At 55.8% G+C, this 56,746-nt stretch carries 56 protein-coding genes and 7 tRNA genes (2 of these 63 only partly in view); 56 read left to right on the top strand and 7 right to left on the bottom strand.

The window, feature by feature from the left end:
* The 10 genes from grpE to ACTHO6_RS01265 form a co-directional block, all read left to right on the top strand.
* Positions 1–155 carry the 3' portion of a nucleotide exchange factor GrpE gene (gene grpE / locus ACTHO6_RS01220; RefSeq protein WP_440238509.1) on the top strand. 388 nt of this gene lie to the left of the window's left edge, so the window shows 155 of its 543 coding nt (coding positions 389–543); the start codon falls outside the window, past its left edge; the stop codon is at positions 153–155.
* Between the two features lie 51 nt (positions 156–206).
* Complete coding sequence (dnaK, locus tag ACTHO6_RS01225; RefSeq protein ID WP_440238511.1) at positions 207–2,036, top strand: molecular chaperone DnaK; 1,830 nt, start codon at positions 207–209, stop codon at positions 2,034–2,036.
* A 154-nt stretch (positions 2,037–2,190) separates the two neighbouring features.
* On the top strand, positions 2,191–3,324 hold the full coding sequence (gene dnaJ / locus ACTHO6_RS01230; RefSeq protein ID WP_440238513.1) for a molecular chaperone DnaJ: 1,134 nt from the start codon (positions 2,191–2,193) through the stop codon (positions 3,322–3,324).
* 71 nt (positions 3,325–3,395) lie between these two features.
* Complete coding sequence (gene prmA, locus ACTHO6_RS01235) at positions 3,396–4,337, top strand: 50S ribosomal protein L11 methyltransferase (RefSeq protein WP_440238515.1); 942 nt, start codon at positions 3,396–3,398, stop codon at positions 4,335–4,337.
* Positions 4,338–4,355: 18 nt separating this feature from the next.
* Positions 4,356–5,114, top strand: a complete 759-nt coding sequence (locus ACTHO6_RS01240) for a 16S rRNA (uracil(1498)-N(3))-methyltransferase (protein WP_440238517.1) — start codon at positions 4,356–4,358, stop codon at positions 5,112–5,114.
* Between the two features lie 24 nt (positions 5,115–5,138).
* The gene (gene mtaB, locus ACTHO6_RS01245; RefSeq protein ID WP_440238519.1) at positions 5,139–6,497 is read left to right on the top strand and encodes a tRNA (N(6)-L-threonylcarbamoyladenosine(37)-C(2))-methylthiotransferase MtaB; all 1,359 of its coding nucleotides are present in this window, start codon (positions 5,139–5,141) and stop codon (positions 6,495–6,497) included.
* Positions 6,494–6,922: an NUDIX hydrolase gene (locus ACTHO6_RS01250; protein WP_440238521.1), complete on the top strand. Its 429-nt coding sequence runs from the start codon at positions 6,494–6,496 to the stop codon at positions 6,920–6,922. The genes mtaB and ACTHO6_RS01250 overlap by 4 nt, the downstream gene beginning before the upstream one ends.
* 3 nt (positions 6,923–6,925) lie before the next feature.
* On the top strand, positions 6,926–7,591 hold the full coding sequence (gene deoC / locus ACTHO6_RS01255) for a deoxyribose-phosphate aldolase (RefSeq protein WP_440238523.1): 666 nt from the start codon (positions 6,926–6,928) through the stop codon (positions 7,589–7,591).
* Positions 7,592–7,706: 115 nt separating this feature from the next.
* The gene (locus tag ACTHO6_RS01260; protein ID WP_440238525.1) at positions 7,707–8,102 is read left to right on the top strand and encodes a CidA/LrgA family protein; all 396 of its coding nucleotides are present in this window, start codon (positions 7,707–7,709) and stop codon (positions 8,100–8,102) included.
* The gene (locus ACTHO6_RS01265; RefSeq protein WP_440238527.1) at positions 8,095–8,760 is read left to right on the top strand and encodes an LrgB family protein; all 666 of its coding nucleotides are present in this window, start codon (positions 8,095–8,097) and stop codon (positions 8,758–8,760) included. The genes ACTHO6_RS01260 and ACTHO6_RS01265 overlap by 8 nt, the downstream gene beginning before the upstream one ends.
* Here the strand turns inward: ACTHO6_RS01265 and ACTHO6_RS01270 are convergent.
* Positions 8,741–9,715, bottom strand: coding sequence for a Na/Pi cotransporter family protein (locus ACTHO6_RS01270; protein WP_440238529.1), 975 nt, complete (start codon positions 9,713–9,715; stop codon positions 8,741–8,743). The genes ACTHO6_RS01265 and ACTHO6_RS01270 overlap by 20 nt on opposite strands.
* A 132-nt stretch (positions 9,716–9,847) precedes the next feature.
* Here ACTHO6_RS01270 and ACTHO6_RS01275 point away from each other — a divergent pair, with 132 nt between their 5' ends.
* Positions 9,848–11,143: a class I SAM-dependent rRNA methyltransferase gene (locus ACTHO6_RS01275; RefSeq protein WP_440238531.1), complete on the top strand. Its 1,296-nt coding sequence runs from the start codon at positions 9,848–9,850 to the stop codon at positions 11,141–11,143.
* A 113-nt stretch (positions 11,144–11,256) separates the two neighbouring features.
* Here the strand turns inward: ACTHO6_RS01275 and ACTHO6_RS01280 are convergent, their stop codons facing one another.
* Positions 11,257–11,751 carry a hypothetical protein gene (locus ACTHO6_RS01280; protein ID WP_440238533.1) on the bottom strand — a complete coding sequence of 165 codons (495 nt, stop codon included), beginning with the start codon at positions 11,749–11,751 and terminating at the stop codon, positions 11,257–11,259.
* Positions 11,752–11,983: 232 nt separating this feature from the next.
* Here ACTHO6_RS01280 and ACTHO6_RS01285 point away from each other — a divergent pair, with 232 nt between their 5' ends.
* Positions 11,984–13,111 (top strand): D-alanine--D-alanine ligase, encoded by a 1,128-nt coding sequence (locus tag ACTHO6_RS01285; RefSeq protein WP_440238535.1) that lies wholly within the window; start codon positions 11,984–11,986, stop codon positions 13,109–13,111.
* Between the two features lie 70 nt (positions 13,112–13,181).
* Here ACTHO6_RS01285 and ACTHO6_RS01290 read toward each other — a convergent pair whose 3' ends face one another.
* A complete protein-coding gene (locus ACTHO6_RS01290; protein ID WP_440238537.1) occupies positions 13,182–14,564 on the bottom strand; it encodes a UDP-N-acetylmuramoyl-tripeptide--D-alanyl-D-alanine ligase in 1,383 nt (460 codons plus the stop codon).
* A gap of 287 nt (positions 14,565–14,851) precedes the next feature.
* Between ACTHO6_RS01290 and rpsU the strand changes: the two genes are divergently transcribed.
* The 29 genes from rpsU to ACTHO6_RS01435 all read left to right on the top strand — a co-directional run bounded on the left by rpsU (position 14,852) and on the right by ACTHO6_RS01435 (position 42,996).
* Positions 14,852–15,025 (top strand): 30S ribosomal protein S21, encoded by a 174-nt coding sequence (rpsU, locus tag ACTHO6_RS01295; RefSeq protein WP_005833076.1) that lies wholly within the window; start codon positions 14,852–14,854, stop codon positions 15,023–15,025.
* Positions 15,026–15,042: 17 nt separating this feature from the next.
* Positions 15,043–15,489: a GatB/YqeY domain-containing protein gene (locus tag ACTHO6_RS01300; RefSeq protein WP_440238539.1), complete on the top strand. Its 447-nt coding sequence runs from the start codon at positions 15,043–15,045 to the stop codon at positions 15,487–15,489.
* A 217-nt stretch (positions 15,490–15,706) separates the two neighbouring features.
* Positions 15,707–17,038 (top strand): NfeD family protein, encoded by a 1,332-nt coding sequence (locus ACTHO6_RS01305; protein WP_440238541.1) that lies wholly within the window; start codon positions 15,707–15,709, stop codon positions 17,036–17,038.
* Between the two features lie 15 nt (positions 17,039–17,053).
* Complete coding sequence (floA, locus tag ACTHO6_RS01310) at positions 17,054–18,058, top strand: flotillin-like protein FloA (RefSeq protein ID WP_440238543.1); 1,005 nt, start codon at positions 17,054–17,056, stop codon at positions 18,056–18,058.
* A gap of 11 nt (positions 18,059–18,069) precedes the next feature.
* Entirely contained in the window at positions 18,070–18,576 is a 507-nt protein-coding gene (locus ACTHO6_RS01315) for a hypothetical protein (protein ID WP_440238545.1), read from the top strand.
* Between the two features lie 166 nt (positions 18,577–18,742).
* Positions 18,743–18,949: a sigma-70 family RNA polymerase sigma factor gene (locus tag ACTHO6_RS01320; protein ID WP_440238547.1), complete on the top strand. Its 207-nt coding sequence runs from the start codon at positions 18,743–18,745 to the stop codon at positions 18,947–18,949.
* Between the two features lie 198 nt (positions 18,950–19,147).
* Positions 19,148–19,444: a sporulation protein YqfC gene (gene yqfC / locus ACTHO6_RS01325; protein WP_007777585.1), complete on the top strand. Its 297-nt coding sequence runs from the start codon at positions 19,148–19,150 to the stop codon at positions 19,442–19,444.
* A 26-nt stretch (positions 19,445–19,470) separates the two neighbouring features.
* Positions 19,471–20,679, top strand: coding sequence for a sporulation protein YqfD (gene yqfD / locus ACTHO6_RS01330; protein WP_440238549.1), 1,209 nt, complete (start codon positions 19,471–19,473; stop codon positions 20,677–20,679).
* A gap of 41 nt (positions 20,680–20,720) precedes the next feature.
* Positions 20,721–21,692: a PhoH family protein gene (locus ACTHO6_RS01335; protein WP_440238551.1), complete on the top strand. Its 972-nt coding sequence runs from the start codon at positions 20,721–20,723 to the stop codon at positions 21,690–21,692.
* A gap of 34 nt (positions 21,693–21,726) precedes the next feature.
* Positions 21,727–22,206: an rRNA maturation RNase YbeY gene (gene ybeY / locus ACTHO6_RS01340; RefSeq protein WP_440238553.1), complete on the top strand. Its 480-nt coding sequence runs from the start codon at positions 21,727–21,729 to the stop codon at positions 22,204–22,206.
* Between the two features lie 9 nt (positions 22,207–22,215).
* Positions 22,216–22,587 (top strand): diacylglycerol kinase family protein, encoded by a 372-nt coding sequence (locus ACTHO6_RS01345; RefSeq protein ID WP_440238555.1) that lies wholly within the window; start codon positions 22,216–22,218, stop codon positions 22,585–22,587.
* 77 nt (positions 22,588–22,664) lie between these two features.
* A complete protein-coding gene (gene cdd / locus ACTHO6_RS01350; protein WP_440238557.1) occupies positions 22,665–23,156 on the top strand; it encodes a cytidine deaminase in 492 nt (163 codons plus the stop codon).
* Entirely contained in the window at positions 23,149–24,066 is a 918-nt protein-coding gene (gene era / locus ACTHO6_RS01355; RefSeq protein WP_440238559.1) for a GTPase Era, read from the top strand. The genes cdd and era overlap by 8 nt, the downstream gene beginning before the upstream one ends.
* 117 nt (positions 24,067–24,183) lie before the next feature.
* Positions 24,184–24,339, top strand: coding sequence for a YqzL family protein (locus ACTHO6_RS01360; protein WP_440238561.1), 156 nt, complete (start codon positions 24,184–24,186; stop codon positions 24,337–24,339).
* Positions 24,330–25,103: a DNA repair protein RecO gene (recO, locus tag ACTHO6_RS01365; RefSeq protein ID WP_440238563.1), complete on the top strand. Its 774-nt coding sequence runs from the start codon at positions 24,330–24,332 to the stop codon at positions 25,101–25,103. Before ACTHO6_RS01360 ends, recO begins: the two co-directional genes overlap by 10 nt.
* 288 nt (positions 25,104–25,391) lie before the next feature.
* Positions 25,392–26,321, top strand: a complete 930-nt coding sequence (gene glyQ, locus ACTHO6_RS01370) for a glycine--tRNA ligase subunit alpha (RefSeq protein ID WP_440238565.1) — start codon at positions 25,392–25,394, stop codon at positions 26,319–26,321.
* Positions 26,314–28,383 (top strand): glycine--tRNA ligase subunit beta, encoded by a 2,070-nt coding sequence (gene glyS, locus ACTHO6_RS01375; RefSeq protein WP_440238567.1) that lies wholly within the window; start codon positions 26,314–26,316, stop codon positions 28,381–28,383. Before glyQ ends, glyS begins: the two co-directional genes overlap by 8 nt.
* A 123-nt stretch (positions 28,384–28,506) precedes the next feature.
* Positions 28,507–29,151, top strand: a complete 645-nt coding sequence (locus tag ACTHO6_RS01380; protein ID WP_440238569.1) for a helix-turn-helix transcriptional regulator — start codon at positions 28,507–28,509, stop codon at positions 29,149–29,151.
* A gap of 11 nt (positions 29,152–29,162) precedes the next feature.
* Positions 29,163–29,999, top strand: coding sequence for a pyruvate, water dikinase regulatory protein (locus ACTHO6_RS01385; RefSeq protein ID WP_440238571.1), 837 nt, complete (start codon positions 29,163–29,165; stop codon positions 29,997–29,999).
* A gap of 199 nt (positions 30,000–30,198) precedes the next feature.
* Positions 30,199–32,061, top strand: coding sequence for a DNA primase (gene dnaG, locus ACTHO6_RS01390; protein WP_440238573.1), 1,863 nt, complete (start codon positions 30,199–30,201; stop codon positions 32,059–32,061).
* 34 nt (positions 32,062–32,095) lie between these two features.
* The gene (gene rpoD / locus ACTHO6_RS01395; protein WP_440238575.1) at positions 32,096–33,220 is read left to right on the top strand and encodes an RNA polymerase sigma factor RpoD; all 1,125 of its coding nucleotides are present in this window, start codon (positions 32,096–32,098) and stop codon (positions 33,218–33,220) included.
* A 90-nt stretch (positions 33,221–33,310) separates the two neighbouring features.
* Positions 33,311–34,243, top strand: coding sequence for a hypothetical protein (locus tag ACTHO6_RS01400; RefSeq protein ID WP_440238577.1), 933 nt, complete (start codon positions 33,311–33,313; stop codon positions 34,241–34,243).
* A gap of 58 nt (positions 34,244–34,301) precedes the next feature.
* Positions 34,302–34,475 (top strand): hypothetical protein, encoded by a 174-nt coding sequence (locus ACTHO6_RS01405; protein ID WP_440238579.1) that lies wholly within the window; start codon positions 34,302–34,304, stop codon positions 34,473–34,475.
* A gap of 136 nt (positions 34,476–34,611) precedes the next feature.
* Positions 34,612–35,751 (top strand): acyl-CoA dehydrogenase, encoded by a 1,140-nt coding sequence (locus ACTHO6_RS01410; protein WP_440238581.1) that lies wholly within the window; start codon positions 34,612–34,614, stop codon positions 35,749–35,751.
* Positions 35,752–35,892: 141 nt separating this feature from the next.
* Positions 35,893–36,639 carry a tRNA (adenine(22)-N(1))-methyltransferase gene (locus tag ACTHO6_RS01415; protein ID WP_440238583.1) on the top strand — a complete coding sequence of 249 codons (747 nt, stop codon included), beginning with the start codon at positions 35,893–35,895 and terminating at the stop codon, positions 36,637–36,639.
* Complete coding sequence (locus tag ACTHO6_RS01420; RefSeq protein WP_440238585.1) at positions 36,603–37,721, top strand: Nif3-like dinuclear metal center hexameric protein; 1,119 nt, start codon at positions 36,603–36,605, stop codon at positions 37,719–37,721. The genes ACTHO6_RS01415 and ACTHO6_RS01420 overlap by 37 nt, the downstream gene beginning before the upstream one ends.
* A 58-nt stretch (positions 37,722–37,779) precedes the next feature.
* Complete coding sequence (locus tag ACTHO6_RS01425) at positions 37,780–39,780, top strand: S-layer homology domain-containing protein (RefSeq protein ID WP_440238587.1); 2,001 nt, start codon at positions 37,780–37,782, stop codon at positions 39,778–39,780.
* Entirely contained in the window at positions 39,777–41,276 is a 1,500-nt protein-coding gene (locus ACTHO6_RS01430; protein WP_440238589.1) for a S41 family peptidase, read from the top strand. Before ACTHO6_RS01425 ends, ACTHO6_RS01430 begins: the two co-directional genes overlap by 4 nt.
* 235 nt (positions 41,277–41,511) lie before the next feature.
* On the top strand, positions 41,512–42,996 hold the full coding sequence (locus ACTHO6_RS01435) for an alkaline phosphatase family protein (protein ID WP_440238591.1): 1,485 nt from the start codon (positions 41,512–41,514) through the stop codon (positions 42,994–42,996).
* Here the strand turns inward: ACTHO6_RS01435 and ACTHO6_RS01440 are convergent.
* On the bottom strand, positions 42,971–43,633 hold the full coding sequence (locus tag ACTHO6_RS01440) for an endonuclease/exonuclease/phosphatase family protein (RefSeq protein ID WP_440238593.1): 663 nt from the start codon (positions 43,631–43,633) through the stop codon (positions 42,971–42,973). The genes ACTHO6_RS01435 and ACTHO6_RS01440 overlap by 26 nt on opposite strands.
* 270 nt (positions 43,634–43,903) lie before the next feature.
* Between ACTHO6_RS01440 and ACTHO6_RS01445 the strand changes: the two genes are divergently transcribed.
* The 6 genes from ACTHO6_RS01445 to ACTHO6_RS01470 all read left to right on the top strand — a co-directional run bounded on the left by ACTHO6_RS01445 (position 43,904) and on the right by ACTHO6_RS01470 (position 44,417).
* A tRNA-Ser gene (locus ACTHO6_RS01445) sits at positions 43,904–43,994 on the top strand.
* Positions 43,995–44,005: 11 nt separating this feature from the next.
* Positions 44,006–44,082, top strand: a tRNA-Met gene (locus ACTHO6_RS01450).
* 1 nt (position 44,083) lies between these two features.
* A tRNA-Trp gene (locus ACTHO6_RS01455) sits at positions 44,084–44,157 on the top strand.
* 22 nt (positions 44,158–44,179) lie between these two features.
* A tRNA-His gene (locus tag ACTHO6_RS01460) sits at positions 44,180–44,255 on the top strand.
* 5 nt (positions 44,256–44,260) lie between these two features.
* Positions 44,261–44,334, top strand: a tRNA-Cys gene (locus ACTHO6_RS01465).
* Positions 44,335–44,340: 6 nt separating this feature from the next.
* Positions 44,341–44,417 (top strand) — tRNA-Arg (locus tag ACTHO6_RS01470).
* Positions 44,418–44,719: 302 nt separating this feature from the next.
* Here the strand turns inward: ACTHO6_RS01470 and ACTHO6_RS01475 are convergent.
* Entirely contained in the window at positions 44,720–44,977 is a 258-nt protein-coding gene (locus ACTHO6_RS01475) for a hypothetical protein (protein WP_440238595.1), read from the bottom strand.
* Between the two features lie 339 nt (positions 44,978–45,316).
* On the opposite strand from ACTHO6_RS01475, the gene ACTHO6_RS01480 reads away from it, so the two are divergent.
* The 3 genes from ACTHO6_RS01480 (at position 45,317) to ACTHO6_RS01490 (ending at position 48,106) form a co-directional block, all read left to right on the top strand.
* Positions 45,317–45,401, top strand: a tRNA-Leu gene (locus tag ACTHO6_RS01480).
* Positions 45,402–45,688: 287 nt separating this feature from the next.
* Complete coding sequence (locus ACTHO6_RS01485) at positions 45,689–46,927, top strand: glycosyltransferase family 2 protein (RefSeq protein ID WP_440238597.1); 1,239 nt, start codon at positions 45,689–45,691, stop codon at positions 46,925–46,927.
* A 207-nt stretch (positions 46,928–47,134) separates the two neighbouring features.
* Positions 47,135–48,106, top strand: coding sequence for a TIGR01212 family radical SAM protein (locus ACTHO6_RS01490; protein ID WP_440238599.1), 972 nt, complete (start codon positions 47,135–47,137; stop codon positions 48,104–48,106).
* A gap of 53 nt (positions 48,107–48,159) precedes the next feature.
* Here the strand turns inward: ACTHO6_RS01490 and ACTHO6_RS01495 are convergent, their stop codons facing one another.
* Complete coding sequence (locus ACTHO6_RS01495; protein WP_440238601.1) at positions 48,160–48,888, bottom strand: glycerophosphodiester phosphodiesterase; 729 nt, start codon at positions 48,886–48,888, stop codon at positions 48,160–48,162.
* 370 nt (positions 48,889–49,258) lie between these two features.
* On the opposite strand from ACTHO6_RS01495, the gene ablB reads away from it, so the two are divergent.
* Positions 49,259–50,113 (top strand): putative beta-lysine N-acetyltransferase, encoded by an 855-nt coding sequence (gene ablB, locus ACTHO6_RS01500; protein WP_440238603.1) that lies wholly within the window; start codon positions 49,259–49,261, stop codon positions 50,111–50,113.
* Here the strand turns inward: ablB and ACTHO6_RS01505 are convergent.
* Positions 50,110–51,654 carry a PucR family transcriptional regulator gene (locus ACTHO6_RS01505; RefSeq protein WP_440238605.1) on the bottom strand — a complete coding sequence of 515 codons (1,545 nt, stop codon included), beginning with the start codon at positions 51,652–51,654 and terminating at the stop codon, positions 50,110–50,112. The genes ablB and ACTHO6_RS01505 overlap by 4 nt on opposite strands.
* 149 nt (positions 51,655–51,803) lie before the next feature.
* Here ACTHO6_RS01505 and ACTHO6_RS01510 point away from each other — a divergent pair, with 149 nt between their 5' ends.
* The 5 genes from ACTHO6_RS01510 to ACTHO6_RS01530 form a co-directional block, all read left to right on the top strand.
* Positions 51,804–53,156 (top strand): aspartate aminotransferase family protein, encoded by a 1,353-nt coding sequence (locus ACTHO6_RS01510; protein ID WP_440238607.1) that lies wholly within the window; start codon positions 51,804–51,806, stop codon positions 53,154–53,156.
* A gap of 15 nt (positions 53,157–53,171) precedes the next feature.
* On the top strand, positions 53,172–53,864 hold the full coding sequence (locus tag ACTHO6_RS01515; protein ID WP_440238609.1) for a 3-oxoacid CoA-transferase subunit A: 693 nt from the start codon (positions 53,172–53,174) through the stop codon (positions 53,862–53,864).
* Positions 53,846–54,523, top strand: a complete 678-nt coding sequence (locus tag ACTHO6_RS01520) for a 3-oxoacid CoA-transferase subunit B (RefSeq protein WP_440238611.1) — start codon at positions 53,846–53,848, stop codon at positions 54,521–54,523. Before ACTHO6_RS01515 ends, ACTHO6_RS01520 begins: the two co-directional genes overlap by 19 nt.
* 33 nt (positions 54,524–54,556) lie before the next feature.
* Entirely contained in the window at positions 54,557–55,837 is a 1,281-nt protein-coding gene (locus ACTHO6_RS01525; RefSeq protein WP_440238613.1) for a peptidase, read from the top strand.
* Between the two features lie 175 nt (positions 55,838–56,012).
* Positions 56,013–56,746, top strand: partial view of an aldehyde dehydrogenase family protein gene (locus tag ACTHO6_RS01530; protein ID WP_440238615.1) — the 5' portion only. The gene runs 685 nt beyond the window's last position; the window shows 734 of its 1,419 coding nt (coding positions 1–734); its start codon is at positions 56,013–56,015; the stop codon falls past the right edge of the window.

The following is a 56,746-nucleotide window of genomic DNA, read 5'->3' on the forward strand; positions in this document are numbered from 1 at the left end:
CACAAGGAAAGCCGTTCGACCCGCACGTCCATCAGGCTGTTATGCAGACCAACAACCCTGATTTTGATTCCGGCGTCGTAGTGGCTGAACTGCAAAAAGGCTATATGTTCAAAGACCGCGTCGTTCGTCCGGCGATGGTTCAAGTGAACGAATAAGCTTGATTTTCCCTATTCATTCGATGAGAACGTGTTAGGAGGATATCATATATGAGTCGCGTAATCGGGATTGACCTTGGAACAACCAACTCTTGCGTAGCGGTAATGGAAGGCGGCGAACCGGTTGTCATCGCCAACGCGGAAGGCAGCCGCACGACTCCTTCTGTCGTTGCTTTCAAAAACGGCGAGCGCATTGTAGGGGAGGCGGCAAAACGCCAGGCGATCACCAACCCTGACAACACCGTTATTTCCATCAAGCGCCACATGGGTACTACCCACAAGGAAACATTGGAAGGCAAGCAGTACACCCCTGAGCAAATCTCTGCGATGATTTTGCAAAAGCTGAAGGCAGACGCCGAAGCTTACCTGGGCCAGCCTGTGACCCAGGCGGTGATTACGGTGCCTGCGTACTTCAACGACGCCCAACGCCAGGCAACCAAAGACGCTGGTAAAATCGCCGGTCTGGAAGTGCTGCGCATCGTGAACGAACCAACCGCAGCTGCCCTTGCATACGGTATGGATAAGACCGAAGACCAAACTGTCCTCGTGTACGACCTCGGAGGCGGTACGTTTGACGTTTCCATTCTGGAACTGTCTGATGGTTTCTTCGAAGTAAAAGCGACCTCCGGCGACAACAAGCTGGGTGGAGACGACTTCGACGATGTGATTATCAACTACCTCGTGAGCGAGTTCAAAAAAGAACACGGCATTGATCTGTCCAAAGACCGCATGGCGATGCAGCGTTTGAAAGACGCGGCGGAAAAAGCGAAAAAAGACTTGTCCGGCGTACTGACTACGACGATCTCGCTGCCGTTTATTACAGCAGATGCGACAGGTCCGAAGCACCTGGAGATGAACCTGACTCGCGCCAAATTCGAAGAGCTGTCCGCTGAACTCGTAGAGCGCACCATGGGCCCAACCCGTCAGGCGCTGAAAGACGCAGGCTTGACGCCAAGCGATATTGACCGCGTCATCCTTGTCGGTGGTTCTACACGCATTCCGGCTGTACAGGAAGCGATCAAGAAGTTCATCGGCAAAGAGCCGCACAAAGGCGTGAACCCGGATGAAGTCGTAGCGCTGGGTGCTGCTGTGCAAGCAGGGGTACTGACTGGTGACGTGAAAGACGTCGTGCTGCTCGACGTAACTCCGCTCTCCCTCGGTATCGAAACATTGGGTGGCGTATTCACCAAGCTGATCGAGCGCAATACGACCATTCCGACCAGCAAGTCCCAAGTGTTCTCTACAGCTGCTGACAACCAGACTTCTGTAGAAATCCACGTTCTCCAGGGCGAACGCCAAATGGCTGCCGACAACAAGACGCTGGGCCGCTTCACGCTGTCTGACATCCCGCCAGCGCCGCGCGGTGTTCCGCAAATCGAAGTGTCCTTCGATATCGACGCAAACGGGATCGTGAACGTGCGTGCGAAAGACCTGGGTACAGGAAAAGAGCAACGCATCACCATCACGTCCAACTCCGGTTTGTCGGAAGAAGAAATCGAACGCATGGTAAAAGAAGCTGAGCTGAATGCGGAAGCGGACAGAAAGCGCAAGGAAGAAGTCGAAATCCGCAACGAAGCTGACCAGCTTGTCTTCACCACCGAGAAGACACTGAAAGAAGTGGAAGGCAAGGTAGACCAGGCGGAGATCGATCGCGCGAACGCTGCCAAGGACAAAGTGAAAAAAGCGCTGGAAGGCGGCAACATCGACGAAATCAAAGCTGCAAAAGACGAACTGTCCGAGATCATTCAACAAATTTCCGTGAAGCTCTACGAGCAGGCTGCCCAAGCGCAGCAACATGCAGGAGGCGGAGCAGAAGCGCAAGAACCGAAGAAGGACAATGTCGTTGATGCTGACTACGAAGTGGTAGACGAGAAAAAGTAATCACGAAGGAAGCGTGAGGGGAGAGCCTTCTCCCTTCGCTCCCTGCCGATGTGACCCCATGGAAGTCAAAGTCACGCAAAAGCTGACTTTGACTTTTTTTCGGGTCTGTCACATGCTATGATAACAGTTGACTGTCATGGGAGTGATATAGGAGATGAAACGCGACTACTACGAGGTTCTGGGAGTATCCAAGGACGCGGACGCCGAAGAAATCAAGAAAGCGTACCGAAAGCTTGCTCGCCAGTACCATCCGGATGTGAATAAAGCCGCTGATGCGGAAGAAAAGTTCAAGGAAGTCAAGGAAGCTTACGATGTCCTGTCGGATACGCAAAAACGCGCGCAGTACGACCGTTTCGGCCATCAGGACCCGAGCCAGGGCTTTGGCGGCGGAGGGTTTGACACCTCGGGCATGGGCGGCTTCGGAGATATTTTTGACATGTTCTTCGGTGGCGGCGGCAGACGCGCGAACCCGAACGCGCCGCGCAAAGGGGCCGATTTGCAGTTCGGCCTGAGCATCGATTTTATCGACGCGATCTTCGGAAAAGAAACCGACGTGGAAATCCCGAAAGAAGTGGAATGCGATACGTGTTTCGGCTCCGGAGCCAAACCGGGAACAGGCGTTGACACGTGCAAAACTTGTCACGGTACCGGACAGCAGGAAGTGGCGGCCAATACGCCGTTTGGCCGCATCGTCAACCGTCGTGTTTGCTCCACGTGCGAAGGCAAAGGGAAGGTTTACAAGGAAAAGTGCTCCTCGTGCCGAGGTAGCGGGCGCGTCAAGGTGCGTCGCAAAATTCATCTCAATATCCCGGCAGGTGTCGATGACGGAGCGCAGCTGCGCGTCTCTGGCGAAGGGGAACCGGGCGTCAATGGCGGACCTCCAGGCGACTTGTACGTCGTCTTGCGCGTGAAAAGCCACGAGTTTTTCGAGCGCGAGGGCAACGACATTTACTGCGAAGTGCCGCTCACGTTTGCACAGGCGGCGCTGGGGGATGAGATCGAGGTTCCTACCGTGGATGGCCGCGTGAAGCTGAAAATCCCGGCAGGAACGCAGACGGAAACCTTCTTCCGCTTGCGTGGAAAAGGTGTGCCGCATTTGCGCGGCAACGGTCGGGGCGATCAGCACGTCAAAGTGCGCGTCATTACGCCAACGAAGCTGAGCGACAGGCAAAAGGAGCTTCTGCGCGAGCTGGCTGATCTGTCCGGAGAGAAGCCGGGACAGCATGGCGCAGGGGCAGAGGACGAAAGCTTTTTTGAAAAAATGAAACGGGCATTCCGCGGCGAGTAATCGGTCGCGGTTTTGTCCGCTTGTAGTTGATTCTGTTCATCAGGAAAGCAAAAGTGGGGAGTGGTAGATTCGTGAAATGGTCAGAAATCAGTATCCATACAACAGCGGAGGCTACGGAGGCGGTGTCCAGTCTCCTCTATGAAATTGGTGCCAACGGTGTCGTCATCGAAGACCCGGAGGTTCTTTATCGCGAGTGGGATACGCCCTTTGGCGAAATCTACCAGCTCTCTCCTGACGATTTTCCGGCCGAGGGCGTATTCGTCAAAGGGTATTTGCCTGTGGACAGCAGCGAACTGATTGATGTCGTGGAAGAATTGAAAGAGCAACTGGCGCAGCTGCCCGACTACGGCCTGGACATCGGCAAGGCGTCGATCGCCGTAAACGATGTCCACGAAGACGAATGGGCCCACGCCTGGAAAAAGTATTACAAGCCTGTGCACGTCTCCGACCGGATGACGATCAAGCCTGTCTGGGAAGAGTACGAGCCGCGTCAGCCGGACGAAATCATCATCGAGATGGACCCGGGGATGGCTTTTGGCACAGGGACGCATCCGACGACCATTCTCTGTTTGCGCGCGCTGGAGAAGTACGTGGCCAAAGGCGATCGCGTGTACGATGTGGGAACCGGAACGGCGATTTTGAGCATTGCGGCGATCAAGCTGGGCGCCAAAAGCGTGCTGGCGATGGACCTGGACGAGGTGGCGGTTCGCTCTGCCCAGGCCAATACCGAGCTGAACGGCGTGCACGAGCAGATCACCGTCAGACAGAACAACCTGCTCGATGGCATCGAGGAGCAGGTGGAGGTCATCGTCGCCAACATTTTGGCAGAAGTGATTTTGCGCTGCACGGATGACGTATTCCGCTTGCTGGCACCAGGCGGCACGTTCATCGCATCCGGCATCATTTCAGCGCGGGAAGCGGATGTCAAGGCTGCTTTGGCTGCTTCCGGGCTTGACGTCGTGGAAACCATTTTCATCGACGACTGGGTAGCCATCATCGCAAAAAAACGATAGAATAGTGAGGTTGGCGAGATGCAACGATATTTTGTCGAGCCACATCTCTTTCATGAGCATGAGCTAACGATTATCGGAGACGATGTTCACCATATTGTAAACGTGATGCGAGCGCGGATCGGGGACGAAATTCTCGTCTCGGACGGAGCAGGCAGATCGGCGAAAGCCAGGCTCGTCAGCTTTTCTTCCACGGAAGTCCGGGCAGAAGTGATCGAGATGCTGCACGAAGAGCGTGAACTGCCGATCCGCATTACCATTGGTCAAGGAATGCCAAAAGGCGAGAAGATGGAGTGGATCTTGCAAAAGGGGACGGAACTTGGCGCGTACTCCTTTTTTCCGTTTTCTTCCGCACGGACCATCGTCAAACTGGATGCCAAAAAAGAAGCGAAAAAACTGGAGCGCTGGCGCAAAATCGTCAAGGAGGCTGCCGAGCAGTCGCACAGGACCGTTTTGCCTGCACTCTTGGCGCCTGTTTCTTTTCGCGAGGCCCTAGCGGCAGGCCAAGCCTACACGCATGTGGCTATCGCCTATGAAAAGGAAGGAAGCACGACTGTCCACGAAGTGCTGGAGCAGATGAAGGCTGGCGATTCCCTGCTCGTCCTGATTGGCCCTGAAGGGGGATTTGCCCCGGAGGAAGTGGCAGAGGCAGAAAGCCAGGGATTTTTGTCCGTGTCTCTCGGTCCCCGCATTTTGCGGACAGAAACAGCAAGCCAGTACGTACTCGCCGCCGCTTCCTACCAGTTTGAACGAAAAGCTTCACGGCATCGCAAAGGATGAGCGCAAGCGAAAGGAGGAATGGCAATGGCTACCGTTGCTTTTCATACATTGGGCTGCAAAGTGAACAGCTATGAGACAGAGGCGATTTGGCAATTGTTCAAAGCGGAAGGCTACGAGCGAGTCGACTTTGAACAGGACGACGCCGATGTTTACGTCATTAATACTTGTACCGTTACAAATACAGGTGATAAAAAAAGCCGTCAGGTCATCCGCCGCGCGATTCGGCGCAATCCGGACGCGATTGTCGCGGTGACCGGCTGCTATGCGCAAACCTCGCCCGGCGAGATCGCGCAAATTCCAGGGGTGGATATCATCGTGGGCACGCAAGGCCGCGAGAAGCTGACCGAATACGTCAAGCAAATTCGCGCCGAGCGCAAGCCGATCAATGCCGTGGGAAACATCATGAAAGCCCGCGAATTCGAGGAGCTGGACGTCCCCAACTTTACGGACAGAACCCGCGCCTCGCTAAAAATTCAGGAAGGCTGCAACAACTTTTGCACGTTTTGCATCATTCCGTGGGCGCGCGGCCTGATGCGCTCCCGCAAGCCGGAGAGCGTGGTGGAGCAGGCGAAAAAGCTGGTGGAGGCAGGCTATCTGGAAATCGTGCTGACCGGAATCCATACGGGCGGATACGGCGAAGATCTGGAAGACTACAACCTCGCCAAGCTGTTGGTCGACTTGCACCAGGTGGATGGACTCAAGCGCATCCGCATCAGCTCCATCGAGGCGAGCCAGATCACGGATGAAGTCATTGAGGTCATCAACAATTCCGACCGCGTCGTACGCCATCTGCACGTACCGTTGCAGGCGGGCGACGACGAAGTGCTGAAGCGCATGCGCCGCAAGTACACAACGGCCGAGTTCTACGAAAAAATGGTGAAAGTGCGTGAAGCGCTGCCGGGTGCGGCGATTACCACAGACGTTATTGTCGGCTTCCCGGGCGAGACCGAGGAGCAGTTCATGAACGGCTACCACTTCATCAAAAAAATCGGCTTTGCGGAGCTGCACGTCTTCCCGTACTCGATGCGGACAGGGACGCCTGCTGCGCGGATGCCCGACCAGATTCCGGAAGAGGAAAAGCACGCGCGCGTTGCGAAATTGCTTGAGCTGAACCAGGAGCTGACCATGGCGTACGCCAAGCAGTTCGTCGGCGACGTGCTGGAAGTGATCCCAGAGCGTCCGTTCAAGGATGCGCCGGACAGCGGACTGTTGATGGGCTACTCCGACAACTACCTGAACGTCGTGTTCCCGGGCGACGAGAGCATGATCGGAAAAATTTGCAAGGTCAAACTGGACAAACCAGGCTCGGAGTATTGCCAAGGAACGCTGGTTCGCGTCGTGGAGAACGATCTGCTGCCGTATTTGAAGGAGCGAGCGATATGAAGGAGATATCGGCAGGAGGCGTCGTCTATCAACGGCAAGACGGCGAATACATGCTGCTTTTGATCGAAGACCGCTACGGCAAAGTCACGCTGGCCAAAGGCAAGCAGGAACTCGGCGAAACCATTGAAGAAACCGCTTTGCGTGAAGTGCTGGAGGAGACGGGGGTGGCCGGGCGTCTTTGCGCCAAGCTGGACATGATTCGCTACGTCTACACGCATCCGGTGACCGGTGAGTCCGTCGACAAGGAAGTCCATTATTATCTGGTTGAGGCTTACAACACAGAGATTACCGTGCAACTGGAAGAAATCAATGACGTTCATTGGCATCCAGCCAAAGAGGCTTGGGAGCTGCAACTGCAGCGAGGCTACCGGAACAACGACGACATTTTCCGCCTGGCCTTTGAAAAACTCGGGATTGAGGTGTAGTTTATGCAATTGAACAAATTTATCGACCATACCCTTTTGAAGCCGGAAGCGACGCAGGAGATGATCGACAAGCTCTGCGCGGAAGCGAAGGAGCACGCATTCATGTCTGTCTGCGTCAACCCGTACTGGGTGAAGCGCTCTGCTGAGCTGTTGGCAGGCACCGATGTAAAAGTATGCACCGTGATCGGTTTTCCGCTGGGAGCGAACACGACAGCGGTAAAAGTGGCGGAAACACGCGATGCGATTGCCAACGGCGCAACCGAAATCGATATGGTGCTGAACGTCGGCGCTTTGAAATCCGGTGATCTGGAAACCGTGAAGCAGGACGTGGCTGCGGTGAAGCAAGCGGCGGGAGATGTCCTTGTGAAAGTGATTTTGGAGACAGGTCTCCTCACCGATCAGGAAAAAGAAATCGCGTGCAAGCTCTGCGTGGAAGCAGGGGCGGATTACGTCAAAACGTCCACCGGTTTTGGACCAGGCGGAGCGACGGTCGAAGATATTGCGTTGATGCGTAAAACCGTTGGCCCTGACATTGGGGTAAAAGCATCCGGCGGCGTGCGCGACGGCGAGGCAGCTCTGGCCATGATCGAGGCAGGTGCGAGCCGCATCGGTACCAGCTCTGGCATCTCGATCGTGACTGGCGCACAAGCAACAGGCACCGGATACTAGCACGCAAGCAAAGCCTGGCCAAGGGAAGGCCGGGCTTTTTCCTTCCTGTTTGCCTGCACGAAACGATGGAAACAACACGCGCGGGAGAGGAGAAAGCGGGAGAGGGGTGTGGCAGATGAAGATGGTCACAGGGATCGGAATTCTGCTTGCTTTTTACGGAGTGGGGGTGCTGGCGAGCGAGTGGCTGCACGTCCCTTTGCCTGGCAACCTGGTGGGAATGCTCTTGCTGACGCTCGGTCTGGTAACCGGCTGGGTCCGGATGGAGTGGGTCGAGCAGGCGAGCCTGCTTCTCGTTCGTCATATGATGCTGTTTTTCGTTCCGATTATCGTCGGCGTGGTCGGCTATCTGAAATGGTTTGTCCAGGCTCCGTGGCCGATCGCGCTGTCGATGACGGTAGCTCCGATGCTGGTCATGCTCGTGACGGGCCGCGTAGTCCAGCGCTATTTGCACCGTCAGCAGCAAAAGACGCAAGCTTCTGTCCCGGAGGAAAGGAGGACGCTGGATGCTTAGCCAATGGTTCGCGATTTTGGTTACGCTGGTAGGCTACCGAGCGGCGATGCTGGTAAACGCCCGCTTTCCCCGCTTGCAGCCGCTGATTGTGGCTGTCGTGCTCGTCTGGGTGATCTGGTGGGCCGCAAGCGGTGACTGGAAAGCTTTTTCTGCCGGAGGACAGTGGATTTCGTTCTGGCTGGGTCCGGCTACGGTCGCGTTGGCTGTTCCGCTCGCCAAACAAATCAGAGCGTTTGCCCACATCTGGCGCGGCGTTTTGCTCGGGGTCAGCACGGGGTGCGCCGTTGCGATTGCGTCGGTGTATGCGATCCACTGGTGCTTTGGCGCAGACGATCTCTTGCTCAGAAGCATGCTGAGCAAATCGGTCACGACGCCGATTGCTTTGGAACTGACTGCCTCGATTGGCGGCGTGCCCGCGCTCGCTGCCTTTTTTACCGCACTGACGGGGATGGTCGGGGTGCTTATCGCCCGTCCCGTTCTCAAATGGGGCCGGATTACGGACGACTGGGCGATCGGGATTGCCGTCGGAACGAGTGCGCATGCGATTGGAACGGCGAGCTTGAACCGGATTTCTCCTGTCCAGACAGCCGCCTCAAGCGTAGCGATGATTGTCGCGGGCGTCGTCACCTCGCTGTACCTCATCCCGTTTTCTTGGTAAGCCATACGGGTGGTACGGGCGGTCGCCGTTTATCCGGAATGAGCCACTGGATAAAGCGGGCAATGTGCGGCACAAACGGCAAGGCGGCCATCGAGCAGATCAGATTGAAAATCGTTTGCGCATGGGCGATTTGCATCGAGGGGCTTGCCGTTAACAAGGCGCTGACCTGGGCAAGCTGGGATAAAAACGGCAAAAACACGATGGCTCCTGCGACGTTGAAGAGCGTATGGCACCAGGCAACCTGCTTCGAGGCCGTATTCGCGCCAATCGCGGCAATGACCGCTGTGAAGCAGGTGCCGATATTGGCACCGAGCACGATGGCTAGTGCTGTCTCCATCGACAAGATGTGATGGCTGAGCAGGCCCATCGTAATGACAGTCGTCGCTGATCCGCTGTGAATGAGCGCGGTAAAAATGATCCCGGTGGCAAGCCCGATCCAGATGGAATGGCTGCTTTCCAGGAACAGGGAGCGAAACGTCTCGGATTGTTCCAACGGCGTCGCCATCAGCTTCAACGTGTCAATCCCGAGGAAGATCAGGCCGAAGCCGGCGATGACAAGTCCTGTGCAGCGAATGTTCGGGCGGGGCAGCAGCCAGAGAGCCACGCCGACGAGCAACATCGGGATGGCGAACGACTCCAGCTTCAGGGCGACCAGCTCTGTCGTCACCGTCGTGCCCAGATTGGTCCCGAGAATGATGCCGACCGTCTGGGCGAACTGGATGATTCCGGCATTGGTCAGGCCGATGGTCAGGACGGTTACGGCGCTGGAGCTTTGCAGGACGAATGTGGCGATCAATCCGATCCAGAAGCTATGGTAGGGCGTGCGGGTGAAGCGCGCCATCCATTCTTCCATTTTTTTGCCCGCCAGATTTTGAAAACCGGTTCGCATCGCATACATACCCAAGAGAAAAAAACAGAGCCCGAGCGTAAACGGGGCGAGAATGGAGAACATCACAAGTTGGGTTCCTCCTTCGGGATCACAATGGCAAGCGAGGCTGGCCGAACCAACGCCGGGCCAACCGGAAAGGAAGTTACTATAACGCTATGCCTGTACGAGGGCAAGCATGACAAGGAGTGGAGCATCTGCATGGCGAGAGTGCTATTGAACCAGCATCGGAAAAAGCGGCTGGAGGCGGGACACCCGTGGGTTTTTCAATCGGAGGTAGGGGAAATCCAGGGCGAGGTCGTACCGGGTGAGATCGTCGAGGTGACGAACCACAAAGGACACTTTTTGGCAAAAGGCTACATCAACCCCGCGTCGCAAATGATCGTGCGTATTTTGAGCTACGATCCGAACGAAGCCATCGACTATGCGTTTTTCGTGCGCAGAATCAGGCAAGCTGCACAGTTTCGCGACAGATTCGTGGACAACCCGCGCGCCTGCCGCGTCATTTACGGCGAGGCGGATTTTTTGCCTGGGCTGATCGTGGATCGCTATGAGGACGTGCTGGTCGCCCAAGTTCTGTCTCTGGGCATGGAGAAGCGGATCGACTGGATTCGCGATGCGCTCGTGGAGGTGTTTGCGCCGAAGGGCATCTATTTGCGCAACGACGTGCCTGTGCGCAAGCTGGAAGGCTTGGCGGAAGGAAAGGGAGTCCTGTACGGAGAATGCCCGCGCGAAGTATGGATTGAGGAAAACGGTCTGAAATACTACGTGGATATCGTGGAGGGGCAAAAAACCGGATTTTTCTACGACCAGCGGGAAAACCGCGCTGCGATCGCCCCGCTGATGAAGGGCTGGGGCGAAAAGCACGGCATTACGCTCCAGCAGGTAGAAACAGATGGCGAGCCAAAGCTCGTGCCTGTGGACAAGCGGGGAAAAGTGATCAAAAATCCGTTTTGGGACGGGGCAGAGGTGCTGGAGTGCTTCACGCATACAGGCTCGTTCACGCTGAACGCCTGCAAGCACGGGGCGAAAAAGGTGACGGCGCTCGACATCTCCGAGCACGCCATTGAGACGGCGAAGCGCAACATTACCGCAAACGGCTTTTTGCACCGCGTCGAATTTGTCGTAGCCAATGCGTTTGACTATTTGCGGGAAAGCATCGAGGCGGGCAGAAGCTGGGACGTGGTCATTCTCGATCCGCCTGCCTTCGCCAAATCGCGCAGCGCGGTCAAAGGGGCATGCCGCGGCTACAAGGATATCAACCTGAACGGAATGAAGCTCGTCCGTCCCGGCGGCTTTTTGGTCACCGCCTCCTGCTCGTATCATATGTCGCCTGAGCTGTTTCTGGAAACGATTCAGGAAGCGGCCGTCGATGCGAAAAAGATCCTGCGGCTGATCGAGTGGCGCGGGGCCGGAAAGGACCATCCGCAAATCAGCGGGGCCGACGAAGCGCACTACCTGAAATTCGCCATTTTCGAAGTGCGCGACCGCAAGTAGACAAGGAGAAAAAGAAAGCAGCGCCTGCAAATCTGGCGCTGTTTTTACGTTCGCTTGAAAAGGGGGTCCCCTCCGCGGATAGCTGACAAATCGGGGCCTCTGGCAGGTCGGACCTACTGGGCAAACTGCTTGTCGTTTTTCACCTGCCGGACGAGATCGAGCGCTTTTTTGAAGCCGAGCTCTTTTCCGAGCAAGACTTGTCCTTCGGCGGGGGTAGCGGCGCGTGCCTGACTCAATGTCTCCAGTTCATGACTGAGCAGATGCTCGATGAGGTACAGCTGGACCTGCCCGATTTCCCGCTCGCTTTTGCGGTTTCGTTCCCGAAACTTCGCCCGTTGCTTGCTTTCCTCCACATACTTGTCAATGTCGTCTTCAAGAAAGTGGGAGGCGTTGCAAATAATTTGCCGATAGTCATCCGTCTGGGAGGGAATCGGCCGGATGGTGTGTCCGAGGTGAGCGAGCAAAAATTTGTTCAGGACGATACTGTCCCGCGTGTAGTCATTGTGCAGGAGCGAGTACTCCCCCAGAAATGATCCGGTGTCTTTGTCGTAGCTGTGCAAAAGCGTGTACGTGGAGCAATACGTACAATACAGCAAGTAGTCTCTCATGGACATCCCTCCAGAAAATAGCTCCATGACAAGGTTTTTCCTTTCTAGGATATGACGAAGTTTCCCGGTGGGTGATACTTGCTTCTCTTGTATTTGCCCATCGGTTTGTGTATGCTAAATGACGAGCTTTTGCCCGGTACAACATGCAGATGCTGGGCGTTTGCATAGCATAGGAGAGAGAGGAAACGAAGGTAGACTCTTTGCCTGCCGCAGAGAAAGGAGCATGGCACGGATGGGAACAGAAAAAATCCGTTTGGGAATCATTTATGGAGGAAAATCCTCGGAGCACGAGGTTTCTTTGCGAACGGCCTTGTCGATCATGAAGGCTGTCGATGCGAATAAATACGAGGTAACGCCCATTTATGTGCAATTGGACGGTTCCTGGGTAAAAGGGGAAGCGCTGACGGGCCAGTTGCCGGACAAAATCGACGCGCTGCGTTTGACGTCTGGCGATCAATCAGTGACCCAGCCAACCGGAGCGGGACAGGAAGTCGTCGTGGCAAGCAAGCCGGCGTCTCTGTTCGGAATCGGCCAGCAGGTGGATGTGATCTTCCCGGTGGTCCACGGACCGAACGGCGAGGATGGCACGATTCAGGGAATGCTGGAGCTTGCCAATCTGCCTTATGTCGGCACAGGGGTCATGGCCTCTGCTGTCGGCATGGACAAATGGATGATGAAAACGGTCTTCGCCCAGGCGGGTCTGCCGCAGGTGAAGTACGTGGGTCTGTTGCGCTCGCAATGGGAGAAAAGCCCCGAAGAAGTCGCGGACAACATCGAACGCGAGCTTGGCTATCCATGCTTTGTCAAGCCGGCCAACATGGGGTCCAGCGTCGGGATCAGCAAGGCGAAAAACCGCAGCGAGCTAGTGCAGGCACTCCATCTGGCTGCCCGCTTTGACCGCAGGCTGATCGTGGAGGAATTCGTGCAGGCGCGGGAACTGGAGATTGGCGTGCTTGGCAACGAGGAGCTCGTGACGTCTGTGGTGGGCGAGGTCATCGCGGCCAAGGAATTTTACGATTATGAAGCCAAATACAAGGGAGCAGGCACCGAGTTGGCCATTCCTGCCGTCATTCCCGCACATGTAGCGGAGGAAATCGCCGTGATCGCGAAAAAAGCGTTCCGGGCATTGGACGGCTCCGGACTCTCCCGCGTCGATTTTTTCTGGGATGAGAAACACGACAAACTGTACATCAACGAAGTGAACACGATGCCCGGCTTTACGCCACTCAGCATGTACCCGATGCTCTTCCAGGCGACGGGTGTCAGCTACAGCGAGCTGATTGACCGCCTCGTGCAGCTCGCGCTCGAACGCCACGCCGACAAGCAGCGCAACATTGTCGAGGCAGAAGGATTGGAATAGCGAAAAAGCCCAAACCAATCGCTGCCGCAACTGAAAAAGCGCCTCCGTCCAAAGACGAGAGGCGCTTTTTTTAATCGCAGTTTTCCAGATCGGCAAGCAGCGTCCACAATTCCATGCCCTTTGATGCTTTGAACAAAAAGGCGTGGTTGGCATCGCGCAGCGGCAGGAGAGCGGCAAGCGCCTCTCTTTTCGTGGCCGCATGCAGCTTGTTGCCGTTGTAGGCCGCATGCAAATGGCGGCTATCCTCGCCAACGGTGACGAGCAGCTCGATGCGATCCGCGATATCTCGGAGCGCTTGGCCGACCCCGGCGTGCATCTCGGCGCTGTGCGGGCCCATCTCGTACATATCGCCCAGGACCAGCACTTTTTTGCGGGAAGGAAACAGCTCGGCAAACGTGCGGGCAGCGGCCTCCATCGACGACGGACTGGCGTTGTAGGCGTCGCTGATATACAGCGAGCCGTGCCGGGAGAGAACCTGCTCAAAGCGCATGCCCGAGAGCTTGACAGTCGACAGAGCCTGGGCGATCTGTTCGTTGCTCATCCCCAGCCGCTTGGCGATGGCGACAGCCGGCAGGGCGTTCAGCACGCTATGCTTGCCGTGCAGCGGGAGAAAGGCAGAAAAGCGCTCGCCGGAAGCCAAGCAGACGTCAAAGCGGGTTCCGTTGTCGGTCGGCTCGATTTGCTCTGCCCACAGGTCGCACGGCTCCTGGACCGAGTAGTACATGATTTCGCCGGAATACAGATGGGCAACTCGCCGCAAATACGCGGAGTCCTTGTTCAGGAGCACCAGGCCGTCCGGGGCGGTATGCGGCAACAGCTCCGCCTTGGCGAGCGCAATTTTTTCCCGCGTGCCGAAAAATTCCAGATGCGACTCGCCAATGTACGTAATGACGCTGATTTGCGGCTTGACCAGGCTGGCGAGCAAATCGATTTCCCCCGCGTGGTTCATCCCCAGTTCCAGGACGGCAGCCTGATGCTCTTCTTCGACCTGCAGCAGGGAAAACGGTACGCCCAGGTGATTGTTCAAGTTTTTATATGTCTTGTAAACGGGAGAGCGTGCCTCCAGTACGTGGGCAACGATATCCTTGACCGTTGTTTTCCCGATGCTGCCCGTAATTGCGATATACGGGATCGTGAATCCTCTGCGGTAAGCTGCTGCCAGCTTTTGAAAAGCGCGCAGCGTGTCATTGACGAGAATCAGACCGAAGTCTTTTGGCAAGCCCGCAGGAATTTTCTCCTGATTGGATACGATGGCGGCTACCGCTCCCTGTTCGGCGGCTTGCAGCAAAAAATCGTGGCCATCACGCGCACCGGTTGTCATCGCCACAAACAAGGAACCCGCATGCAACTGGCGGGTGTCGAAGTGAACGGATGACACGGCAAGATGCGGGGAACCTGCCAGCAGCAGTCCTTCCGCGTTGATTGCTGCCTGTTCCAGGGCAATTGGTTTCATGTGCACGAACTCCTTTTTCTCATGATCCTTCTCGAACCTCGAAGTCATGCTACCACGCGCTAGGGAAGGCCGCAAGACAAAAGTGCGAGACGGGCCGTTGCAAGGGCCGCGGGCCGTCTACTTTTCGAATCCATCCATGCTTGGTTACCACTTGTTGTCAGGATTTCACGAATAAAAGCAAATGAAAGGTTGACCTTCATTAGACATCTATCCTATAATGAAGTGTGACAGTCTGTTCGTACCACGATTCAGGCGTCCCACGGTTTTAGCGGAGGGAGGGAAGACAAATGGCAGAAATTCGAGTCAAGAAAAACGAGTCTTTGGATAGCGCACTTCGCCGCTTCAAGCGTGAGAGCGCCAAATCCGGGGTGATGGCGGAACTGCGTAAACGTCGTCACTTTGAGAAGCCTAGCATTCGGCGCAAAAAGAAATCCGAAGCAGCTCGCAAACGTAAGTATTAATGGACGGAGGGCCCATCATGAGTGTAATGGAGCGACTCGATCAAGATATGAAGCAAGCAATGAAGGACAAAGCTGCTCTAAAACTCTCTGTTATTCGCATGGTGAAAGCCGCTTTAAAGAATGAAGAGATTAACAAAGGCAGAACTTTGTCTGAAGACGAAGTGCTGACCATCTTGACTCGTGAGTTAAAACAACGCCGTGAATCCCTCCAGGAATTTGAGAAGGCAGGCCGTGAGGAACTTGCCTTAAAATCGCGCGAAGAGATCGACGTGCTCTCCGCTTACTTGCCCGCTCAGCTCAGCGAAGACGAAATTCGCGATATCGTTCGGGAAGCAATTGCCGCCACAAATGCCGCCTCCAAAAAAGAGATGGGCAAAGTGATGGGGGCAATCATGCCGAAAGTGAAAGGCAGAGCAGACGGAACCCTCGTGCAAAAGATTGTATCTGAGGAACTACCATCGTAGACAAGTAACACCTCATATAGATACGAACGGAGAAACTCAGCCGGACGACGGCTGGGTTTTTCTTTTGGGGAACGGAATGTTGCCAATCGATACGCTGGTAACTTGTCAAGGTACCGGGAGGTTTTGTTTTTGACAAAAATCTGAAACATTTGTCCCGCTTCTTCGTATACCGTAGTGGGCATACGTTGAAGCTGATACGAGGAAGGAGGGATAGGCAATGTTTGCAGCAAGGCCATTGTTACGCAGCGTGCGCTTGCTCGTTTCGTTGCTCTGCCTGATGATGGGGCTAGCGCTGTTTGTGGCGACGCCGGGAGGGTTTGCGCAGTCTTATCAAAAAGCCGTCTGGGTTCCGGTAGACCATACGATTGAGCGCGGTCTGGAGCGCTTCTTGGAGCGAGCTTTTGCGGAAGCGCAGGAGCAGCAGGCAGACCTTGTCATCTTGCATCTGAATACGCCGGGTGGCGACGTGGATGCGGCGGACCAGATTGGGCAGTTGATTCGCCAATCTCCCATGCATACGATTGCCTACATTGACAATCAAGCCTTCTCAGCGGGGACCTACATCGCTTTGAATGCCAATGAAATCGTCATGACGCCAGGCAGCAGCATGGGCGCAGCGACCCCGATTGATCTGGCAGGCAATGCCGCCGATGTCAAATTCATCTCCGGATGGAGCAAAAAAATGGTGGCAGCCGCCAGCTTGAACAATCGACAGCCCGATGTGGCGCGGGCCATGGTGGAAATCGATACGGAGTTCCCGGGATTGAAGCCGAAGGGAACGGTGCTCTCGCTCGATGCCCGGCAAGCCAAAACATTGGGCTACGCGGATCGCGTCGTTTCCGGCAAGGAAGAACTGCTAGCCAGTCTGGGGATTTCAGGCGACTCCCTCCAAGTAATCGAGCCGACAGGCGGGGAAAAGGTGGCGCGTTGGGTGACCAGTCCGTACGTCATGAGTCTGCTGTTGATTATCGGCCTGGTGGGAATTGTCGTTGAACTGTTTGCGCCTGGCTTTGGCGTCGCGGGTACGATCTCCCTCGTTTCATTCGGGCTGTACTTCTTCGGTCATTACGTGGCAGGCTTTGCAAACTGGCTGCACATCGGCCTGTTCGTCATCGGGATTATCTTGATGATCCTGGAAATTTTCCTGCCAGGCGGTATCGTCGGAGCGATCGGTTTCGTCAGCATCGTAACCGGCCTGGTGATGGCTGCCTACGACACGCAGCAAGGACTCGCTTCGTTGGGCATTGCGGTCATTGTTACGGCTTTGGTGGCGTTTCTGCTCATCAAACGGTACGGCGTCAAAGGGCTGTTTGGCAAATTCGTTCTCGGCGATGCGCAGCGCAACGAGGAAGGATATGTAGCGCCGAAGGATCAGCGCGATCTCACCGGGAAATCGGGTATTGCCCTGACACCGCTGCGTCCGGCGGGCGTAGTGAAAATCCACGGAAAACGCGTCGATGCGGTTTCTGCCGGAGGGTTTCTCGAAGCCGGAACGTCGATTGTCGTGGTGCAAGTAGAAGGTGCCCGCGTCATCGTCGAACAAGAATAAAGGAGTGATCTGCACATGTTGGAAAGTGGATTGATACCTCTCATATTTATGGTGGCGGTCATCATCGTAGCCCTCTCGATTTTCTTCTCGTTTGTTCCCGTGATGCTCTGGATTTCCGCTCTCGCGTCGGGCGTGAATGTCGGAATTATTACGCTCGTCGCGATGCGTCTTCGCCGCGTCGTTCCGTCGCGCATCGTGAATCCGCTCATCAAGGCGCGCAAAGCCGGCCTGCAGCTGGATACCAACCAGTTGGAGAGCCACTACCTGGCAGGCGGTAACGTAGACCGTGTCGTGGACGCGCTGGTCGCTGCGCAGCGTGCAGATATTCCGCTCGGGTTCGAGCGAGCTGCCGCAATTGACCTGGCAGGACGCGACGTCCTGGAAGCGGTACAGATGAGTGTAAACCCGAAAGTCATTGAAACGCCAGTCGTAGCAGCCATGGCCAAAGACGGTATCGAGCTGCGCACAAAAGCGAAAGTGACTGTACGCGCCAACATTGACCGTCTGGTCGGTGGAGCGGGGGAAGAAACCGTTATCGCCCGTGTCGGGGAAGGGATTGTTTCGACAATCGGGTCGTCCGCCAGCCACAAGGACGTATTGGAAAATCCGGATCTCATCTCCAAAACCGTCCTGAACAAAGGCCTGGATGCAGGAACCGCATTTGAAATTCTCTCCATTGATATCGCGGACGTCGATGTCGGCAAAAATATCGGGGCGCAGCTGCAAACCGACCAGGCCGAAGCAGACAAGCGCATCGCCCAGGCCAAAGCGGAAGAGCGCCGGGCGATGGCGGTTGCCCAGGAGCAGGAAATGATCGCTCGCGTACAGGAAATGAAAGCGAAAGTAGTAGAAGCGGAAGCGCAGGTTCCGCTTGCATTGGCAGAAGCGCTGACCAGCGGCAAAATGGGCGTCATGGATTACTACAACCTGCAAAACATTGTAGCAGATACGCAAATGCGCCAATCGTTCGGGCATTCGGGAGACAAACAGGACCCTGACTCGCCTGACAAGAAAGAGTAAGGGTGAACGGCATGGACGATCTCCTGGATCTCCTCGTTGACTTGTTTGGCTGGCTTCTGCCTCTGATTGGAAAGTTCTGGTTTCTCATTTTGGGCTACTTGGGCTACAAGCTGCTGGGATTGGGCGGCAAAGGCACCGGGAAGAAGATGTCGCAAGGGAGGCCGAACCGCCCCCTTACGCCAGTCGAGACGCCCTGGGCTAGGCAAGCGCCTGCTGTGTCGGAGGAGCGGAAAACGGTGCGGGCCTCCGCCAGATACGAGCCGGTGGAGCGGGAGGCAGAGTCGATGGAAGGCGTCGGCGTAGAGCAGGAATGGGCATTCCCGCAACCTGCGCGTGCTTCGTCTGGTTCTACGATCCGTGTGGCCGCCGCGGCAGCGCAACCGACTCCACAGCAAGCGAAGCCGCAGCCTGGGCGCATGGCGGACCCGCGCGAGGGCATGAAGTGGGCGTTGATTTTTGGCGAGCCGCGCTCCAAAACTCCTTACTTTGCCGAGCGTTCACGCAAATCGCTCAAGTAAGCTCTCGAACCAACAGGTGAACGTCACGTTCGCCTGTTTTTTATGAGTGCCATGCCGACTGCGCCAATGGCTTTGTCGAACGATAGGGCTTGTGTTCGCTTTCTTGGTTGACTATTCTGAAAGTATAGAAAATGTTTCCGGTGAGAAGCGGGGTAGGGGACAAGCGATGAATCAGCAAATCTTTGAGCAAATGGGACGCTTTCGCCAAAAAGTGATTCGGCTTGCCATTTATGAGAAAAAATCCATCTACGAGACAGCCATTGCCTGCGGGTGCTCTGCGGAAAAAGTCAAGCGCGTCTTGAAAAAATGGAAGACGCTAACGCGAAGCGAACGGCGATGGACCGCCATCCGGGAAAAAGAACAGCAGCGATAAACCTCTGACGCTTGGAAAATCCAGGTGACGGAGGTTTTTTTATCGCCAAGCCCCCTTTTCGCCAGCAATCCGTTCTCAGCTTTGCAAGGACGGTGATCGGGTTTTGCTATGAATGCCGCGCAGCTCGCTCGCATACGCATAGGTAAGAATGATCTTGGTAGAAAACGGCGCGTGCGCCAGTGGAAGGGGGGCTTATCCATGAAGCGTTGGAGCCGCCGTCTGCGCCAATTGGCCGGAGGTGTGTTGGATCTGCCGCAAGATGTGGTCCTGGAAGTCCCGCGAATTACGATGATCGGTCACCTGCAAATGTACATAGAGAATCATCGCGGCGTGCTGCATTTCAGCGAACACGAGCTGCGCTTGCTCTTGACAAACGGGCAGATGATTGTCTCAGGCGAACAGCTTGTCATCCGCGCGATATTGCCGGAAGAAGTGCTGCTCGAAGGGAGAATTGGCGGGGTCAAATTTTTGGAGACGGGGCCGCAGGGCTCGTAGCATAAAGAAAGGTGGAGACGGCACATATGCGAAACGGACTCAAGGAATGGGTAGATGGACACATCACCATCACCGTGCGGGGGAAGCGTTTTGAGCGTTTGCTGAATATGGCCGTACGGGATGGCATCCGAATCTGGAATATTCGCAAGGTGGGGGCGGAGGTGAGCCGCTGCGATATCCTGATTCGCGACTATTTTCGCTTGCGACCGCTCTTGAGGGAGACAGGCTGTCGCAGCCATGTGGAAAACAGGGAGGGCCTGCCTTTCTGGCTCTTGCGTGTGCGCAGGCGTGCGGGACTGGCTATCGGCGCGGCTTTGTTTTTTATCGGATTGTACATGCTCTCCTCGTTTGTCTGGAGCGTCGAGGTGACCGGAACCAAGCATATCGATCCGGCGCGGGTCATCCACGCCGCCGAGCAGATCGGGGTTAAAGAAGGGGCCTGGAAGGTCAAACTAAAAGAACCGCTGCTCTTGCAAAAAGAGCTACTGAGCCTGCTTCCGGAAGCAGCCTGGGTCGGCATCGACATCCAGGGCACGAAGGTCAGGCTGCAGGTGGTGGAAAAAGAAGCGCCTGTTAAGCCGCTTGCGACGGGGCCGCGCCATCTCGTGGCCAAGAAGCGGGCGGTGATCCATAAAATTCTCCCCGAAGTGGGCAAAAGCCAGGTGACGAACAACCAGCTCGTGGAAAAAGGACAGGTGCTCATCTCCGGCATCATCGGCAACGAAGAGCGGCAACAGGCTGTTTCCGCGCGGGGCAAGGTGCAAGGAGAGGTCTGGTATGTCAGCAATACGGCGGTTCCGCTGAAGCAGACGCTCTATCGGCTGACCGGAGAGCAAGAGGAGCGGCAGTATTTGCTCGTAGGGCCGTACGCGATTCAGGTTTGGCCGTTCAACAAGCAAGAGTTCGCCGACGCCCGGACCGAAGAAAAACGGTTCGTCCCCTCCTATGCCGGGTACACGTCGCCGGTTGGCTGGAAGACCGTCACGTACAGGCAAATCGAGCCGAGTACGAGGCAGTTGAGCATCGAAGAGGCGACAGAGACAGCGAAAAAGTTTGCCAGGGCAGACATTTTGCAAAAAGCCGGCAAAGATGCGTTCATTCAAGACGAAAAAGTTTTGCACGTCACCGCAGACAATGGTAAAGTTTACGTAAGCATTCATTTTTCCGTCATCGAAGACATTGCCGTTGAACAGCCGATCATCCCTCAGGCACCCGTGAACAATGGCAATCCGTGACGCTATATTGCTGAGAACCGTTGCAAGGAGATGGAAGCCTGTTGCACGTACAAGATGAGGTAAGAATCCCGTTTTCAGATGCATCTGAGGCCCTGCTTTTGTTTGGACCGCACGACGCGTACCTAAAGCTGATCGAGGAAAAAAGCACGGCCCGAATCATGACCCGCGAAGGCGAACTGGTCATCAGCGGCGACAAGCCCGAAGTGGAAAAGCTGACGGAGCTGATCGGCATTTTGTTGCAGCTGATCCGCAGAGGAATTGCCTTGTCCGAGCGCGACATTTCGTATGCGATGATGCTCGTCGGCCGGGGAGAAGCAGCGCAACTGCTGGATGTTTACGATGAGGAAGTGGCACGCACCCAGCGCGGAAAGGTGATCCGGGCCAAAACGCTCGGCCAACGTCACTATTTGTCCGCGATCAAGAAGCACGACATCGTCTTCGGAATCGGACCAGCCGGAACGGGAAAAACGTATTTGGCCGTGGTCACAGCGGTCACCGCGCTGAAAAATGGACGCGTCAAACGGATCGTTCTTACCAGACCGGCTGTCGAAGCGGGAGAAAGTCTTGGATTTTTGCCTGGCGATCTGCAGGAAAAGGTAGACCCGTATTTGCGTCCGCTCTACGACGCCTTGTATGACATGCTGGGCACCGAGCAGGTGGCCAAAATGATGGAGCGCGGACTGATTGAAGTCGCACCGCTCGCGTACATGCGCGGCCGTACCCTCGAAGACTCGTTTGTCATTTTGGACGAGGCGCAAAATACCACGCCCGAGCAAATGAAAATGTTTTTGACCAGGCTTGGGTTCGGGTCCAAAATGGTGATTACGGGCGACGTGACACAGGTTGACTTGCCCAAAGGCAAAAAGTCCGGGCTGCGTGAAGCGGAGCGGATTTTGAACCGGATCCCGGATGTTGCCTTCATTCATTTCCAGGAAGGGGATGTCGTGCGACACAGCCTGGTGCAAAAGATCATCGCGGCCTACGCCAAGGAAGAAGTCGATCACGGCTATTGATAAATCGCGTTTGTCAAAAGGAGATTGTTCATCTGTGCTATCTGTAGAAATCCTCCATGAAGAAATCGAACCGCTTGAGGAAAGCCTGCAAAAACTGCTGACCGACTGCCTCGAAGCTTGCGCAAAGCTGGAGGACGTAGAGGGAGAAGTCGTCGTGACGCTGGTTACCAACGAGCGGATTCATGAGCTGAACCGCGACTATCGCGGCGTGGATCGTCCGACAGACGTTTTGTCCTTCGCCATGAATGAGCCGGGGGAGGGCGAAATGGAAATCTTCTTCGACGAGAGCGAAGCGGACGAAGTACCCAACATGCTGGGAGACATTATCATCTCGGTGCAAAAAGCGCGTGAGCAAGCCGAGGAATACGGTCACTCCTTCGAAAGAGAGCTGGGCTTTCTCGCTGTGCATGGCTTTCTCCATCTGCTCGGCTACGATCACGGTACGCCGGAAGAGGAGAAAGAGATGTTTTCCCGTCAAGAGAAAGTATTGGAGCAAATCGGCTTGACGAGGTAGGCGATCACGTTGAAGGCATTCCACAGACTGGCGAAAAGCTTCGGCTACGCCTTGCAAGGAATTGCGTATACCGTAAAGACTCAGCGAAACATGCAAATCCACGTAGCCGCTGCTGTACTTGTACTGGCGGCGGCATGGTGGCTGCACATCCCCCGCAGCGATGTTTTGCTGGTCTTTTTTTCTATCGCGCTGGTATTTTCACTGGAGCTGGCGAATACGGCGGTAGAGGCAGTCGTCGATCTCGCCTCCCCGGACTGGCACGAAAAGGCGAAAATCGCCAAGGATGCGTGCGCAGGGGCTGTGCTGGTGGCGGCGATTTTGTCTGTCATCATTGGCATCGCTGTCTTCGGGCCGCCTTTGCTGCAAAAAATAGCGGGCTAGCCCGAGGCAGGTCTCAGGCGGGACTTGGCCTAGCCTTCGTCTATCCCACCGACCGGACGAGCCTTTGGGGAAAGGGCATGACGTCTGGTCTCTTGGCGTCCCTTCGGCGGGAGGACGGGCGTGTTTCTTTGACAATCGTGGTAGAGACTACGCATAAGAGGATGATGAGAATGGATAAGCAAGCGTTACTGGCAAAAGCCATTGAAGCAAGGGAGCTGGCGTACGTGCCGTACTCCAAGTTTCAGGTAGGAGCGGCGCTGTTGTGCGAGAGCGGCAACGTATACCTCGGCGGCAATATCGAAAATGCGGCGTACTCGCTGTGCAACTGCGCGGAGCGTACCGCCCTGTTCAAGGCGTTTTCCGAGCGGGATCGCACTTACAAGGCTCTGGCGGTGGCAGCAGATACGCCGGGGCCGGTGTCTCCGTGCGGCGCTTGCCGTCAGGTGATCGCCGAGCTGTGCCCACCGGACATGCCGGTGTATTTGACCAACCTCAAAGGGGACGTGGAGGAAACGACAGTATCTGCCCTGTTGCCAGGGGCATTTTCCAAGGAGGATTTACGTGGATAACCGCAAGACCAAAAAGTCATTCAAATCAGGGTTCGTCTCGATTGTCGGCAGACCGAACGTGGGCAAATCGACGCTCTTGAATCACATCGTCGGTCACAAGATCGCGATCATGTCGAACAAGCCGCAAACGACCCGCAACAAAATTACCGCTGTGCATACGACGGAAGAAGGACAGATCATCTTCCTCGATACGCCAGGCATTCACAAGCCGCAGTCCAAGCTCGGCAACTACATGGTGTCGGTTGCGGAAAACACGCTGAACGAGGTCGACCTCGTGCTGTTCGTGGTAGACGCGACCGAGAAGCGCGGCGCAGGCGACGATTACATCATCGAACGGCTGAAGCAGGTGAAGACCCCGGTATTTTTGGTTATCAACAAAATCGACAAGGTGCATCCGGAAGCGTTGCTGCCGATCATTGACGACTATCGCAAACAGTACGATTTCAAGCAGATCGTGCCGATCTCGGCGCTTCAGGGCAACAACACCGGCGCGTTGACAGAGGCGATCATGGGCGAAATGGAAGAAGGCCCGATGTTCTACCCGGCCGACCAGGTGACCGATCACCCCGAGCGCTTTGTGGTAGCGGAGCTGATTCGCGAAAAGGTATTGCATCTGACCCGCGAAGAAGTGCCGCATTCCATCGCCGTCGTCGTGGAAGAGATGAAGCGTGGCGAAAACGGGAAAACGCTGTACATTTACGCGGCGATCTACGTGGAGCGCGACTCGCAGCGCGGCATTCTGATCGGGCAAAAAGGCCAGATGCTCAAGGAGATCGGCCGCCGGGCCCGAATCGATATCGAGCGCTTGATGGGCGACCAGGTGTTTCTGGAGCTGTGGATCAAGGTGAAAAAGGACTGGCGCAACCAGGAGCGCATGCTGCGCAACTTCGGCTTTTACGACGAGGAATAGGCGGGCTGACGCCCTTTGTTTTCCCTTCGTGTTAATTTTTCCAAGGCATAGAATAACGGGCGCAGGTGATTCTAAGAAGGAAGTGGATAGACCCGATACAGGAAAGGATGATGCTCCATGCTTCGTGACTTTTCTTGGAGAGTTTTCGCTTCAACCGGTGACATCCATGCTTACCTTCTCTACCGCGATCACCATCAGGCAGAAGGCACCTCGGAAGACGCGCTGCTTGATCTCGCCCAGGAGGAATTGGGTGACGCGCAGGCATGCTTGTAAAGTGGGAAGGGATTGTCATCCGCAGCGTGGACTATGGCGAGTCCAGCAAAGTGGTGACGTTGTTTACCCGGGAGAACGGCAAGCTGGGCGTGATGGCGCGCGGTGCCAAAAAGACCAAGAGCCGTCTTGCCGCCGTCTCCCAGTTGTTTTCACACGGGTATTTTCTGTGCAAAACAGGACCTGGAGCCGGAATGCCTGATTTGTCACAGGGCGACATACTGGATTCGTTTCGGGATATGCGGTATAGCCTGACTGCGACGGCTTATGCCGCTTACATAGCGGAGCTTTTGGACCGATTGACACACGAGCGGGAGCCGAATCCTTATCTGTTCCAGCTTCTGCTTCAGACGTTTCACTATCTGGATGAAGGGGTGGACCCGGAAATTCTTTGCCGGATTTTCGAGATGAAGATGCTGAGCGTGGCCGGAATTTCTCCGCAACTGTCGGCCTGTGCGAACTGCGGGCAACAGCGGGAACCGTACGTCATCAGCGTGTCGCAAGGCGGCCTGCTGTGTCGGGCGTGCCAGCCCTCGGACCCGTACGCCTTGACGGTGACGCCTTCTGCCTGGAAGCTCTTGCGGCTGTTCCAGGTATTTGATTTGGAACGATTGGGCAACATTGAGGTAAAGCCTGCGACGCGCAACCAGCTCAAGCATGTCATCCGCAGCTTCATGGATGAGCATCTCGATCTGCGGCTGAAAAGTCGCGCCTTTCTGGAACAGCTGGAGCGAATGGAAAGGATGTCGCAGCCGGACAGCGACTGATTGACATCCGATTTTCTTTTCGCTATGATAGGTAGCAAACTTACATATCGAAATGTTGCCATGAAGGAAAAGAGTAGTCGGCCACTGGGTGTTCGTAGCGAACCGGGGAGGGTGCAAGCCCGGTCACCATGCTGATGAAGGGCGTTCCGGAGCAATTTGGTCTTGACAAGGTGGGCGAAAAACCTTTTCGCCAAGTAGGGTGGAACCGCGAGAATCCTCTCGTCCCTACACTGTTGTGTTTCAACAGTGTAGCGGCGGGAGGTTTTTATTTTTGGAGGAGGAAAAAGCATGAAAATGACATTTCAAGACATCATTTTGACGCTGCAAAACTTTTGGGCAAAGCAAAATTGCCTGATCGTGCAGCCGTACGACGTAGAAAAAGGGGCGGGTACGCTCAACCCGATGACATTTTTGCGCGCCATCGGTCCGGAGCCGTGGAATGTCGCTTATGTGGAGCCTTCCCGTCGCCCGGCGGACGGCCGCTACGGGGAAAACCCGAACCGTTTGTACCAGCACCACCAGTTTCAGGTGATTATGAAGCCGTCGCCGGACAATATCCAGGAGCTGTACCTGGAGAGTCTGCGCGAACTCGGCATCGAGCCGCTGGAGCACGACATCCGCTTCGTAGAGGACAACTGGGAGCATCCGGGCCTGGGCGCGTGGGGCCTCGGCTGGGAGGTTTGGCTGGACGGCATGGAAATCACCCAGTTTACGTACTTCCAGCAAGTCGGCGGTCTGGAGTGCAAGCCGGTAGCAGTCGAGCTGACGTACGGGCTGGAGCGGCTGGCTTCCTACATTCAGGAAAAAGAAAACGTGTTCGACCTGGAATGGTGCAACGGCTTCACGTATGGAGACGTGTTCTTGCAGCCAGAGTACGAACACTCCAAATACACGTTCGAACTGTCTGACACGGATATGCTGTTTTCCCTCTACAACACGTACGAAGCAGAAGCAAAACGTCTGATGAAGGAGCGCCTCGTCTATCCGGCGTATGATTACGTGCTGAAATGCTCGCACACGTTCAACCTGTTGGATGCTCGCGGCGCGATCAGCGTGACCGAGCGCACAGGCTATATCGCCCGCGTCCGCAATCTGTCCCGTGAAGTGGCGCAAACGTACTATGCGGAGCGCGAACGTCTCGGCTTCCCGCTGCTGAAAAAAGAGGGCGTACAAGTGGAACAGACGGCACAGGTGAAGGGAGAGGATACAAATGAGTAAACGCGATTTGCTCGTAGAGGTTGGTTTGGAAGAAATGCCGGCGCGGTTTGTCGCCTTGGCAGCGTCGCAATTCAAGGAAAAAGTGGAGAAATGGCTGACGCAAGAACGCGTGCCGTTTGAACAGATCACTGCGCTGGAAACGCCGCGCCGCTTCGCCGTGCTGATCCAGGGTCTCGCGGAAAAGCAGCCGGATCGCAACGACGAAGCGAAAGGTCCGGCCAAAAAAATCGCCCAGGATGAAGCAGGCAACTGGACCAAGGCCGCGCTCGGCTTTGCGCGCAGCAACAACGTCGACCCGAACGACCTGTACTTCAAGGAAGTAAACGGCGTGGAGTATGTACATGCGAGAAAAGCGGAGACAGGCAAGGCGACAACGGACATTTTGCCGCAGCTCGCCGATGTGATTGCGGGCATGAGCTTTCCGAAAAACATGCGCTGGGGCGCACGAGAGTTGAAATACGTTCGCCCGATTCGCTGGCTCGTTGCCCTGTTCGGCGAAGAGCTGATTGACCTGGAGATCGCAGGGGTGAAAAGCGGACGCGTCTCCCGCGGCCATCGCTTCCTGGGCACGGAAGTAACGCTGAACCATCCGGGCGAGTACGTGAGCAAGCTGGCCGAGCAGCATGTCATTGTCGATCCAGAGGAGCGCAGAGCGATGATCGTGGAGCAAATCCGCCGCCTGGAGCAGGAGCACGGCTGGACGATTCCGATGGATGAGGGGCTGCTCGATGAAGTCGTTCACCTCGTGGAGTATCCGACCGCGCTCTACGGCACGTTCGAAGCGGAGTTTTTGACGATTCCGCGCGAGGTTCTGGTCACTTCCATGCGCGAGCATCAGCGCTATTTCCCGGTGGAAAACGCGCAAGGCCAGCTGCTCAACCACTTTGTCACCGTGCGCAACGGCGACAGCCGCGCGCTGGAGAACGTCGCAAAAGGAAACGAAAAAGTGTTGCGTGCTCGTCTCTCTGACGCCCGCTTCTTCTATGTAGAGGACCAGAAGCTGTCCATCGAGAGCTGCCTGAAGCGCCTGGAGACGATCGTGTTCCATGAAGAGCTGGGAACGATTGGCGACAAGGTACGCCGCGTTCGCAAAACGGCGGGGCTGATCGCAAGCAAGCTCGGCGTGAGTGCGGAAGAAGCCAAGCAGGTAGACCGCATCGCCGAAATCGCCAAGTTTGACCTCGTGACGAACATGGTCGGCGAATTCCCCGAGCTGCAAGGTATCATGGGGGAAGATTACGCCCGCAAGGCAGGGGAGTCCGATCTCGTGGCGCGCGGCGTGTTCGAGCATTATCTGCCTCGCTTCGCGGGAGACCTTATGCCTGCCTCAGCCCAAGGGGCGATTGCGAGCGTGGCTGACAAGCTCGACACCATCGTCGGCTGCTTCTCCATCGGCATCGTGCCGACAGGCTCCCAGGACCCGTACGGCTTGCGCCGGATGGCAGCCGGAATCGTCGCCATTTTGCTGGAACGCAACTGGCAGCTGTCTCTGGACGAACTGTGGGATGCCGCTCTGGAAGGCTATGCGGCGCAAGGCATAAAGAAACGCACCACGGAGGAAGTGAAGAAGGATTTGGTCGACTTCTTCGCGCTGCGCTTGAAAAACGTTCTGCAAGAAAACGAGGTGCGCTACGACGTGGTGGATGCCGTGTTGAGCGCAGCTGTGACGCGCGTTCCCGACGTGCTGGCAAAAGCGAAGGCCCTGATGGCGAGCGTCTCGGCCGAGGACTTCAAGCTGATTGTCGAGCAGTTTAACCGGGTGAACAACCTGGCGCAAAAGGCGGAAGCGGACAGCGTGGACGAAGCGTTGTTTGCCGAAGAGGCCGAGCGCAAGCTGTATCAGTCCTACCAGTCTGTAGCCAAGGAAGTGCAAGGACTCGCCGATCAGGGAAAAATTCTCGCGACGCTGTCCACGCTGCGCGAGCCGATTCAAGGCTTTTTCGACAAGGTGATGGTCATGGCGGAAGATCAGGCGGTTCGCGCCAATCGTCTGGGCCTGCTCCTGCGTATCTCCCGTCTGTTGAACGGCTACGCCGACTTTGCCAAATTGGTGTTTGCTTAAAAACCGAAGAGGCTGGTGCCTCCGTCTTACATCCGGACGGGGGCACCTTTTTTCCCCGCGAAAGAAGGAATATCCGGTCGAATAGAGTAATACTAGGAAGAGGTAAAGACAGAATCGGGGTGATTGGTCATCGAGCTTACCAAGCGTCAAGAGCAGATTTTACAGATCGTGAAGGATGACGGACCGATTACAGGGGAGCATATCGCGGAGCGTCTCAATCTGACTCGCGCTACACTGCGCCCTGATCTCTCCATCCTCACGATGTCAGGATATTTAGAAGCCAGGCCTCGGGTCGGGTATTTTTATGCCGGCAGACCAGCAAGCTCCGTCATTAGTGAACGGCTTCACAAGCTTATTGTCAATGACTACAAGGCAGTGCCAATCGTAGTTTCCGAGTCCGCCTCCGCTTACGATGCCATCGTGACCCTCTTTCTGGAGGATGTCGGGACGTTGTTCGTTGTCAATCAAAAAGGGTATTTAGCTGGCGTCATCTCACGCAAGGACCTCTTGCGTGCTTCGCTGGGCAACAAGACGCTGGAGGATGTGCCGGTCAGCATCATCATGTCGCGGATGCCGAATATCATCACCTGCGAACCGGAGGAGACCTTGTATGCGGCGGCGAAAAAGCTGATCGATTTCCAGATCGATTCCTTGCCTGTGGTGCGACCCAGCGACGAAGACCCGAAGCAGATGGAGCTGATGGGACGGGTTACGAAGACGACGATCGCCAAAGCATTTGTAGAACTGGGCAGCGAGCCGAAAGTGTAGGAGGAGAATGGATGCAAGGTAACCAACAAGGACAGCTCATCTACGTGGTCTCAGACTCCATCGGCGAAACGGCCGAGCTGGTCGTTCGCGCTGGAGCCAGTCAATTTGACCGTTTTTTGTTTGATGTGCAAAAGTATCCCTACATAGAAGACAAGGAATCCATCGACGAAATTATCGCCTCCGCGAAGGAATCGAAAGCGATGATCGTCTTTACGCTGGTGATCCCGGAGCTGAACGCGTACATTACCCAGCAAGCAGCCTTGCACGGCATCCCGGCGATTGATGTGATGGGGCCGCTCATGCACACCTTGCAAGGCATGCTGAACGAGCCGCCGACAGGCAAGCCGGGACTGGTTCGCCGACTGGACGAGGAATACTTCCGCAAGGTGGACGCGATCGAGTTCGCCGTCAAGTACGATGACGGCCGTGATCCGCGCGGACTTTTGCGCGCTGACGTTGTGCTGATCGGGGTGTCCCGCACCTCCAAAACGCCGCTGTCCATGTACTTGGCGAACAAGCGTCTGAAAGTGGCGAACGTCCCGCTCGTCCCGGAGGTGGAGCCGCCGGAAGAGCTGTTCCAGCTGCCTCCGGAGCGATGTGTCGGGCTGACCATCAATCCGGAGCAGTTGAACGGCATTCGCACCGAGCGGCTGAAAGCGCTGGGATTGACCGCGCAAGCCAATTACGCCAATCTCGACCGGATCGCGGAAGAGCTGGCGTACTCCAAGAAGATTATTGAACGGCTGGGCTGTATGGTCATCGACGTGTCGAACAAGGCCGTGGAGGAAACCGCGAATATCATTTTGGAGATGATTCGCAAAAACAACCTTCGCAACGAAAGGAAATAGGCCAAAAGAAGGAAAATGGCGACTTTTGTAGAAAACGTGTAGCGAAAGGTTTTGGCGCAACGGGCGCCGCCGCGTTTACCGTTCGCGGAAATGTGGAAAAGTAGAAAAGAAGAAAAGAAGTTCGAGACCAAGCAGGAATTTGACGAATTTTGACGAACTAAATAATCTCATTGCGATTCTCCTAAAAAGGTGGAAAGACATGACTGGTCCCACTTCAGATGAATTTGTGAATCAAGTGCGTGCCGCTGTCGACATCGTAGACGTTGTAGGAGAGTACGTTCAACTGAGAAAAAGCGGTCGTGCCTTTCTCGGTCTATGTCCGTTTCACTCTGAAAAAAGCCCTTCCTTCAATGTGAATGCAGAGCGACAGTTTTTCTATTGCTTTGGCTGCGGGGCAGGTGGGGATGTTTTTTCCTTTTTAATGAAACTGGAGCAGTTGACGTTCCCGGAGGCACTGTACAAATTGGCGGAGCGTGTCGGAATCGAGCTGCCCCAGAAACAGCAGGTAGAGGAAGCTCCTGAAAAACGCGCTAAGCAAGCCATGCAGGAAGCGCATCAGCTTGTTGCGCAGCTGTATCACTACGTGCTGACGGAGACGCCTTATGGCGTGGAGGCGATGAAGTACCTCGAACGGCGCGGGGTGTCCAGGCAGACCATTGACGAGTTTCAGATTGGCTTTGCGCCTGATTCTTGGGATTTTCTTACGCAGTTTTTAAAAAAGCGGCAGTTTTCCCAAGAGCTGATGGTCGAGGCCGGACTTTTGGCGCAAAGCGATGGCGGAAAAGTGTTTGATCGCTTCCGGGGACGGATCATGTTCCCCATCCACGACACGCAGGGAAATGTCATCGGATTCGGCGGCCGCCTCCTGGACGGCTCGCAGCCGAAATCGCAACCGAAGTATGTAAACAGCCCGGAAAGCCTTTTGTTTAACAAAAGCGCTACCCTGTTCAACCTTCACCGTGCCCGTCCGTATATGAGAAAGAGGAAGCAGGCATTGTTATTCGAAGGATATGTCGATGTCGTTTCGGCATGGCAGGCAGGTTTTCCCCAAGGCATTGCTACGCTGGGGACCGCTTTGACCGAGCAGCAGGCACGGATGATTCGGCGCAATGTCGATTCGGTTGTGATCTGCTATGACGGAGACACGGCCGGGCAGGAAGCGACAAGCAAGGCGATCCACGTCCTGCAGCAGGCTGGTCTCATTGTACGGGTAGCTCCTTTGCCGCAGGGAGTCGATCCCGATGATTACATACGCCAGCACGGCGCTGATGCCTTTTCGCAGCAGGTTTTGCTGCAGGCGATGCCGGTTACGGCTTTTCGCTTGAAACATTTGCGAAGCCAGATCGTAATACATGATGAGACGGACAAGGCTCGCTTGATTGCCAAGGCCCTGGAAATCATCAACGAGCTGGAAAGCCCGGTCGAACGGGATATGTATTTGCGGCAATTGGCGGATGAATACTCCCTGACGCTCAGCGATCTCAAGTGGGAGGCCAAGCGCGTTTACAAACAGCAAAAAAGTGAACGACAAAGGGATAAAGTGTTGCCAGCATGGAATAATAGTATAAATAATGGCAAAGTTACGCTCGCGAAAACACTGCCGCCCGCTTACCATACGGCTGAGCGCATGCTGCTGTACTACATGATGCGGAATCAGGATATAGCCGCCCGCGTCCAGGAGGAATGCAGCGCCCACTTTCAGGTGGATGAACACGCCGCGCTGGCTGCCTACCTGTACGCCTACTACGCAGAGGGAAACCCGGAAGACCCTGGAGGGTTCATACATTACGTGCAAGACGATTTGTTAAAGCAATTAGCCTCGGGATTGGCCATGATGGAGTGCAAGGAAGACGTATCTGATTTAGAGATCGGTGACTACATCAAACAAGTGAATAACTACCCGAAGCGTGCCGAGTTGGAACGATTGCGCGAAGAGCAGCGGAGCTTACACCTCCAAGCGGCCGCAGCGGACAGCGAGGATGCGCGCAAACAACTGGAAATTCAAGCTGCCTTGACAGGGATGAAGATTCTTGAATTGGAAAATGCTTTAAAAGAAGGGTAGCTTCAGATCATTCCCGGGGAAGGAGGGAAAGTAGATGAACAAGCAAAATATCACTTCTGACATGGAAGCAATGTCCATCGAACAAGTGAAGGAGCAGTTGGTCGAATTAGGCAAGAAACGCGGCGTTTTGTCGTACAAGGAAATTACGGATCGCCTGGCAGGTTTTGAGCAGGATTCGGATCAGATGGATGAGTTTTTCGAATACCTGGGCGATCAAGGTATCGAGATCAACAACAATGACACGGACGACGACGAAGTCGACGAAATGATCATGAAGGATGAGGACCACGAAGAATTCGACTTTGACGATCTCTCCGTTCCGCCTGGAATTAAGATCAATGACCCTGTACGGATGTACTTGAAAGAAATTGGTCGTGTTCCTCTGCTCTCCGCTGAAGAGGAGATCAAATTGGCGCAGCGTATTGAGCAGGGGGATGAGGAAGCGAAACGAAGACTGGCTGAGGCCAACCTGCGATTGGTTGTCTCGATTGCCAAGCGCTATGTAGGCCGCGGCATGCTGTTCCTCGACCTGATTCAGGAAGGAAACATGGGTCTGATTAAAGCGGTGGAAAAATTCGACTACCGCAAAGGCTACAAGTTCAGTACGTACGCGACATGGTGGATTCGTCAAGCAATTACCCGTGCGATTGCGGACCAGGCCCGGACCATTCGGATTCCGGTGCACATGGTGGAAACGATCAACAAGCTGATCCGTGTTTCCCGTCAGCTTCTCCAGGAGCTGGGCCGCGAGCCGATGCCGGAGGAAATCGCGGAAAAAATGGATCTGACCCCGGAAAAGGTGCGGGAGATCATGAAGATTGCGCAAGAGCCTGTTTCCTTGGAGACGCCAATCGGGGAAGAAGACGACTCTCACCTGGGCGATTTCATCGAGGACCAGGATGCGCTGGAGCCTTCGGATGCAGCGGCGTATGAGCTGTTGAAAGAACAGCTGGAAGACGTGCTGGACACCCTGACGGACCGCGAAGAAAATGTTCTTCGCCTGCGCTTTGGTCTGGATGACGGTCGTACACGGACCCTGGAAGAGGTCGGAAAAGTGTTCGGCGTCACGCGCGAGCGCATTCGTCAGATCGAAGCAAAAGCGCTGCGAAAACTTCGTCATCCGAGCAGAAGCAAACGCTTAAAAGATTTCCTGGAATAGCCGATATAAGGAGTATGAGGCCTACGTTTTAGCCGACGTAGGCTTTTCGTTTTCCATATCATGCCGGGTTACGAGTAAGGAGGGGCCGCGTTGGACGACCAGCGCAAGCGAACCATCATAGCCGAGATCGAAAACTGGCGGCGCAATCACCTGCTGCCTGAACATTACTGCATTTTCTTGTTAAACCTGTATACAGAAGGGGAGCGGCCGAGTACGGGTTCACCGGCATCCGCGGGCAAGGGAGAAGGGAAGAGAACGGATGCGACAGGGGGAGCGGGAGCAGGGGTTGCGACAGGCAACTCGTTGCCATCTGCCCCTTATGCCTACGCAACCAGACAAGTAGCTCCGGTTACGGGGAAAATGGTGCTGGCCTGGCTCCTTGGCGCCTTTGTCCTGGCTGGTTTGATCTTGCTTGCTTTTCATTTTACCCGTTTTACGACCTCAATGCAAATTGCCATCTTTGCCTGTTTCGCTCTCATTTTCTATATTCTGGGATTTGGCTTTCGCCGTCAAGCCCCGCCGCTCACGCACTTGTTTCTGGCGCTTTCCTTTCTTCTGTTGGTGGCGGGAGGAATCTACGGCATTCAACTGCTGAACGGTTCCATGCCGCTGATCCTGTTGTATGTAGGCGTTATTTGCCTGCTGGCATGTGCGAGTGCCTTTCTGTTCGGCTACGCTTATTTGCTCTATGGCGGCATGCTCGGTCTCGCGCTCTTGTACGGGATTGCGACGCTGCATCGGGTAGGGCTGGACTACACGTGGTGGAAGTCGGAGCTGTACTGGGTGCCTCTCGCTTGCCTGCTGACGGGGCTCGGCTTTCTGATGAACAGCGGCAACCCGAAATGGGCAGGGGTTTTTGCCGTGTGCGGCCTCCTCGCTTTTTTTGGCGCCGAGATTCAAGCGCTGTATATCGCAGATGCGAAAAGGGATATGATTCAGCTTCTTTTGTTCATCAAGGTGTTTGTAGCTTCGGCGCTGTTTTTCTTTACGCGCGCCTACTGGTATACATGGCTCAGACTGTAGGCCAGTCCCGTTTTTTTCGCCTGTCCGATTTGCTACAATGAGGAGAGAGAACAAAGAGGTGAGGGAATTGGAGAGCAAGTGGAAAGTATTGATCGGGATTTTGCTGGCTGCCGTCTTCCTGGGCGGAGAAACTGCGGCACAGCTGATGGGAGTCAAGACGTACAGCATCGGATACATACTGGGCGCTCTGGCCTTTGTGGGAGCGATCCTCGTGGGAACACGCCAGCGATAGGCGTGTTTTTTTTGTGGAAATCACACATCCAAGCCATTCGTGGTGTATAATGGAAAAGAATTCTGAACAAACGCTCAGTCAAAAGGGCGCGTGTCTTGCTACATCGTGCCTAAAGCGTTTTCAAGGGGGGCTAACCATGAATTTTGATTTAACGGTCGAGCAGCAAATGCTCAAGAAAATGATGCGGGAGTTTGCCGATGAAGTCGTTGCGCCTGGCGCGGATGAACGGGACCGCACGAAGCAATTTCCTGTCGAAATATTCAAGCAGATGAGCGAGTTGAACCTGATGGGCCTGCCGTTTCCGGAGGAGTACGGCGGAGGGGGAGCTGACTCTACGAGCTTCGCCATCGTGGTCGAGGAGCTTAGCCGTGCTTGCGGCTCGACGGGCATTACGTATTCGGCGCACATTTCGTTGGGCGGCGCTCCGCTGCACTTATTTGGCACGGAAGAGCAAAAGCGAAAATACTTGAGCAAAATCTGTTCCGGTGAAAGCTTTGGCGCTTTCGGCTTGACGGAGCCAAACGCCGGATCGGATGCAGGCGGAACCAAGACGACGGCTGTCTGGTCCGAGGGAGAGTGGCTCATCAATGGTTCGAAATGTTTCATTACCAATGCGTCGTACGCATCGTTTTTGGCCCTGACCGCCGTCACGGACAAAGACAAGGGGTCGAGAGGAATCTCTGCCTTTATCGTCCCGACCGATGCGCCAGGCTTTAGCGTGCTGGCCAATTACGAGAAGCTCGGGTTGCACAGCTCCAATACGACCGAGCTGGTACTGGAAAACGTCCGCGTGCCGGAAGAAAACCTGCTGGGAAAACGCGGCGAGGGCTTCAAGCAGTTTCTCATTACGCTGGATGGCGGGCGCATCGGCATCGGGGCGATGGCGGTCGGAATCGCACAGGCCGCTTACGACAAGGCGCTGCAATACGCCAAGCAGCGTACGGCTTTCGGCAATACCTTGAGCCACTTCCAGGCGATTCAGCACAAGCTGGCTGACATGGCGATGCAGATTGAACTCGCCCGGACGATGGTGTACAAGGCGGCGTGGCTCAAGGATCAAGGACGCACATTCACCAAAGAGGCGGCAATGGCGAAGCTGTACGCTTCGGAAGTCGCGATGGCAGCCACTCATCAGGCGATCCAGATTCACGGCGGGTACGGCTACATGCGCGAATACCAGGTGGAACGCTTCTTCCGCGATGCCCGTCTGTTGGAAATCGGAGAAGGCACCTCGGAAATTTTGCGCAACGTGATCGCCAGGGAAATTGGTTGCTGACAACTTTTGGAACACAAGGAATCCTCGCTGGTGGAACGGCGGGGATTTTGTCGTTCTTTGCGCGGGGGCTGTCAAGGAATTTGCCTTTCGCAATGGCTGGCAAATAGGGTAGAATAGAGGCAACGGAAGGTGAACATAGAGATGACATCATTAACCATTTCCCAGCGGCTGCAAACGATTGCCCGCTACTGCCCAGAAGGAGCCCGCGTCGCCGACATCGGGTCGGATCATGCGTTGTTGGCTTCTTATTTGCTTGTGAAAGGAATCGCTTCGTTCGTGATCGCCGGCGAGCTGAACGAAGGCCCGTATCAAGCAGCGAAAAAGCAAATACATACCTTGCAGGCAAAAGACCGCGCGTCCGTCCGAAAAGGAAACGGCTTGGCCGTGCTAAAGCCGGGGGAAGCCGACGTCGTCTGCATCGCCGGGATGGGCGGACAGCTGATTGTCACCATTTTGGAGGAAGGACTGCCCAAGCTGGAAGGCGTGCAGCGCCTGATTCTTCAGCCGAATGTCGGGGAAGAGGTCGTGCGCCGCTGGCTGTTGAGGCATGAGTGGCAGCTGGTCGCCGAGACCATTTTGAAGGAAGACGGCGTGATTTACGAAATTTTGGTGGCCGAACGAGGCGTTCCCACCGTTCCTTATGAAAACAAGGATCGTCCGCAAGAAGACCTCCTGCGGATCGGTCCGTTCCTCTGGGAAGAAAAATCAGCGATCCTCCTGGAAAAATGGAGCCAGGAAGCGGAAAAATGGAAAAAGATTCTGGTCCAGCTGCAGCGGTCGGACAAACCGGAAGCTGTCCAGCGAGTGGCAGAAATCGAGCGAGAACTAGAATGGATCCATGAGGTGATAGCATGCTTGCGCACGGACAAACCGTCATCCAGTACGTAGAGCGTTTGGCGCCAAAAGCTTTGGCGATGGAAGGCGACAAAATCGGCCTTCACGTCGGGACGCTGCAAAAGAAAGTCAAAAAAGTGATGGTCGCCCTCGATGTGCTCGAATCGGTGGTGGATGAGGCGATTGCGGAAGGCGTCGATCTGATCGTCGCGCACCACGCCGTCATTTATCGACCGCTCAAGCACTTGCGGACGGATCTGGCGGCAGGCCGCGTCTTTGAAAAGCTCTTAAAGCATGATATTGCGGTCTATACGGCACACACGAATCTGGATGTCGCAGTAGGCGGCATGAACGACTGGTTGGCGGAAGCGATTGGGCTGGTCGATGTGGACGTGCTGGATGTGCTGCAACGAGAAGCGTGGAAAAAGCTGGTCGTCTTCGTTCCGGCCACGCACAAAGAGGCAGTATTTACGGCCATGTCTGAAGCGGGTGCCGGGCATGTCGGCAACTACAGTCACTGCTCTTTTCAGGTGGAGGGGACGGGAACCTTTTTGCCAGGCGAAGGAACCGATCCGCACATCGGCTCGCAAGGCAAGCTGGAAGCCGTCGAGGAAGTGCGCATCGAAATGGTGGTGCCTGCTTCCAAACAACCAGCGGTGCTGAAAGCGATGCTGGCGGCCCACCCGTACGAAGAAGTCGCGTACGACATCATCGGGTTGGAGCAGTCCGGCCAGGCGTACGGGATCGGGCGCATTGGCTACCTGCCTGCCCCCATGACGCTGCGCGAATTGGCTGAGCTGGTCAAGGAGCGCTTTTCGCTGCAAGGGCTGCGCGTCGTAGGCGATTTGGATGCCACGGTCAAAAAAGTAGCGGTCGTCGGCGGAGATGGCAGCTCGTTTGTCTCCAAGGCGATTTTCAAAGGCGCAGATGTGTTCCTGACCGGGGATATCGGCTATCATACTGCGCATGATGCGCAGGCTGACGGGCTTTCCATCATTGACGCAGGTCACAATATCGAAAAAATCATGAAGCAAAAACTGGCGGAATACTTGCGGGAGCAGTTGAAAGCAAACGGCTATGAAGAAACTGAAGTCATCGCCTCTTCTGTGCACACGGATCCGTTTCAATTTGTGTAAGCGCGAAACGCCGTAAAAAGACGGATAGGCCGTCCAGTTGAAGGTAGGAGGATTTTGTGTGCAAAAACTAATTCGAACGCTCTCTAGCGGACTACTCGTCGCTGCCTTGCTCACCCCCGGCGTCGCTTCGGCGGCTGGGGGCTTTCTTCCCTACCAAGACATTCGTCAGCATGAGGCGAAAGCATCCATCATTCGCGGCGTTCAGGCAGGGTTGTTTGCGGCTGGGCCGAATGCGCCGCTGTTTTACCCGAATCGGGAGATGACCCGCGCTGAATTCGTGGCCTTGATGGATCGCTTGTACAACGGAGGGCAGTATCAGCTGTACCCGCTGACGTTTTTATCCGAACATGGCGAATGGACAAAAGGAGAAGGGTTCGATGAGCCGTACCTCCCTTATAAAGACGTCGATCGGCTGACGTGGATGTACGATCCGACGTTGCGCGTGTCCGTCATTTTGGACAGGTTGTACGGTCCTGGTGCCATCCAGGAGGTTTTTCCTGGAGAGGCGATGAACCCGAACCGGCCGATCACCCAGGAAGAAGCGGCAAAACTGATGTCGATGTTCACGATGGCGTCAGACAGTGCAAAAGCATGGGAGGAAGTCAAGGCTTGGGGGTGGCTGGAAGGCGAGCGCTCAGACAAGCTGAAGCGGGGAGAGGCGGCAGTCGCTGCCGATCGCATGATGACGTATCTGGTGCAGGACACGATCTTGCCGCTGTTGGACTACGATGGTCAAAAGTTTCCGATGGTTCCGGAGATTGAGGAGCTTTTCCCTTATTTTGCAACCTACACGATTGGGAAAACGGCTGAGGAAAAGGCCTACGTGGAGGCCGTGGACGCGATTCGGAATCACGAAGACTCGGAGCAGACCTTTCAAGTGCTGCGCAAGCTGGAGGGAACCTCGTTCGACAACCGGGTCGGGCTGCATTTTTACTTGAGCTGGGACCCGGAGACGGAGATTTCCGTCAACCTCGAGGAAGCACTGAAGGCCATCGACGCTTATTTTGCGGACAAGATCATTGCGCCGGATACGCTGCGGCTGCTCAGCGCCAATGTGTATGACCTGGCGCTCCAGCTCGGGGCCAGTGATTCGCAGCAGTTCGCAAAGGTGCTGGCACGGTTGGGCGCCTACGAGCCAAAAGTCAAGCCGGAGTCAAAAGAGTGGGAGGCGCTCGCCATCTACCTGGGTGCCCTGGAGATCCGGAGCGGGCAGACGGAAAAGGCATTGAACCGCTACAAGCAGTTCGCCGTCCAAAACCCGGAAGCACTGCTCAACGCCTGCTACTATTTGTCTCAGGACGGGCGCCTGGAGGAAGCGGAGGCACTGCTTGCAGCGGTCAAGCCCCAGGCCGCCGACAGCCGGATGGTACAGCTCGTCAAGCTGTTGAAGCAGGAGCTGGCCTCCTTGCGGGAGCAAGCGGCGATCGTCAGTGACCTCGGCTATTCGCTTCGCCGGCTGGACAACACGGACGCCTATCAGGTCAAGGGCGAAGCGGTGCTCAGCGGATTCACCTTCAAGTACACGCAGGAGATTGACCAGCGCAGCCAGGTCAGCAAGCTCAACGGATTTTACCAGTCGCCGCAAAAGCTGGTATCCGACAAGCTGCTTACCTATACCGACGGTCGGAACCATGTGCAATACGCCTACGACTCCGAAACGCAAAAATGGGAGCGGCACAAGACAGACAGGCTGGACTTTTTGCATGAATGGGTCGGCGCCCTGCCGGTAGCGGAACGTGCCAACAGCTTGCATGCCCGCTACTTCAAGCAATCCTTCGGGGAGATCGATGTGATTACCGAGTGGATACCGGGTGCCGCCCTCGAAGAAAAATCCGCCTCGCTCATGCTGGAGCGCGGGAAAGTCAAACACGTGCCGCTGTTCATGAACAAGTATTACATTGATCGGGCCAGCGATCGCGTGGTCAAGCACACGTGGCGCTACGAAGAGATTTACACAAGCGATGAATATGTCGCGTATTCCGGTACGGATCAGTACGAGTATGCCGCAAACGTGAAAGTATCCATTCCGGATGAAGTGCGAAAAGGGGTGACTCCATGAAGCGTTTTCGTCAATGGCTGGCGGTAGCCCTGTTGGCCGTATCGGCATGGCAAGCGCCGGTTCAGGCAGCAGAGAATCCGTACGTGGAAACGGAAGAAGTGTTCAGATACGTCATGGAAAGTCATCTGAGCAAGCCGCAAGCAGCGCAGCTGGTGAGAGGGGCGCTGCAAGCGGTCAGCGAGCAGGCAAAGGAGCGCAAAAAGCTGCAGCTGGCCGTCTCTCCTGCGGACGACACGTGGAGCGAGTTGGAGCAACGGCTGGCAGAATGGCAAGCCAAAGGCGGGTTCGATGCGGCTTCGATGAACGCGTGGGCGATCGACGGCATGCTCGCGACCCTCGACGATCCGCACAGCGTCTTTTTTACAGCGGACGAACTGCGGCTGTTCCAGTCTGACGTGGAGAACCAGTTCGTCGGGTTCGGGTTTCGGCTGCGCATGCAGAACGATCATCTGATGATTCGCGAAATCGTTCCCGGCTCTCCGGCCGCTGCCTCGGTTCTCAAGCGCGGCGACCAACTGCAAAAGGTCAACGACGTTTCGCTTGCGGGAAAAAGCTTCGAGGAGTCTTTCGCCTACCTGAAAGGAGCGGAAGGAACGGAAGCGGTCCTGACTGTGTATCGTCCCGCTGAAAAGCGCGAGTTTCAGGTCAAGCTGAAACGGGCGATGATGACGCTTCCCGAAGCGGAGGGGCAGCTGTTTTCCGACGGGGCCATTGGCTATATCAGCCTCGAAACATTCGGCTCCGAGGGGGCTTGGCAGATGCGCGACAAGCTGCTGGAGTTTTCTCGCTCATCCAAGCCGTTGACCGGGCTTGTGCTGGATTTGCGTGACAACGGTGGGGGATACTTGGCGACTGCGCGAGACATCGCCAGCCTGTTTATGGAAGACGGCCTGCTCATGTACACGACGAACCGCAACGGGGTGGAAGTGGAGACTTGGGTGAGAAACGGGCGAGACATCGGCATTCCTGTGCGGATTTTGGTGAATGGAGGGACAGCCTCCGCCTCCGAGCTGTTGGCAGGCGCCTTGCGCGATCATGGCATCGCCAAGCTGGTAGGCACAAAAACGTATGGAAAAGGCAGCGCGCAGCAAGTCATCCCGCTGTCGGAGGGAGATGCGCTGAAGCTGACGCTCAACGAGTATTTTACGCCCAAGCATATGGTCGTCAATCACGTCGGACTCACACCGGACATCCTGGTGGAGGATTACGGGGCGCAAGTCGTGGAAGCTCTCCAGTCGTTGCATGTTCGCCAGTGGGAGTTGAGCGACGAGGAGGGCGACACGATCATCAACGGCATCCCGTTTCCTACCGTGGAACCGCTGTTCAAGCAAGGAACAGGCGGGTTGCAAATCAGGGCGGCTGTTCTGTCGCACTTGCTGAAAGACCCTGCTATCGGGGAAAAAGAGTATGTGGAGCTTGCGCCTTATTTGCAAAAACACCCCGCCTTGAAGCTGCAAAGCAAACATGGATTTCACGTCTTGACCTATACCTCCTGACGAAACGAAAAGCCTCTGCTGCCCGTGGAATGATCCACGTAGACAGCGGAGGCTTTTTTCGACAGAGGCGAAGCCCAGCCTTTTCCCAAGCATGGACGAAGCCGATGGTTCCGCATTCCGGCAGCGCTTCTGGCAAGCGGGGGTGAAGTTTTCCTGCTGCGTGTAGTATAGTCGACTGCCGGAAGCCGAACACTATCAGGTGCGATACTACTGAAGAACGAAGGATGGCAGACCGATGAAAAAGGTAATTCTATTTTTGATCGACTCGATGATGCCAGATGTGCTGGAGCGTTGCATTGCCGAGAACAAAGCGCCGGGCTTGCGTTTTTTGCTGGAACATAGCCAGTACATCCCAGACTGCGTTACTGTGTTTCCGACGATGACGGCTTCGATCGACTGCTCGTTGCTAACGGGTGTGTACCCGGATCAGCACAAAATACCTGGACTCGTTTGGTACGATTCGGAACAAAAGCAAATGGTCAATTACATTAACGGCGCGATTCCGGTGAGCAAGATGGGCATAGCTCACTGTGCCAGCAACGTGCTGTTTGACCTGAACGAGCGACATCTTAGCAAGGACGTGAAGACGATCCATGAGGTGCTGGAAGAGCATCAGCTTGTATCTGGGTCCATCAATGTCATTGCTCATCGGGGCCATAAGCAGCACAAGGTTCACATGCCGCCTCTTTTGGATGCCATCACATCTTTTCAGCTTCGCGAGACGGTAAGCGGTCCGACGATCATGAGCATGGGGACGCTGGTTCGGCCAGACATATTCCGTCCGGTTACGTGGAATCTGGCGCAGACGGTGTTACAAGGCTACGGGATCAATGACTCCTACGCCATCGACGTGCTGATTGAAGTCATTCGCAGCGGCAAGCAGCCTCATTTTACCTTGGTCTACCTTCCTGAAAACGATCACAAGCTCCACCGCTCGCCGGAAAATGCCGTTCAGCACCTGGCCGCTGTGGACAAAGAGCTGGTGCGCTTTCTGGACAGCTTCCCTTCGTGGGAGCAAATGCTTGCCCGAAACGTATGCATCCTGATCTCGGACCACGGCCAGACGGTCATCGGAGCAGGGGAAGAGCACAACATTTCCTTGGATGCTCTTCTGCGCGGGTTCTCCATTCATGCATTGGGCAAGGAAGTGACCTCGGAAGTAGAGGTCGTCATTTGCAACAATGAGCGGATGAGCTTTTTGTATCCGGTCAACGGGACGGAGCAGGCGGCGATCATCGAAGCGGTTAGCGTTGATGAACGCATTGACCTGATTGCCTGGAAGGATGGCGAGAAAATCAGCGTGCGCCGCGGGGGGACAAGGCAGGAGTTGAGCTTTTGGCGCGGGGCTGCGTATCCTGACGCGTATGGATGCTCGTGGGGAATGGCTGGCGATCCGTCCGTTCTCGATGTGCAGTACGATGGAGAGGTGCTGACATTCGATACGTACCCGGATGCGTTTTCCCGGCTGTACGGAGCGGCGTTCGCGCAGCCAGGCCCGGTTGTCATCGTGACTGCGGCACCGGGGTATGAATTTTTGTCCGAATGCGCGCCTACCCATCTCGGAGGGGGCAGTCACGGTTCTTTGCACAAACGGGACTCGCTGATTCCTTTGGTGATTGCTGGCGCGACTCATTCATTCCCGTTGCCGGCGCGGCTGGTGGATGTCAAAGACTTTATTTTACGCGAGCTGGGCGTTATTTCAGCCGCGCATCCACAATGATCGGGACGTGATCCGACCAGGTGACAGGCAAGACGGCATACTGCTGAATATCCCAGTGGCTGGATGCAAAAATGTAATCCAGGCGGCGGCGAAAGGCCGGGAGGGTGTGCTTTTTCTCCTGTCCACAGACGACAGCGCAGTCTTGCAGGACAGGGGCGAAGGACACATCGGTAGCGTTGAAATCGCCCATCAAGAGAACAGGAGCAGCCCTGTGTCGGGAAAGTAGCGCAGAGAGGAACTGCAACTGCGCTGTGCGGCTGGTTTGATTCAAGCTGCAATGAGTCACCCAGACGGAGATGCTTTTGCCGCCCCAGCGAAAAGTGGCTTGCAACAGCGTTCGTTGCTCACGCTTCGCCGGGAGGGCGACGGTCTGGACGCTTTCGAGAGGATATCTGGAAAGCAAGGCGTTTCCGTAGTGACCATTGCCGAGCGGGATGGATGGAGCAAAGGCGAGATGATACCCCAATTGCTCTGCCAAAAAGCTCGCCTGATAGCCGTATTTGGCGTTTTGATGGACCTCCTGCAAGCCTACGATGTCCGGCTTCCATGCGGACAACGTGTCAGCCATCTGGGGAAGGCGTTTACGCCACCAGAGATCGCGGCCGCTGTGGATGTTGTAACTGATTGCTCGTAGCATGGTGGCTCCTGTTTCGGTGTGACTTGTGCGGATTCTTCTCTAGTATCGACGAGCTTTCCGGTGGTCTAGTCGGGAATGGGGAGATACGTGGAGAGACGATGTTTTCTCCCACTTATTTATTAATTCCTGTTGAATTTTGGATTAATCTATGCTATATTAAAGAACGTCTCCCATGTGAGAATTTGCCACAAGGGCAAGGCTGACATCGCCTGAATGTGTCTATTCATGTAGTCAGTGTGCATATTCCGTTTGCAAAAAACATAGTATTACGGAGAGTTACCCAAGAGGCCGAAGGGGACGGTTTGCTAAACCGTTAGTATGCGCAAGCGTAGCGAGGGTTCGAATCCCTCACTCTCCGCCATTTTGTATTTCGGCGGCGTAGCTCAGCTGGTTAGAGCGTTCGGTTCATACCCGAAAGGTCGGGGGTTCGATTCCCTCCACCGCTACCAAAGGGGCATAGTTTAACGGTAGAACGAAGGTCTCCAAAACCTTTGGTGTGGGTTCGATTCCTACTGCCCCTGCCAGAAGAGCGAAGCGTTCTGCATGGCGGTCGTGGCGAAGGGGTTAACGCACCGGATTGTGGCTCCGGCATTCGTGGGTTCGAGTCCCATCGATCGCCCCATCTACGGGAGTATAGCCAAGGGGTAAGGCACGGGTCTGCAAAACCCTTATCCCCGGTTCAAATCCGGGTACTCCCTCCATCTCTTGTCCCAGTAGCTCAGCTGGATAGAGCAACGGCCTTCTAAGCCGTCGGTCGGGAGTTCGAATCTCTCCTGGGACGCCATCTATGCCAAAAGACCTCGTACAAACTCAACGGCCGCTTGAGTTTGTACGAGGTCTTTTCGTTGAACAACCGTCATTTTATCGACAGAAAATGACGAATCCTGACAGACATATAATAAGGAAGCTTCTCATATGCTTACGAGTAGATTCCCGCAAACAAGAATCCCCTCTTTGATAGAACGAATGACCAGAAAAAAAGATACGCATGTGGACAACCATTTTGATTTGGCAGACGGATACTTGGGGAGTACGGCGCATCGTAAAACCGCAGACCAGAAAGGAAGACCACGAAACACGTCGTGGTCAACTAAAAGGATTGTAGTAGTAGAGACCATGCAGGTAACGCCGCTCGGCTTTTTCTAGGGCCGTTGCCTTTTCGCTCTCCAGAGACGCACGAAGCTTCTCCCAAAACTCGGGAGTGGCATCGCTCAAATCGACCTCCAGCTTGTCGCCAACCAGGTTGCGAATCAGCTGCCAATCATCCGGATGTTCATACTGCTTCATGCCGCCGCCAATGAGCCGAATATCGTGCAGCAGCTGTTTGATCGTTTCGGGAATCATCGTTTTCCCCCGTTGTCGAAAATTTTTTTTGAAAATGCGGATCGTCTGCTCTTGCTCATAATTTGTCTTTTTCGCCATGAAATATGTAAGAAAGCCGAAAAATATCGCGCCGCAGTTTGGGGGTGCTCGTGGCGAATCGCGGAGAACAGGTCCCCATAGCACGTCCATCTTTTTTGGAAAATACAACAAAAACCGCATGCTTCGACAGAGAGCGGATGTGGTTTCCGGGTGGAATTTGGGCATTCGGATGGAGGAACTCGCTATTGACTTCGAAAATTGGATTGTGTATACTCAAGAGCGTGATTCTGCGGCAGGCAAGGAATCTGTTTGCTGCAACAGGCGGTCGTGGTGGAATTGGCAGACACACCATCTTGAGGGGGTGGCGGGGAGACCCGTGCGAGTTCGAGTCTCGCCGACCGCACCATCGTGTCCCAGCGAGGACGAAGATCGGATCTCGTGTTTTCGAAATAAATCAAGCCTTTTCGACAAGGGCTTTTTTTTCTGCTCATGTTCCGGGCTTGTCGAATAGAAAGAGAAAAAGGTGGGAAAGGTGTTAGCAGTGCCTTCTTTTTTCCCACTTTTGGGTCATTGATCTTGAACCGCTTTTGATGTACACTCCCAATTGGGAGAAAGACAATAGAGAAATGTTGGAAAAACAACACTACCTGAATCAGATCAGACCCAATTTGATCAGGTCGAGGAGAAGAACCCATGAGTGTAATTAGAGAGATCATTGAGGGATTATTCATCGGATTCACTTCAACGGTAGGTGTCATTAGCACGTACCAAACACTGGTTTCTTGTGCAGGCCTGTTCCGCAAGAAGGAGCAGGTGACAAGCGAGCCACAAAAAACATTTGCTGTATTGGTTGCGGCGCATAACGAAAGTGCCGTAATCGCTCCACTGATTGAGAACCTGAAAAAGCTCGACTACCCACGCGAAATGTACGACATCTTCGTCATTTGCGACAACTGTACAGATAACACAGCTGAGATCAGTCGGGCACACGGAGCCATTGCGTGCGAGCGGTTTGACGCGTCCAAGCGCGGAAAAGGCTACGGGATTGAGTGGATGCTGGAGAATCTCTGGGCAAGGCCGAAGCAGTACGATGCCGTCGTCATGTTTGATGCAGACAATCTGGTTGAAAAGAACTTCCTGAAAGTGATGAACGACCGTCTGCTCAAAGGCGAGCGTGTGATTCAAGGCTATCTGGATTCGAAAAACCCGTTTGACTCCTGGATTACCCTGTCTTATGCTGTGACGTATTGGTTTACCAACCGCATGTGGCAGCTGGCCCGTCACAACCTCGGTCTGCCGAACACATTGGGCGGCACGGGCTTGTGTATCGAGAGCAGCCTGCTCAAGGAGATGGGCTGGGGAGCGACCAGCCTGACGGAAGACCTGGAGTTTGCCACACGCTGCATCGAGCGAGGCATTTATCCGACCTGGGCGCATGATACGAAGGTATGGGATGAGAAGCCGATTGACCTGAAAGCTTCCATGCGCCAACGCTTGCGCTGGATGCAGGGCCACTACGATGTGGCGGGACGCTACATTGGAAGTATGCTGAAAAACGCCGTGAAGACAAGAAGACTGGGCATGCTTGACGCGGCCTTCTACCTGTTCCAGCCGATGTACGTGCTGATGGTGACGATGATGTCCTTGCTGTTTTTGGGCCGGTATTTTGACATTGCGGCTCTGACGCCTGCTGCTACCATCCTGCCAACCTGGCTGGTGTACGGATCTACCGCTGTGTTTTATTTATTGCCGTTTCTGGCGCTCTACCTCGAAAAGGTGCCGCTCAAAGGATATCTGGGACTGCTCTTGTTGCCGTTCTTTTTCCTTACCTGGTTGCCGATCTTGTTTTACGCATTTTTCACCAAGAAAAATCAGGTGTGGAGCCATACGTCCCACACCCGCGCGATTCGCATCGAGGAGATCCAGCAATAGGCACGAAACGCAAACGCATAAACAAAAGCCACAGGGGCGATCTGCACCTGTGGCTTTCCTGTTAGGGACAGTGGCGGAAGAAGCCGCTGATCTGGTATAATGACGCGATCAGCACCAAAGAGAGCGCCGTGCAGCCGGGAACAAGGCATGGGCGCATGGGCTGCGAGCCAACAAGAAGCACGCAGCTGCGGGACGAGGAGGAAGACGGTGAGGAAGCTGGCACCCCAACACGACAATGACGTCACTCCCTTGCTATGGGGAGACAAACGATACCATTCCTGGAACTACCACTTGCGTTCCATCTTTCACGAAAAGATTTTCAAGGTTCCGCTGGACGGAGGTTTCAGCTGTCCGAATCGGGACGGCAAGGTAGCGACAGGGGGCTGCACATTTTGCAGCGCGCGCGGCTCCGGCGATTTTGCCGGCGACCGGAGAATGGACCTGGAGCGGCAGTTTCACGATGTGAAGGCGCGGATGCACGAAAAGTGGCCACAGGCCAAATACATCGGCTTTTTCCAGGCGTATACGAACACGTACGCGCCTGTCAACGAACTGCGAGAGATGTACGAGGTGATTCTCAAGCAGGAAGGGGTAGTAGGTCTCTCGATCGCTACACGCCCCGACTGCCTGCCGGACGATGTCGTGGAGTATTTGGCGGAGCTGAACGAGCGGACGTACCTGTGGGTGGAACTGGGCCTGCAAACGATACACGAGCATACCGCGCAGCTGATTAACCGGGGACACGACTATGCCTGCTATGTCGATGCGGTGGCGAGGCTGCGCAAGCACAACATTCGCGTCTGTACGCATATCATTTACGGGCTGCCGGGAGAATCGCACGAGGAAATGATGCAGACGGCAGAGGCGGTTGCCCATCTCGACGTGCAAGGCATCAAAATCCACTTGCTGCACCTGCTGCGCAAAACGCCGATGGTCAAGCAGTACGAAGCGGGCCTGCTGAAATTTCTTTCGCAGGAGGAGTACACCAAGCTGGCGGTGGATACACTCGAAATGCTGCCGCCGGAAATGATTGTTCACCGTATCACAGGCGATGGGCCAAAAGACTTGCTGATCGGGCCGATGTGGAGTCGCAAGAAGTGGGAAGTGCTGAACGGAATCCATGCCGAGCTGAACCGTCGAAACAGCTGGCAGGGAAAATTGTACGTTCCGCGCGGATAAGAAGGAATGGTCAAGCAAAAAGGAGCCTTTGCGGAGGCTCCTTTTTAGTTGGTCTACTCGACCTGAATGATTTTTCTGGCCCGCCCCGGGTAGTTGGTGATGATCCCGTCCACGCCGATATCGACGGCCCGCTGGATTTGCCGACTGCTGTTTACCGTCCAGCCGTAGACGGTAAAATGGCGCTGTTTGGCTTCTTGGACGAGCTCGGGTGTCAACTGGTCGTACGGCACGTGCAACTGCTCGCAGCGATACTGGCTGGCAACTGCCCACGGCTTGGCGATCGGGCCGACGTATAAAAGTCCGGTCGTTTGCGCAGGGTCCAATTCTTTGATACGCAACAAACTGTCGAAGTTAAACGTGGAAATGATTGTTCGCTCCGTCAGCTGGTAGCGCCGGATCAGCTCCATGACTTTTTCTTCAAGGTCGGGCTGTTTTTGAAAAAAGTTTTTCAACTCGATGATGAAGCGCAACGATGTATCGGAAAAAGCTTCCAATACCTCCCGCAGAACGGGAATCCGGGCTTTGGGAAAACGCGTGGAACAAACCTTGTCTGCACGCAGCTGGCGCAGCTCGCGCAGCGTATAGCCGCGCACGGGGCCATGGCCGCTTGTTGTCCGTTCCAGCCGGTGATCGTGGATGACGACCAGCTTGTTGTCGCGGCTGAGCTGGACGTCCAGCTCAATCCCGTCCGCGTGCTTGCGGACAGCAGCATGAAAGGCTTCCATCGTGTTTTCCGGATACAGGCCGGAAGCGCCGCGATGCGCGAACACAAGTGTGGACACGTGGGCTTCCTCCCTTCTCAGACGTTTCGTGCCTTTTACAAGCATATGTAAGTCGCCCCTCAATACTGCCTATGGTGAGGGGCACAAACGTGTTCCTATGAAATCGAGACGAGAACGATGACGAGGAGAACGAACAAAACCAAGACAAGGGCGAAGTCGTTGTTTCTGTTGCAGCTCATCAATACCCCCTCCTTCCCAGATGGAGCAACTCCCTTCATCTTATGAGCCAATAGGGAAAATGGCGCTCGTCGAATGCCCAACCTCTCCTCATTTGTGCCTGGCTGCCCACTTTTTATACAGATTGGCAGATGACGGGGAGGCTCCATTTGCTACAATGAAAGCACACGGAAATCAGGGAAGGGGTAGTGACATGCCACAGATGGAAGAGATGCTTGCCGCCGGAGATTTGGTGGACGATCCGAAAAACCGCCGGGTCAAGCTGCATCAGTACGATTCGGCGCAGCTGAAAACATACGACCAGATGCTGCGGGAGGTGGCAGCAAAGTCCCATGCCACCAAGCTGATCGTGTACGGGAAGAAGCGGGATGTAGCGGAGTGGCTCGCGCTTGGCTATCGGCAGGAAGGGGTCATTGACGGCTTTTTTCGCGGAGAAAATGCCTACATGCTCGCAGCGTATACGACAGAGGAACGGGCAACGTCCGCAGCGCCGGAGCTGGCCGAGGAAATTTTGGCGCTGAGTCTGGCCAAAGCGGGCGCAGGGGAAGAAAAGCCGCTGCCGGAAGGGTATCGCATACGGCCGGCAACCGAGGCGGATGCAGGGGAGCTGGCACGGCTGTACAGCCTTGTGTTCGCAACGTATCCAACTCCCATGGATGATCCGTCGTACGTGCGAAAAACAATGCAGGAGGGCACGATCTACTACGTCGTCGAGCAGGCAGGAAACATTGCCTGCGCAGCTTCCGCCGAGGTGTCAAAACGCATGGGCTCGGCAGAAATGACCGACTGTGCCACCCATCCGGATCACGCCGGAAAGGGCCTTCTCCAGCCGCTGTTTCGCGCCTTGGAAAAACGGATGGAGGAGGCAGGGATTTACTATCTCTACACGTTGACACGGGCCCAATCGGCAGGGATGAACGTGACAGCGGCCAAGATGGGCTATGAATACCGGGGGCGGCTCATCAACAACTGTACGATTTTCTCCGGATTCGAAGACATGAACATCTGGGTGAAGCCGCTGCGGCCGACCAGGGAGTCATCCGTCTAGCTGGGAGAAGGAAACAGCTGCAGGTGCAGACGGCGTGCCATAAGCGCCAGTTGAAGCTGCCAGCGTTGATGGGCGTCGTCCAGGCGACAGCCTGTCTTTTCTTCGATCTGGGTCAGGCGGTATTTCAAGGTGTGGCGGTGAATATATAACGTTTGGGAGGTTTGCAGACCGTTCCCGTTTTGGGCCAGGTACACGTCCAGCGTTTCCAGCAGTTGCTGGTTGTACTTGCTGTCGTAACGCATGACAGGCTCCAGAACGGGCTTCCACAGCCTCAGCAGGCTCTGTTCATCGCGGCGGTACGGAAACAGGAACTGGTAGCCTTGCATATCGTGATAGCGCAGTATGGCAGGAGCGCGAGCGAGCAAGGGATAGGCTTGCAGCGCGAACATGGCTTCCTCCGCGGCGCCTGACACGTCTGTCAGTTGATCGCGCGAATCGCTGATGGCGACCTGCAGGGCGGGGGAAGGGTGCAGCCCCTGCCAGCGTGACGTGAACTGCTCCAGCAGTTGCAGGCTGGTCCGGTCATCGGGCAGGACGAACAACAGGCAGTGAGGACGCTCCCGCAGCAGATACGAGCGCTGGTGGCGGTCGCAAAGCCTGCGCATCAGCGTGATGACGCTTTGGTGCAGCTCGCCCAGTCTGTCCGGTTCCGCCGTGTCCACCTTGACGGCTACGACGAAATGCTTGCCCGACAGCGGATATCCGAGCATGCGACAGCGGTTTTCCAACTCTTGCGGGCTCATCGGCTTTCCGTTTAAAAGCTCTTCGACGAAGTCGCCCTTGAGCCGCCATTCCGTCGCGGAAACAGCGCGTTCTTTTACATATTCCAGCGCACACAAGGTGGCGGCGTGCTGGAGCGCCACCTCGTCCAGCTCCTTCCACGCCTCGCGCGGCTTGACCAGACTGAGTGTGCCAAAATGCTCGCGACTGGCGCGGATCGGCACCGTATGCACCTGTTCTGTTGCATCGCCATGGGACCATGCTGTTGTGCAACCGTGCTGCGTCACTTCAAAGCCGAGAGCGTCCAGGAGCGTCACGACGCCACCGGTCAGCTCGGCCAGCTCGGCGGCGATGGCGGGCAGCCCGCCTTTGGACAGGGCTGCGTCAATCATGCGGTTGTGGATCGCCTGCGAGTAGGCGAGCGTCTCGAACTGCCGATTGACGATCGGCTGCAAAATCGCTTTGGTGATGGTGGAAAAATTGATTTCGGTAGGAATTTCGATGAGCGGGAGCTGATAGCGATCGGCCAGCGCCAGAAAGCTTTCAGGAATCTCCCGCAAGTAAAACCCGGTGTGGATCGCGACCCCGCTCAGCTTTTGCTTGGCCAGCGTCGGGATGAACGAGCTTTGCCGCTCCCCGTTTTCCGCGAGTCCGAAGCCGGTTGTAATCAAAAATTCGCCTTCCTGCAGACGGCTGGCGTCCTCCAGCACCTCGACAATCGTCACCCACCGAATCGGATTGTCCAGTCCGCCCGCTCCTGCGACCAATCGCGTCTGCACCATGTCAGGCAGTTGCAGAGCCTCTCTGATCGTAATCGTCACGAGACACACCTCCGGATGGCAACGAATCTTTATACAAAATGTACAAAAGATTGGGTCTCTTCGCCATCTTTTTTTGCCAGCGCGTCGGATGGATGAACAGAACAGGTCGGCTAGGATAAAGGGAGAGAAGAAACGAGGTGGCGACAACCATGAGCAGAAGCTATGTAATCAAACCGGAGTTGGGCAAGACGTATCCGTTCATTTCGCATGGAAAAGGCATTTATTTATACGATACGGACGGCAAGTGCTATATCGACGGCTGTAGCGGGGCTGTGACCGCGAGCATCGGCCACGGGGTGGAAGAAGTGGCGGAAGCGATGTACCAGCAGGCCCAAAAGGTATCGTTTGCGTACCGCTCGCATTTCAGCAGCGACGCTGTGGAGGCGCTGGGGGCGAAGCTGGCCGAATGGGCGCCCGGCTCGTTGAACTGGACGTTTTTTGTCAGCAGCGGTTCCGAAGCGACGGAGACGGCGCAAAAAATCGCGATCCAATACTGGCAGGAAAAAGGCAGACCGACGAAAACCAGGATCATCTCCCGCTGGATGAGCTACCACGGCATCACCATGGGGGCGCTCTCCATGTCCGGGCACGTACTGCGCCGCAAACGCTTCGTCCCGCTTTTGGAGGATTATCCGACGATTACCGGGCCATATCCGTATCGCAGACCAGCCGGCATGTCGCTGGAAGCGTATGCCCTGGAATGCGCGAATGAGCTGGAGCGGGCCATCCTGCGCGTCGGAGCCGAGCAGGTGGCGGCGTTTATCGCCGAGCCGGTCATTGGCGCCTCTGGCGGTGCGGTCGTGCCACCAGACGGCTACTTCCAGCGGATTCGCGAAATTTGCGACCAATACGAAGTGCTGTTCATCGCCGACGAGGTGATGACAGGGGTAGGACGCACCGGAAAAGCGTTTGGAATCGATCACTGGGGCGTCGTGCCTGACCTGATGGCGCTTGGCAAAGGCATGAGCGCCGGCTATACGCCGATGGCGGCCACGATGGTGACGGATGAGATTATCGAGACGATCACCCAGGGAAGCGGTCTGATTATGGCGGGGCACACCTACAGCGCCAATCCGCAGTCGGCTGCCGTCTCGCTCGCGGTATTGCAATACGTCGAGAAGCACGGCCTGATCGAAAAAGCGGCCGAGCAAGGCGCTTACTTGCTGTCTCGCCTGCAGGAGCTGGCAGATGAACTGCCGCTGATCGGAGAGGCGCGCGGACTCGGCATGCTGTGCGGCCTGGAATTTGTCAAAAACAAAGCGACAAAAGAGCCGTTCGCCTTGTCGGAGGGAGTGGCGTCCAAGATCATTGCGAGAGCCTTCGAAAAAGGTCTGCTTCTCTATCCGGCCATCGGTGGAATCGAAGGCGTGGCAGGCGACTCGCTCATCGTAGCTCCGCCGCTGACGATGACAAAAGAGCAGATTGACGAGCTGATCGCCCTCTTGAAAGAGGCGATTGCCAGTGTTCAGCAGGAGCTAAAAGACAAGGCGCTGATTGGCTAGAGGGGGAGAAGAGCGATGGCAAACCGTTTTGATAAAGTGGTGTCCGTCCAGGAGGCGCTCTCCCATTTTCGCGATGGGATGACGCTTCTGGCAGGCGGCTTTGGCGGGGTGGGCAATCCCCCTACGCTGATCCAGGGTATCTTGGATCTGGGGGTGCGCAACTTGACGCTGATTAGCAACGATACGGCGTTTCCGCACATCGGGATCGGCAAGCTGATAACAGAACGACGCGTGAAAAAAGTGATCGCCTCCCACATCGGCTCCAACCCGAACGCAGGGGCGCAAATGACGGCAGGCGAGCTTGAGGTCGAGTTTTGCCCGCAAGGAATTCTCGCCGAGCGGGTGCGGGCAGGCGGCGTCGGGCTGGGCGGGATTCTCTCCGACGTGGGCATCGGCACGATCGCGGAAAAAGGCAAGCAAAAAGTCGTGCTGGACGGAAAAGAGTACCTGCTGGAGACGCCGCTGACGGCGGAAGTGGCAATCGTCCATGCGAAGAAAGCGGATCGTTTCGGCAATCTGGTGTACGATACGAGCGCCCGCAACTTTAACCCGCTTGTGGCGATGGCGGGAGATATTACGATTGTCGAAGCGGACGAAATCGTGGAGGTAGGCGAGTTGGACCCGGAGGAAATCGTCACGCCCGGCGTTTTCGTCCACTACATCGTACAAAGCGAAGGGGTGAACTGGCAATGGGCGTGGGAGAAGTAAACGAGATCGTGAGCTACCGCGAGCGAATCGCGCGCAGGGCGGCGATGGAAGTCGAGGACGGCATGATTATCAATTTGGGGATCGGCATCCCCACGCTGGTGGCCGATTTCATCCCGCCGGACAAACGCGTCCTGTTTCACGCGGAAAACGGCATTTTGGGCACCGGACCAAGCCCGGCCAAAGGGGAAGAAAACCCCATGCTCTGCAATGCGGGCGGGTTTCCGGTTACTCTGGCGCCGGGGGCGTCGTTTTTTGACAGCGCCACGGCCTTTGCGATCATTCGCCGCGGCTTGCTGGACATGACGATTCTCGGCGTCCTCGAAGTGAGTCAAAACGGGGATATCGCCAACTGGATCGTGCCGGGCAAACGCGTGCCGGGAATGGGCGGAGCGATGGAGCTGGCGCAAAAAGCGAAAAAGGTGATGGTCGTCACCACCCACCTCGACAAAAACGGCCGCTCCAAAGTCGTGCGCGAATGTTCGCTTCCGCTGACCGCAAGCAAGGCGGCAGACTGGATCATTACCGACATGGCCGTGATGGAAGTGAAGCCGGACGGTCTGTATTTGCGCGAGGTCATGTATCCGTACAGCGTCGCTGATGTGATTGGGGCAACCGAAGCCGAATTGAAAATCGAGGGAGAAGTGAGCGTATTCCGCTAGGCAAGACGATTCCGCAAAGAACGGGGGAAGAACATGGCGAACTGGCAAGCGTTGATACGAGAGCAGTTGGAAAAAGAGCGGGAAGCTTCCGTCAAGCTGTTGCAGGCATGGGTGCAAAGCCCAAGTGTGCAAGGAGCGGAGGAGCCGATTCAAAAAAGCATCGCCGAGCTGTTGGCCAAAATGGGGTTGGCCGTCGATTTGTGGGTCATGCAGGGGGAGGAGCTGGTTTCCCATCCGTACTTCGTGTCTCCCCGCCAGACGTTTGAGGGCAGCCCGAACGTCGTCGGTGTCTGGAAGGGCGCAGGCGATGGTCGCTCGCTGATTTTGAACGGGCACGTCGACGTCGTTCCTGCCGGCGATTACGCGCAGTGGAGCGACGATCCGTTCAGCGGAAAAGTCAAGGACGGGAAGCTGTACGGCCGAGGCGCAACGGACATGAAGGGCGGGAACCTGTCGTCGCTGCTCGCGATCTCCGTCCTGCAAAAGCTGGGCGTCCGGCTGAAGGGAGACGTCATCTACCAAAGCGTCGTGGAGGAAGAGAGCGGGGGAGCCGGAACGCTCGCTACGATTCTGCGCGGCTACAAGGCAGATGCGGCGCTCATCCCTGAGCCGACCAACATGAAAATTTTCCCGAAACAGCAAGGCTCGATGTGGTTCCGTCTGACGGTCAAGGGGCGTTCTGCTCACGGTGGCACCCGCTACGAAGGGGTGAGCGCCATCGAGAAGAGCATGCTGGTCGTGCAAGCGATCGGCCGCCTGGAAAAAGAGCGCAACGATCGCCTGGACGATCCGCTGTACGCCAAGCTGCCGATCCCGATTCCGATCAACATCGGGGTGATCGAAGGGGGAAAATGGCCGTCGTCCGTCGCCGATCTCGTCAAGCTGGAAGGCAGGATGGGCGTAGCGCCGGGCGAGCAGATGGACGATGCCAAGGCGGAGATGGAAGCGGCCTTGCAGCGGCTGGCCGAGGTCGATCCGTGGTTTGCCGAGCAGCCAGTCGAGCTGGAGTGGTACGGGGCGCGCTGGGTGCCGGGAGATGTCGCGCAAGATCATCCGCTCATGGAGATTTTGCAGGACAAGTTCGCGGCGGTGACTGGCGAGCGCGCAATCGTGGAAGCTTCGCCATGGGGAACGGACGGCGGTTTGCTGACGGCGCTGGCCGACACGCCTGCCATCGTCGTGGGGCCGGGCGTTACACAGGTCGCGCACTATCGGGACGAATACATCGTGCTGGATGACGTGTTCCGCTGCGCGGAGATTTTTGCGCTGACCATGCTGGACTGGTGCGGCGTTGCAGAAGGGCCAGCGAAGTAGGCGAGCGGGTAGCGGGCAGCTTCCCTGGAACGGCTTGTTTTCGGCTTAGGGTTCGAGTGTTTTTTGTGCGAAAAATGAAAAAGTTTCTCCTCCGCACAAGGAAGCGCGATCTGCGCTGGAGAATGATTGGAGAGGTTGCGCAAAGTCCAATCGTTGAGGAACGGAGGAGATGGCGGTGAAAAGAGCGTGTTATATCGGGGGAAAATGGGTGCCGATGGCAGACCATGCCCCGTTGTATTCGCCCTGTACGGGCCAGGTGATTGCCCATGTTCCCCAGGCCGACGCGCAGGCAGTAGAACGGGCGATTGCGGCAGCCGAGGAAGCGACGACGACGATGCGGCGGATGCCTGCTTACCAGCGGGCGGCTATTCTGGAGAAAATCGCCCTGCTGCTGGACGAACGGATGGAGGAGGCGGCCCGGATTGTCGCGCTTGAGGCGGGAAAACCGATCCGGACGGCGCGCGGGGAAGTGATCCGCACCGTGCAGACGTATCGGTTTGCAGCAGAAGAAGCCAAGCGGCTGCACGGAGAAACGATCCCGCTCGACGCCGCAATCGGCGGAGAAGGTCGCCTGGCCTACACGGTCCGCGAGCCGTTGGGCGTCGTCGGGGCGATTACGCCGTTTCCTTTTCCGCTCAATCTGGTGGCGCACAAGGTCGGACCCGCGCTCGCCGCTGGCAATGCCGTGGTACTGAAGCCTGCTTCCCAGACGCCGCTCAGTGCGCTGTTTCTCGCCGAACTGGCAGAACAGGCGGGACTTCCGGCCGGGGCGTTGAACGTCGTCACAGGCAGCGCGGGCGTCGTGGGCGAAACGCTGGTGACAGACCCGAGAGTTCGCGCCTTGACCTTCACGGGAAGTCCGGCGGTCGGGATCGACATTCGCAACCGCGCGGGCCTGAAAAAAGTGAT

The sequence above is a fragment of the Brevibacillus sp. SAFN-007a genome, from assembly GCF_051967035.1.
Lineage (GTDB): Bacteria > Bacillota > Bacilli > Brevibacillales > Brevibacillaceae > Brevibacillus.

Excerpts from the sequence above, each read along its gene's own strand:
- dnaK (WP_440238511.1), top strand. The coding sequence starts at position 207 with ATGAGTCGCGTAATCGGGATTGACCTTGGAACAACCAACTCTTGCGTA.
- dnaJ (WP_440238513.1), top strand. The coding sequence starts at position 2,191 with ATGAAACGCGACTACTACGAGGTTCTGGGAGTATCCAAGGACGCGGAC.
- ACTHO6_RS01240 (WP_440238517.1), top strand. The coding sequence starts at position 4,356 with ATGCAACGATATTTTGTCGAGCCACATCTCTTTCATGAGCATGAGCTA.
- mtaB (WP_440238519.1), top strand. The coding sequence starts at position 5,139 with ATGGCTACCGTTGCTTTTCATACATTGGGCTGCAAAGTGAACAGCTAT.
- ACTHO6_RS01250 (WP_440238521.1), top strand. The coding sequence starts at position 6,494 with ATGAAGGAGATATCGGCAGGAGGCGTCGTCTATCAACGGCAAGACGGC.
- deoC (WP_440238523.1), top strand. The coding sequence starts at position 6,926 with ATGCAATTGAACAAATTTATCGACCATACCCTTTTGAAGCCGGAAGCG.
- ACTHO6_RS01260 (WP_440238525.1), top strand. The coding sequence starts at position 7,707 with ATGAAGATGGTCACAGGGATCGGAATTCTGCTTGCTTTTTACGGAGTG.
- ACTHO6_RS01265 (WP_440238527.1), top strand. The coding sequence starts at position 8,095 with ATGCTTAGCCAATGGTTCGCGATTTTGGTTACGCTGGTAGGCTACCGA.
- ACTHO6_RS01275 (WP_440238531.1), top strand. The coding sequence starts at position 9,848 with ATGGCGAGAGTGCTATTGAACCAGCATCGGAAAAAGCGGCTGGAGGCG.
- ACTHO6_RS01280 (WP_440238533.1), bottom strand. The coding sequence starts at position 11,751 with ATGAGAGACTACTTGCTGTATTGTACGTATTGCTCCACGTACACGCTT.
- ACTHO6_RS01285 (WP_440238535.1), top strand. The coding sequence starts at position 11,984 with ATGGGAACAGAAAAAATCCGTTTGGGAATCATTTATGGAGGAAAATCC.
- ACTHO6_RS01290 (WP_440238537.1), bottom strand. The coding sequence starts at position 14,564 with ATGAAACCAATTGCCCTGGAACAGGCAGCAATCAACGCGGAAGGACTG.
- rpsU (WP_005833076.1), top strand. The coding sequence starts at position 14,852 with ATGGCAGAAATTCGAGTCAAGAAAAACGAGTCTTTGGATAGCGCACTT.
- ACTHO6_RS01300 (WP_440238539.1), top strand. The coding sequence starts at position 15,043 with ATGAGTGTAATGGAGCGACTCGATCAAGATATGAAGCAAGCAATGAAG.
- ACTHO6_RS01305 (WP_440238541.1), top strand. The coding sequence starts at position 15,707 with ATGTTTGCAGCAAGGCCATTGTTACGCAGCGTGCGCTTGCTCGTTTCG.
- floA (WP_440238543.1), top strand. The coding sequence starts at position 17,054 with ATGTTGGAAAGTGGATTGATACCTCTCATATTTATGGTGGCGGTCATC.
- ACTHO6_RS01315 (WP_440238545.1), top strand. The coding sequence starts at position 18,070 with ATGGACGATCTCCTGGATCTCCTCGTTGACTTGTTTGGCTGGCTTCTG.
- ACTHO6_RS01320 (WP_440238547.1), top strand. The coding sequence starts at position 18,743 with ATGAATCAGCAAATCTTTGAGCAAATGGGACGCTTTCGCCAAAAAGTG.
- yqfC (WP_007777585.1), top strand. The coding sequence starts at position 19,148 with ATGAAGCGTTGGAGCCGCCGTCTGCGCCAATTGGCCGGAGGTGTGTTG.
- yqfD (WP_440238549.1), top strand. The coding sequence starts at position 19,471 with ATGCGAAACGGACTCAAGGAATGGGTAGATGGACACATCACCATCACC.
- cdd (WP_440238557.1), top strand. The coding sequence starts at position 22,665 with ATGACGTCTGGTCTCTTGGCGTCCCTTCGGCGGGAGGACGGGCGTGTT.
- ACTHO6_RS01360 (WP_440238561.1), top strand. The coding sequence starts at position 24,184 with ATGCTTCGTGACTTTTCTTGGAGAGTTTTCGCTTCAACCGGTGACATC.
- recO (WP_440238563.1), top strand. The coding sequence starts at position 24,330 with ATGCTTGTAAAGTGGGAAGGGATTGTCATCCGCAGCGTGGACTATGGC.
- glyQ (WP_440238565.1), top strand. The coding sequence starts at position 25,392 with ATGAAAATGACATTTCAAGACATCATTTTGACGCTGCAAAACTTTTGG.
- glyS (WP_440238567.1), top strand. The coding sequence starts at position 26,314 with ATGAGTAAACGCGATTTGCTCGTAGAGGTTGGTTTGGAAGAAATGCCG.
- ACTHO6_RS01385 (WP_440238571.1), top strand. The coding sequence starts at position 29,163 with ATGCAAGGTAACCAACAAGGACAGCTCATCTACGTGGTCTCAGACTCC.
- dnaG (WP_440238573.1), top strand. The coding sequence starts at position 30,199 with ATGACTGGTCCCACTTCAGATGAATTTGTGAATCAAGTGCGTGCCGCT.
- rpoD (WP_440238575.1), top strand. The coding sequence starts at position 32,096 with ATGAACAAGCAAAATATCACTTCTGACATGGAAGCAATGTCCATCGAA.
- ACTHO6_RS01410 (WP_440238581.1), top strand. The coding sequence starts at position 34,612 with ATGAATTTTGATTTAACGGTCGAGCAGCAAATGCTCAAGAAAATGATG.
- ACTHO6_RS01415 (WP_440238583.1), top strand. The coding sequence starts at position 35,893 with ATGACATCATTAACCATTTCCCAGCGGCTGCAAACGATTGCCCGCTAC.
- ACTHO6_RS01420 (WP_440238585.1), top strand. The coding sequence starts at position 36,603 with ATGCTTGCGCACGGACAAACCGTCATCCAGTACGTAGAGCGTTTGGCG.
- ACTHO6_RS01430 (WP_440238589.1), top strand. The coding sequence starts at position 39,777 with ATGAAGCGTTTTCGTCAATGGCTGGCGGTAGCCCTGTTGGCCGTATCG.
- ACTHO6_RS01435 (WP_440238591.1), top strand. The coding sequence starts at position 41,512 with ATGAAAAAGGTAATTCTATTTTTGATCGACTCGATGATGCCAGATGTG.
- ACTHO6_RS01440 (WP_440238593.1), bottom strand. The coding sequence starts at position 43,633 with ATGCTACGAGCAATCAGTTACAACATCCACAGCGGCCGCGATCTCTGG.
- ACTHO6_RS01475 (WP_440238595.1), bottom strand. The coding sequence starts at position 44,977 with ATGATTCCCGAAACGATCAAACAGCTGCTGCACGATATTCGGCTCATT.
- ACTHO6_RS01485 (WP_440238597.1), top strand. The coding sequence starts at position 45,689 with ATGAGTGTAATTAGAGAGATCATTGAGGGATTATTCATCGGATTCACT.
- ablB (WP_440238603.1), top strand. The coding sequence starts at position 49,259 with ATGCCACAGATGGAAGAGATGCTTGCCGCCGGAGATTTGGTGGACGAT.
- ACTHO6_RS01510 (WP_440238607.1), top strand. The coding sequence starts at position 51,804 with ATGAGCAGAAGCTATGTAATCAAACCGGAGTTGGGCAAGACGTATCCG.
- ACTHO6_RS01515 (WP_440238609.1), top strand. The coding sequence starts at position 53,172 with ATGGCAAACCGTTTTGATAAAGTGGTGTCCGTCCAGGAGGCGCTCTCC.
- ACTHO6_RS01520 (WP_440238611.1), top strand. The coding sequence starts at position 53,846 with ATGGGCGTGGGAGAAGTAAACGAGATCGTGAGCTACCGCGAGCGAATC.
- ACTHO6_RS01525 (WP_440238613.1), top strand. The coding sequence starts at position 54,557 with ATGGCGAACTGGCAAGCGTTGATACGAGAGCAGTTGGAAAAAGAGCGG.